Raw genomic sequence first — 57,671 nt, forward strand, 5'->3', positions numbered from 1 at the left:
GTCGCGCGCCGGCACGTGATCCGCGCCGGCGTCCTCGCCGTCGAGGCCGCCACCGCCGGCGCCGTCGCCGTGTCGGCGCCGGACCTGCTCGACCCGGCCGGTGGGTCCGCCGCCGGCCTGCTCGTCAACGGCTGTTCCGCGGTCGCCGCCGTCGCCGCCGTGGTGCACCTCGACACCCTCGCCTGGCTGCTGCGCCGCCCCGGGCAGCCACGCCGACCCCTGGAGGAACCGTGACCCTGTTGTACGCCCTCGTCGCCGTGCTGACCGTCGCGGTCGCGGTCGACCTGCTGCTCACCACCGCCGTGATCCGCCGGCTGCGCGCCATCGAGGAGCACCGCGACCCCGGCCTCGCGGCGGTCGGGCCGCCGCTCGGCAGCGCCCTGCCCGCCGAACAGGTCGACAGGGTCACCGGCCGGACCGGCGGTCCGCTGTTGCTCGCGTTCTTCTCCACGACCTGCAAGTACTGCCCGGACCAGGCCGACCGGCTCGCCCGCCGCGCCACCGACCTGCGGCGCGACGGTGTGCAGATCCTGTCCGTGGTGACGACCACGCCCGGCGAGGACGTCGCCGCGCTCGCCACCGTGCTGCGGCCTGCCGGGCAGGTGGTCACCGAACCGGGACCCGGCGAGCTCATGGCGGCCTTCGGCGTCCTCGGCACGCCGGCGTTCCTGTACTACGACGACGGCGGCATCCTGGCCGCGAGCGGCACCACCGTCGACGACCTCCGGTTGCCGGTGCGGCCGTGAACGAGCCCGGACCGGTGCGACTGTTCGCCATGGCCGCCGCGCTGTATCTGCGATCGGCCCCGGCGGCCGCGGCGCTGCGGATCGCGGCCATGCTCATCGGGGGCGGCGCGCCCGTCGTCGTCGCCTGGTGCACCAAGCTGCTGCTCGACCAGCTCAGCGCCGGCGGGTCACACCTGGCCTGGCCGGTCGCCGGGATCGCCGGCGCCGCCGCGGCCTGGGCGGTCGCCGGGCACGCCGGGCGGTACGCGGAGCAGGAGATCGCGCGCCGGGTCACCCTACGGACCCAGGTCGAGCTGTTCACCGCCGTGTCGCGCCCGGCCGGGCTGGCGGAGCTCGAAAACCCGGACTTCCACAACCGGCTGCAACTCGCCCGCCAGGCGAGCCAGATCGCTCCCGCCCAGCTGACCGGGTCGGTGCTGTCCACCGCGCAGGCCGCCGTCACGCTGACCGGCTTCACCGCGACGCTCGTCGCCGGGTCACCGCTGGTCGCCGTGCTGGTGGTCGCCTCGGCGGTGCCGGCCCTGATCGCCCAGCTCCGGCTCAGCCGGCACCGCAGCGACACGCTGGTGCGGATCACGCCCGGCGTGCGCCGCCAGGTCTTCTACGCCGAGCTGCTGCTGGACATGCGAGCCGCCAAGGAGATCCGGCTGTACGGCCTGGCCACCTTCTTCCGGACCCGCATGCTCACCGAGCTGCGCGGTGCGCAGGCGGCGGAGCGCGGCACCGACCGGCTGGCCCTGCGCGTCGACGGGAGCCTGGCGCTGCTCGGTGGGATGGTGTCGGCCGCGGCGCTCGCCGTGCTGGTCGGCAGGGTCGCCGCCGGGCACGGCACGGTCGGGGACCTGTCCGTGCTCGTCGCCGCCCTGGCCGCGCTGCAGGGCACCCTCGCCGGTGTCGTCGCGGAGCTAGCCGCCGCGGGGGAGTGCCTGACACTGTTCCGGCACTACGTCGCCGTGACCTCCGCCGGCGCGGCCGATCCGGTGCCGGCCGCCGCGCCGTCCGACGGCGACGTGCCCACCATCGAGTTCCGTGACGTGTGGTTCCGGTACGGCGAGCGGCATGACTGGATCCTGCGGGGCGCGTCGTTCACCGTCCGCGCCGGACGGTCGCTCGCCCTCGTCGGCGACAACGGCGCCGGAAAGTCCACGGTGGTCAAGCTGCTGTGCGGCTTCTACCCGCCGACCCGCGGCACGATCCTGTGGGACGGCACCGACATCACCCGCCTCGACCCGGCCCGGCTGCGCGAGCGGATGAGCGCCGTGTTCCAGGACTACATGGCCTACGAGTTCACCGCCGCCGACAACATCGCCGTCGGCGACCTCACCGCCGCCGGCGACCTGCCCAGGCTGCGCGCCGCCGCGGCAGAGGCAGGCATCGACGAGGCGCTGCAACGCCTTCCGCTCGGGTACGCCACCCCGCTCACCAGAGCCTTCGGCGAGTCCGACGCCCAATCCGGCGTCGTCCTCTCCGGCGGGCAGTGGCAGCGGCTCGCCCTCGCCCGGGCGGTCCTGCGCGACCACGCCGGCCTGCTCATCCTCGACGAGCCGTCGGCCGGGCTCGACGTGCACGCCGAACACGAGGTCCACCGGCGGATGGCGGCGCTGCGCGGCCGGCGGACCTGCCTGCTCATCTCGCACCGCCTCAACGCCGTCCGCGACGCCGACACGATCGCCGTCCTCGCCGGCGGTGTCGTCGTCGAGCACGGCGACCACGCGGCGCTGATGCGGGCGGACGGGAGGTACGCGGCGATGTTCCGGCTGCAGGCGGGCGGCTACCAGATGGAGCCCGCCCCATGATCGCCATCGGCCTGCTCGGCCCGATCGAGATCCGTGTCGACGGACGGGCGGTGCCGGTCGGCGGCCCGGGACGCCGCGCGATCACCGCCGCCCTCGCGCTGGAGCGCGGTGCCGTCGTGCCCGTGCACCAGCTCGTCGACTCGATCTGGCCCGACGCGCCGCCGGCCACCGCGGTCACGAAGGTCCAGGGCCACATCTGGGCCCTGCGCCGCGAGCTCGCCCGGGCCGGCGGCTGCCCGGCGAGCGGGGCGCTGCAGACCCAGGCACCCGGGTACCGCCTCGACGCCGGCTCCGCGCGTACCGACCTGGCGACCTTCACCGGCCTGACCGCCGAGGCCGTCCGCCATCCCGGACCGGACGGCGCCGCGACCCGGATCGGCCTGCTGCAGCGCGCGCTGGGGCTGTGGCGCGGCCCGGCGTTCGGTGACGTGCCCGCCCCGGCCATCCAGGCCGCCGCGGCCGGGCTGGAGGAGCGGCGGATGTGCGCGCTCGAGGACCTGGCCGAGGCGCTGCTGGCACTGCGGCGCTACGACGAGGCGGTCAGCACCATGGACGCACTCGTGCTGCGGCAACCCTTCCGCGAGCGGGCCTGGGAATGCCTGATGCGCGGCCACCTCGGCGGTGGGCGCCCGGCGGCCGCGCTCGGCGCCTACCACGAGATCCGGCGGCTCTTCGCCGACGAGCTCGGCATCGCCCCGGGGCAGCGGCTCCGGACACTCGCTGGGGCGATCCAACGCGACCAGGGCCGTTAGCGAAACGTTAACGGCCGCCGTGACGGTCAACTCGGCCGGCACCGTGTCGGACCATCGAAGGGAGTGGCATCGGCCATGACGAAGACCCTCACCCGCCTCGGCGACCGCATGCTCACCGCGCTCCTGCCGGGCGCCAAGGCGTCGGCGTGCGTCGGCGACCAGGCCGGCTACTGCGTCTACCGCTACACCGGGTGCGGCGGCAGCCAGTGCTACCAGTACTACCAGTGCGGCGCCTACTGCCGCGTCTACCAGGGCGGCGTCGGCGGCCAGCTGATCAACAGCTGGAAGGGCTGCTGCTGATCGCGGCGTCACCGGCACGGACGTGGGCGGCCTGCGATCGGCAGGCTGCCCACCGCACTGTCCGGCGGACGTGCGCCGCATCGCCAATGTCGCTGAACGTGAGCAGGATTGCTTCCTGAGCCGTTCGGAGGCTGTCTGCGCCTCGGGTGACCACTTACGATCCGGGCATGCCGCTCGCCTGGAGGGTCACCGCCACTGTCGTGGCCTCGGCGGGGTTCGCTGCGGTCTGGGTGCACAGGTTCGTGCTGCAGGCGATGTTCTGGCGGATCGAGCCCGCGTCGACCGGCACCTGGGCGAGCCTCGGAACGGCCGGGGTCGCCCTGCTCGGCCCGCTGCTGGTGTACCTGTGGCTGACCCGCCGGCAGCTGCGCGCACCGGCGACGTTCCAACGCGACGGGGCCACGTTCGTCGCTCCCGGCTCGCCGGTGCAGCCCGGCTTCCTGGCGATCGCGCTGATGTCGCAGGCGGCGAACACGTTTCCGTTCGACAGGGTGCCGGGCACGGACCGGATCGGCCTGCCCACCGACCCGGTCCTGCGGGGGTTCATCGCACTCCCCGCACTGATGGTCCTCGCCGCGCTCGCGCTGCTGTGGCTGCCGGGTGCCGGGCTGCGGCTGACCCCGGCCGGCGTCACCGTGCGGAACGTCTTCCGGACGCACGACATCCGGTGGGACGACCTGCTGCCCGGCGGTCCGCACCCGGGGCAGTGGACGATCCGGCTGCTGCACCGCGGCCCGGACGGCGTCGCGCGCTCGCGCCGCATCGCGGTGTTCCGGCTGCACGTCAACACCGTCTTCCTGACCACCGTGCTGCGCCACTACGCCGAGCGCCCGGAGCACCGTGCCGACATCGGCACCCAGACCGAGCTCGACCGCCTCGGGACCGGCTTCCAACAGTGGAAGGCGCAGCCGGCCGTCCGTGGCGGGCGCCCGTTCCAGCCGCCCGTCACCCCGGCATGACGCGAACCTGGGGCAGTGTGTCGAAGTTGGGCGTGCGGTCTGCCCTGTCGACTACGGCGTGGCGGCGGCGGACGCCGTGACGGCGGGGCCGCTCGGCGATGGGGTTGCGGTTCCGTAGGCGTTGTAGATCCGCGTGGCGTAGGCCTCCACGTCCCAGGAGGTGACGGTGGGCTCCGCGTCGAAGATCACGGTGTAGGGGCCGAGGTCGCGGTCGCCGTCGTGGACGAGGGGTGGGAACGATGTCCTGTCGAGCTGCCATTTGCCGGTGCAGTGCGGCTTCAACGTGTTGCGGAAGCGCTTCCCGCGCACGCTGAACAGCAGGGCGCCGGTGCCGGCGCACCGGGCCCGGAAGCGGTAGTCCCATCCGGCGGGCCACGGAACCTCGGGCATCGGGTGCTCCAGCATGATGCCTTCGAGGTGCAGGGAGTCGGTCATCGTCGAGTGCCACTCGCCGACCAGCACCTCATAGGACTCGGGTGTCTGATCCGGCACGGGTCGCTGCACCGTCCTGGCGCAGGCCGTCAGCGCGGCGAGTGCGACAAGCACCGCCAGGCTCCCCGACACGACACGTTGCGCGATCCCCCGGACATGCACAACACGAGATCGTACTGGGCGGCCGCCACCCGCCTTTCGGCCCCGAGATCCGCGAGCGGCGCCATGTCGTGGAGTGCGGCATCAACCGGCGCAAACGCCACCGCGGTGCCGGCACCCGCTGACGCTCACCAGGCACCTCGCCGGTCCGCGGCAGGCGGCCCATTTGTCGGCGTCTCTTGACGGGGCGCCTGGTCATCCCCTTGAATGCTGGGTGTTACTGAACTAGTAACAGGAGTTAACCACCTTGTTGCGCCGTACCTCGGGCGGACCTGGTGCAGGCAGAACCCCCATCTGTCATCCCGGTCCGGGTCGGGCGGCCACCGCCGCTCCAGCCGCCGGACCGGTCGTCAAGAGGAGCCAATGTGAGACGCACACTCGCGCTGCGCGGGGGCGTGACGGTCGCCGCCGCCGTCGCCGTCGTGCTGGCCGCCACCATGGTGACGGCCGCCGCGACCCGCCCGCCGGACCCCGGCCCGCCCCAGAAGGCCGCCGTCGCGCCTGAGGTGGCCGCCGAGCAGTTCCTCGGCGCCGAGCCCGCCAAGGTGCACCGGTCGCCGGAGGACCGCTTCGACCGCAGGTCGGTCGTGCGGCAGGAGGGGCTGCGGTACGTGTCGTACGAGCGCACCCACCGTGGCCTGCCGGTGCGGGGCGGCGACTTCGTCGTCGTCACCGACGCGAACGGCACGGTGCTGAGCGTCAACGGCGCGCAGGAGACCGCGCTCGACGTCACGACCACCGCCAAGATCGATGCCGTCAAGGCGACGGAAGCCGCGAAGACGCAGCTGTCGAAGGTCACGACCGCCTACCCGCCCAGGCTGGTCGTCCTCGCCCGCGGCAAGGGCCGGCTCGCCTACGAGGTCGTCCTGGAGGGCACCGCCGCCGGCAAGCCCGGCAAGCTGCACGTCTACGTCGACGCCACGACCGGCGCCGCGCTGCCCGAGGAGACCTGGGACGAGGTCGTCGCCGCGACCGGCAACGGCTACTACAACGGCCAGGTCACCATCGACACGTCGGGCTCCGGCTCGTCGTACTCGATGACCGACCCGAACCGGCCCGGGATCTCCTGCGGTGGTCAGGGCGGCACGCCCTACACCAAGACCACCAACACCTGGGGCAACGGGACGGGCACCAACCTGGAGACCGCCTGCGTCGACGTGATGTACGCCGTCGAGCAGGAGTGGGACATGCTCAGCAGCTGGCTGGGGCGCAACGGGATCAACGGCGCCGGCCGCGGCTTCCCCGCCCGGGTCGGGCTGGCGGAGGTCAACGCGTACTGGAACGGCTCGTACACCAACTTCGGCCGCAACTCGGCCGGCACCGGCCAGGCGACCCCGATCGACGTCGTCGCGCACGAGTACGGCCACGCCATCTTCCAGACCACGCCCGGCGGCGCCGGCAGCGGCAACGAGAACGGCGGCCTCAACGAGTCGACCGGTGACATCTTCGGCGCGCTGACCGAGGCATACGCCAACAACCCGAACGACCCCGCGGACTACGACGTCGGCGAGGAGGTCAACCTCACCGGCTCCGGCCCGATCCGGTACATGTACAACCCGTCGCGGATCAGCGGGAACCCGAACTGCTACAGCAGCTCCATCCCGAGCACCGAGGTGCACGCCGCCGCCGGCCCGCAGAACCACTGGTTCTACCTCCTGGCGGAGGGCAGCAACCCGGGCGGCGGCAAGCCCACCAGCCCGACCTGCAACAACACGACCGTGACGGGCATCGGCATCCAGAAGGCCGGCCGGATCTTCCTCGGCGGGCTCAACCGCAAGACCACGGCCTGGAACCACGCCGCCGCCCGGCTGGCGACCGTCCGCGCCGCGGTCGAGCTGTACCCGAACAGCAACGCCGAATGCGCGACGGTCAAGGCCGCGTGGAGCGCCGTGAGCGTCAACGCCGCGGCCGGTGAGCCGGCGTGCCCGATCGGCGGCGGCAACGACTTCTCGGTCACGGTCAGCCCGACCTCGACCAGCGTCACCGCCGGCCAGGCCGCCACGGTCACCGTGAGCACGGCGGTCACCTCCGGCAGCGCGCAGAGCGTGGCACTGTCCGCGAGCGGCCTGCCGGCCGGCGCGTCCGCCACGTTCACCCCGGCGACCGTCCAGTCGGGCGGCACGTCGAGCCTGCGGATCAGCACGGCGGCGAGCACGCCGGCAGGGTCGTACACCGTGACGATCCTCGGCGACGGGGTCAGCGCCGACCGGACGGCGACGCTCGGCCTCACCGTCACCGGCGGCGGCAACCCGGGCACCGCCCCGGACATCAGCGTCGGCAACGTGCGGGCGCACCTCACCCAGTTCCAGACGATCGCCACGAACAACGGCGGCAACCGGTACTCCGGCCGCGCCGGCTACACCGCCTCGCTGCAGTATGTCGAGCAGCGGCTGCAGGCGGCGGGCTACACCGTGACCCGGCAGACCTGCACGTCCTGCACGACCGGCTCGGTGAACCTCATCGCCGAGTGGCGCGGCGGTGACGCCAACCAGGTGCTCATGCTCGGCGCGCACCTCGACGGCGTCGCGGCCGGTCCCGGCATCAACGACAACGGCTCCGGCTCGGCGGTGCTGCTCGAGGTCGCCCTGGCCCTGGCGCAGCAGAACCCGACGATGACCAAGCGGGTCCGCTTCGGCTGGTGGTCCGACGAGGAGCAGGGCCTGCGCGGCTCCGCCTTCTACGTCAACCAGCTCCCGGCGACCGAACGCGCGAAGATCCGGGCGTACTGGAACTTCGACATGGTCGGCTCCCGTAACGCCGGCTACTTCATCAACAACATCACCACCACGGCGGCGCAGCCGCTGAAGGCCTACTACGACTCGATCGGCGTGCAGACCGAGGAGAACGTCGAGGGCGCCAACCGCTCCGACGACGCCTCGTTCCGCAACGCCGGCATCGCCTCCAGCGGCATCGCCGCGGGTGCCTCGGCCACCAAGACCACGGCCCAGGCGCAGAAGTGGGGCGGCACGGCCGGTGCGGCCTACGACTCCTGCTACCACAGCTCGTGCGACACGATCAGCAATGTCGCCGATGTACCGCTGGACCGCAGCGCCGACGCGGTGGCCTACGCGGTGTGGAACCAGGCGGTCGGCGGCCAGTCGACCGACGACTTCAGCCTGTCGCTGAGCCCCACCTCGGGCTCGGTGACGCCCGGTGGGTCGGTGACCACGACGGTGGCCACGCAGGTGACGTCCGGCTCGGCGCAGACCGTGGCGCTGTCGGCGTCCGGGCTGCCGACCGGTGCCACCGCGGTGTTCACTCCGGCGTCGGTACAGGCGGGCTCAACGTCGACGCTGCGCATCAGCACCACCGCGTCGACCCCCGCCGGCACCTACACGGTGACGGTCCTCGGCGACGGGACCGCGGCCGACCGGACGGCGACGTTCACGCTCACCGTCGACGGCGGCGGGCAGGACACGTTCTCGCTGTCGCTGAACCCGGCGTCGGGTTCGGTGCCGCCCGGCGGGTCCACGACGGTGACGGTCGGCACGCAGACCACGTCGGGCAACCCGCAGGCCGTCGCGCTGTCGGTCAGCGGGCTGCCGGCGGGCGCCACCGCGGCGTTCGACCCGGCGACGGTGCAGTCCGGCGGCGCGTCGACGCTGACGATCAGCACCACCGCGGCGACGCCGGCGGGCACCTACACGCTCACCGTGCTCGGTGACGGCGCGTCGGTGGACCGGACCGCCACGTACACGCTGACCGTCACCGGCGGTGGCGGCGGCTGCTCGGGCGTGCCGACGTGGAGCGCCACGACCCCGTACGTCCCGGGTGACCGCGTGTCCTACAACGGCCGCCTGTGGAACAGCACCTGGTACTCGACCGGTGCCGAGCCGGGCGCGCCCGGCTCGTGGGCGGTCTGGACCGACGCCGGGGCCTGCTGACCCTGGCTCCTGACAGGTGGGTGCCCGGCTGCGGCGGGCACCCACCGCTGGTATGTCCAGGCTGATATGCCCTCGATCACTTGTGACGTCGGATCGAAGTATGCGAATCTCGCGCAACCCCTACTCCGATCGAGGAGCTCATTGATGAGACCCCGTTCAGCGGCGCTGACCCTGACCGCGTCCGCCGCACTCCTGCTCGTCGGCGCGGGCCTGGCGATCCCGGCCTTCGCCGCGCCGTCGGCCGGTGTCACGCCCGCGCTCGCCGCGGCGCCGGACATCGCCGTGGCGAACGTGCAGGCGCACCTGACCCAGCTGGGCTCCATCGCGTCCAGCAACGGCGGGACGCGCCGCAGCGGCACCGCCGGCTACACCGCCTCCGTCGCCTACATCAAGGGCAAGCTGCAGGCCGCCGGGTACACGGTGGCCGAGCAGACGTGCACCAGCTGCACGTACCGGGCGAACAACCTCATCGCCGACTGGCCGGGCGGCCCGAGCGACCAGATCACCATGTTCGGCGCCCACCTCGACAGCGTCGCGGCCGGCCCGGGCATCAACGACAACGGCTCCGGCTCGGCGACGCTGCTGGAGAACGCGCTGGTCCTCGCCCAGCAGAACCCGACTATGAGCCGGCACGTCCGCTTCGCCTGGTGGGCCGGCGAGGAGCAGGGCCTGCAGGGCTCCGCCTTCTACGCCAACGCCCTCACCAGCACCCAGCGCACGCAGATCAAGGCGTACTACAACTTCGACATGATCGGCTCGCCCAACGGCGGCTACTTCATCAACCACATCACCTCCGCCGCCGCGGCGCCGATGAAGGCGTACTGGGACTCCCTCGGCCTGCAGCCGGAGGAGAACACCGAGGGCGCCGGCCGCTCCGACGACTACTCCTTCGAGCGCGTCGGCATCCCGACCTCCGGCTACGCCGCCGGCGCCAGCGCCCGCAAGACCTCCGCGCAGGCCGCGAAGTGGGGCGGCACCGCCAACAGCGCCTACGACTCCTGCTACCACCAGTCCTGCGACACCACCAGCAACATCAACGCCACGGTCCTGAACCGCGCCGCCGACGGCGTGGCCGCGACCATCTGGCAGACCTCGGTCGGCGGCTCCACCACCCCGCCGCCCACCACGCCCCCGCCGACCGGTGGCACCTGCAGCGGCCAGAAGCTGCTCAACCCCGGCTTCGAGTCCGGCGCCACCTCGTGGACCGGCACCAGCGGCGCCATCGGCCAGTGGGCCTCGCAGGGCCAGCCCGCCCGCACCGGCACGTACTCCGCCTGGCTGCTCGGCTACGGCTCCACCCACACCGAATCCATCTCCCAGGCGGTCACCATCCCGGCGGGCTGCTCGGCGACCCTGACCTTCTACACGCACATCGACTCCGCCGAGACGACCACCACGGCGGCGTACGACAAGCTGACCGTCACGGCTGGCTCGACCACCCTCGGCACGCTGTCCAACCTGAACAAGGCCTCCGGGTACGTCCTGCGCACGTACAGCCTGAACGCCTTCGCCGGCCAGACCGTCACCATCAAGTTCAACGGCACGGAGGACTCGTCGCTGCAGACGTCCTTCGTCATCGACGACACCGCCGTCACGGTCAGCTGACGACCTCCCGCGGAAGCCGCGACGCCCCGGTCGGACGACTGGGGCGTCGCGTGCTTGGTCTCAGGCCGGGCGCACCACCAGATCGACCTGCTCTGGCCCGAGCGGGACGTCGAAGTAGGCGTCGATGATGTACGTGCCCGGCTCCAGCTCGACGTGCATCGTGACCTCCGGGCTCCGCTCGACGTCCCCGACGACCAGCCGGCCGGACGCCACCGCGAGCGCCACGGAGGCGATCGGCGCCCGGCCGTCGCCGTGACCGAGCCGGTCCCGCCAGACCCGGACCGTCACGTCGGCGAACTGCATGTGCTCGACACTGAACACGACCACGTCACCCCCGGCGACGAACTGCCACCCGGCGGGCGGCTGCTCGGGCAGCCCCTCGAACGTGCAGCCGGCGTCCGACACGACCAGAAGACCCCACCCGTAGGGCGCGGTTCCCTGCCTGATCAACATCGCGGCCACCGCCCCGCGGCACACGCTGCTGCCTCGCAGCCGGAGAAGTCGCTCATGATCCGCATTGTCGCGCGGGCGCCTCGCCCGGTGGGAAGCGGCTCGGTGACGGTGACGCGCCTCGATGCCGCCAAGGGGCACGGGCGATGCTGTCCGCTCAGGACGTGTCCTGTCTGCCGAGCCGGCCTGATCTCCATCGCCGCCGTCATCTGGGTCCGGTGATCGACAGGACCGGCTACCTGTCGGGCCTCGGCTTTCGACTCTTCGCCCCCTCGACCCCTCGGCCTCCCCGCGCAGACGTTGGTCAATGCCCCGGAATGTACCTTTTGGGGAATCGACGCTGCGCGATCCGCCTACATTTCAGAGATCCACTTGGGGGTGGATCGCGCACCGTCCATGGAACGAAGGCCGCAAATGCGGGCATTGATCAATGTCTGTGCAGGAGCCGTGTCGAAGGTGGGCGCGTGGGCGCCAGGCCCGAAATCCGCGCTGCTGGCGATGTACCTTTCACCACCCATCGGCCCCGCTGAGCAGCGACGATGATAAATATCGTGCTGTTCCTTCGCGTGTCGGCGGAAGGCTGCCTAGCGTCCGCATGCAGGAGCGTTCCCGTCGCTCCATCGACGCAGGCAAGGAGGCAGCATGAGAAACACTCTGCGCGCCGCCGCCGCGACCGGTCTGCTCGCCGCAGCAGGCATGGTGGCGCTGGTGGGTTCCGCCCAGCCGGCCCTCGCCGACACGCAGATCTGTGAGACCTACGGGTCCACGACGATCGGCGGCCGGTACGTGGTCATGAACAACAACTGGGGCAACAGCGCGACCCAGTGCATCAACGTGACGAGCACGGGCTTCTCGATCTCGCAGATCAACGCGAACAAGCCCACCAACGGGGCACCGGCGTCCTACCCCGCCATCTACGTCGGCTGCCACTACAGCAACTGCTCGCCGGGCACCAACCTGCCGATGCAGATCAGCGCGATCAGCTCCGCGCAGACCAGCATCTCGTACAGCTACGTCGGCGGCACGTACGACGCGGCGTACGACATCTGGATGGACCCCACCCCGAAGACCAACGGCGTCAATGCGACCGAGATCATGATCTGGTTCAACCGCCAGGGCTCGATTCAGCCGGTCGGCAGCCGCGTCGGCAGCGCGTCCATCGCCGGCCGCACCTGGGAGGTCTGGCAGGGCAACAACGGCGGCAACGACGTGGTGTCCTACGTCGCGCCGTCGCCGATCAGCAGCTGGAGCTTCGACGCGAAGGCGTTCATCAACGACGTCATCAGCCGGGGCAAGGCGACCACCTCGTGGTACCTGACGAGCATGCAGGCCGGCTTCGAGCCGTGGATCGGCGGCCAGGGCCTCGCCGTCACCGCGTTCTCCGCCGCCATCAACGGCGGCGGCGGGGGTGGCGGCGGCGGGGGCGGCGGCGGAACCGCCGGCTGCTCCGCCACGTACAAGACCACCAACAGCTGGCAGGGCGGCTTCCAGGGCGAGGTGACGGTGCGCAACACCGGCTCCTCCGGCATCTCCGGCTGGAGCACCACCTGGTCCGGCGGCAGCGCCACGATCAGCAACCTGTGGAACGGCCGGGTCACCGCGACCTCGCCGGTGACCGTGCGCAACGAGACCTACAACGGCTCCCTCGGCGCGAACGCCACCACCACGTACGGCTTCACCGCCGGCGGCACCGCCCCGTCGTCGGTGAGCTGCACCGCCTCCTGACCCGCTGAACGAGGCCGGCCCTGCCCTCACGGCGGGGCCGGCCGCGGCGTGCCGGGACCGATGGCGCAATCGACACACGCCAATTCTGCAAGCGCGGCAATTGTTTCGGTTGGGTCGACGGCCGGACTGTGGCCGTCTGGCTGGCGTGCCGCTTGCCGGGTGCCGCCATCATGGCGGGGTGCAAATGTGGTGGAGGCATCCCCGTCTATGGTTCGTGGTTCTGCTGTCAATTGTGCTGCTCGGCGGGGTGTCTCTGATCTACCTGCTCCTCGGGGAGGGGCGCGAGAAGTCGGACCAGTGGGCGAGCGTGATCTCCGGCGGCATCGCCGTGGTCGCGTTCGTGTGGACCGTGATGCGCTGGCTCTGGCAGCGGCCCGAGCTCGGTGTCGCGTGGGATACGGCGGAGCGCATCGCCGCGCTGTCTGCCCTGGCCGGGGCCCAGCTCGAGGTGTGGACGCAGGAGCAATCCGCCCGGCAGGTCCACGATCCCTGGCCGCTGCCGGTGCGGTGGCTCGTGAGCACCCAGGCCGAGGCGGTGATGGCCAGCTGGGGCGCCGTCCGCGGTGCGCCGGGCGGCACGCCCCTCGCCCTGGCCGGATCGTACGACGACGTCGCGGACGTGTTCATGCGGGAAGGCGCGCCACAGCGGCTCGTCGTCCTCGGCGAGCCGGGCGCGGGGAAGTCGATGCTCGTGCTGCACCTGACGCTGCAAATGCTGCGGCGGCGGCAGGAGGACGCGCCCGTCCCGGTGCTGCTGCCGATTGCTGGGTGGGACCCGGCGGAGCCGCTCGACGACTGGGTCGCGGCGCGGCTCGTGCTGGACCACCGCTCCCTCAGCCGGTTCGTGCGGACCGAGCGCGGTGAACGCCGCACCGTCGCCCGGCAGCTCGTCGCCGAAGGGCGGATCGTGCCGGTGCTCGACGGCTTCGACGAGATTCACCCGGTCCGGCAAGGAAGCGCACTGGCCGGCATCGCCGCCGCGGCGGGTGTCGGCCGGCGGTTCGTCCTGACCAGCCGCACCAAGCCTTACGAGATCGCGGTCGAGGGTGCCGCGCCGCTGGCCCGCACCGCCGTCGTCGAGCTGCAGCCGCTCCTGCCGGCCGAGGCGGCGCGGTACCTCGCCGACGGCGCCGAGCAGCCGACAACCCGGTGGGACCCGGTCGTTGCGGACCTCACCACCGGCGTCGGCACCCCACTGATCCAGGCGATGTCCACGCCGCTGACGGTGTGGCTCGCCCGCGTCGTGTACCGGCACCGCGGCAGCACCCCGGGCGAGCTCGTCACCGCGCCTTGGGCGGCCGGCCGGGACGGGATCACGCGGCACCTGCTCGACGAGGTCATCACGGCGGCGTACACCGCTCCGGTCGGGCGGCGGCCGGCCCACGGCGTCGAGCACGCGAGACGCGCACGTATCTGGCTGATGACCCTCGCCCGTCACCTGCACAACCACCGGATGTACGACCTCGCCTGGTGGCAGATCGTCGAGCTGCCGCCGGGGCCGGTGCTGCAGGTGTTCGCCTTGCTCGGCCTGTGGGGTGCTGCGATGGTCGCGGTCACGAGTGCCGCGGCCTTGATCGTCGGTGGCGTCCCGGACGCGCTGGCGGACGGACCGTTCAGCGCCACGGTTGTCGGGCTGATCCTCGGCCTCGCCATCGGGCTGGTCCGGCGCACGGTCAGCGACCACCAGCGGCCGCGACGACTGACTCTGGGCCACGTGCCGGCGTGGATGCTCGTCACCGGCCTGCCGGTCGGTGCCTGTGTCGTAGCCGTCGCCGGTCCGGAGCCCGCGTTGCTGGCGGGCACTGCGGCGGGCATCACCGCGGCGCTCATCGCCGGCGCCGCCGGCACGCGCGGTCACGACGATCAGCGGACGGCCAACCCGGCGGTCCTGCTCAGCGAGGACCGGGCGGCCGGCCTCGTCGCGGGCACGGCCGGGGGCCTGGCGGTCGCGGTGGCGCTGGGCTGGTTCATCAGCTCGGGACCGGGCGTGCTGGACACGGTGCGGAACGGTCTCGTGTACGGCCTTCCGGCCGGGCTGCTGGTGGCCGGCCTCGTCATCTCGGCCACCGCATGGGGGCAGTTCTGCTTGACCCGCATCGTGCTCTGGGCGCGTGGTGCGACGCCACTGCGGCTGCTCTCGTTCCTCGACGATGCGTACGACCGGGGGATCCTGCGAAGGGTCGGCAGCGTCCATCAGTTCCGGCACCACCTGCTGCAGGATCATCTCGCCAGGCAGCCGCGACCGGTCGGCGACCCGTGAGGCGGTCGCCCACCCGAAACCGTTTGAGCCTCCGCTCTGGCTGCCGGTAGGTTGCCGGTGGCCCTGCCACCCGTGAGGACAGAGGACGAACCGCGTGACCCCGCCTGCTCTGTAGACCTGACGCTCTTCCCGCTCACCTCCAGGCCGACGTCGCCCGTCGGTCCTGCCGGGCTGCCCTCGTGCGCCCGGACATGCAGCGTTCGGGGCCGCGCTTCCGGCCTCGGGTCAGGTCTTCAGAGAGATCGCCATGTCTTCACAACCTCATACCGTGCTGTCCTGGGTCGTCCGCCGGACCAGGCTGCCGCTGCTGTCGCTTCGGTGCCTGGACTGCCGGTCGGAGTCCGCCACCACCGGCGAGGGCAGGTTCCGCGTCAACGCCAACGGCAAGCTGCTGGACGTGTGGCTGCTGGTGCGGTGCGTGTCCTGCGACCGGACCAGCAAGCTCACCGTGCACGAGCGGGCGCCGGTCAGCTCCGTCGACCCGGTCCGCCTGGACGGGTACCACGGCAACGACCCGGACCTGGTGGCCGCCGTGCTCCTGGATCCGCTGCTCGCCCGGCGCGGCCGGTTCGCCCTGGACTGGCGGGGCGCCTGGCGGCTGGACACCGCGCCGGTCCGGGCCGACGCGACGTGGCCGGTCCAGGTGGAGGTCGTCTTCGCCGATCCGGTCCCGGTGCGCCCGGACCGGCTCATCGCCGAGCACCTCGGCCTCACCAGGGCGGAGGTGCCGCGCCGGGTCAAGTGCGACGTCTCGCTGCGCCGCCCGACGACCACGGGCTTCAACTTCCTGGTGATGGCGGAGGCCGCCGTCCGCGGCTGACCGGCGGCGCACCACCGAAGGGAGGTCAGCCACCGCAGCCGCCCCCGCCCCCGCCGCACGACGTGCCGCCGCTGCCGCCGGACGAGCCGCAGCTGTAATGGGACGTCGTGGTGCCGCCGTCGTACGACCAGGTGCGGCGCCGGGTGCGCACCGCAGGCGCCCGGCGGGGGCGCGGGGCGGTGGTGGTCTGGGCCGGCGGTGGCCGCAGGCCCGCGAAGAACGCGGGGTCGCCGGCGCGAAGCGCGGTGTCGCCCCACAGGGCCACGGCCGTCGCCGCACCCGCCGGGCCGTACGTGGCCCAGGCCGGGTTGAGGTGCGGCGCCAGGTGCGGGTGCGCGCGCCGGGCGGCCGCCCAGACCGACGACGCGTCCCGCGCCCGCGGCGCGTCCACGTTGACGGCCACGAACAGGAGCACGCCGTACAGGACGAGCGACAGCAGCAGCAGGCTGACCGGCCGGTGGTTGAGCACCCCGGCGAGCAGCCGGACCACGCCGACGGCGAGCACCGCACCCAGCGGCACCCACCGGCCGATCGTGAGCCGCCGCTCCCGGGCGTGGTCAGTGCGCAGCCCGCGCCGGCGCAGGTCGTCGTCGATCGCGTCGAGGGCCGCCGCGACCTCCGCGACCAGCTGCAGCTCGCCGGCCCGGGCCGGCACCCGCACCGCCGCGAGCAGCGCCCGCTCGAGCGGCGTCGCGTCCCCGGGCAACGCCCCGTCATCGCCGGCCGCCGCACTGCGCGACACCACGCAGTCCGCGGCCTCGACCGCACCGCGCGCCCGCAGCGCGGCGAGCGCGGCATCGACGGCACCCGGCCGCCGCGCGTTCATCATGGCGAGCTGCTCCGCGCCGAGCCCGCTCGTGCCGGGCCGCTCCAGCCGCCGCAACCGCAGCCACCGTCCCAGCAGCGCGACCCCGGCGGCGACCACCGCCGCGGCGTGGAACAGCAACAGGAAGTCCGGCCCGGACACACCCCACGTGTCACCGGCCATCACGATCGTCCGCATACGACCACCCCCGCGATCGACGTCCGGCCTTCATTGTCGGCATCGACCGGCGTCGTACGCCACGGTGCCGCCCCGGCTTGAGCAACTCTTGCCACACGGCGGCGGTGTCCATGGATGATGCGCGCTGCGACGCGGGAGACCGAGGCGTGGACGGCGGGCGCGTCCCAGCTCGAACCCCGCACGCCCACGGGCCGTCCGGCTCCGGAACGGGGCACACGGCGAAGCCCTCGGCGACCTATGATCCGCGCATGGCCGGCACCGGGCTCGTGGCACCGTCCGCATCACCGTCTTCCGAACCCGGCCCGCGGCACGCCCGCGGCGGGCTCGTCCTCGCATCGGTCGCCGGCGTCCTGGTCGCCGGTGTGGTCTCCGTTGTCGTTGCCGTGAACAGCACCGGCTCGCCTCGAACGAAGCCGCCCGCCGAGGTCACCCGTACGTCCGTCGTGACCCTGGAAGGTCACACGCAGGGCGTGGCGGCCGTGGTGTTCAGCCCCGACGGCCGCATCCTGGCCACCGCCGGCATGGCCAACGAGGTGCGGCTGTGGAGGGTCACCGATCCGGCCCACCCGGAGCTCGCCGCCACGTTCGCCGGCAGCGACCGGCTCATCAGCGGCGTCGCGTTCAGCCCCGACGGGCGCCTCCTGGCCACCGCCGGCGGGGACCTCACGGTCCGCCTGTGGGACGTCACCGATCCGGCCCACCCGACCGCCGCGGCCAGCCTCACCGCCGACCGGGGCACGACCCAGTGGTCGCTGGCCTTCACCGCCGACGGGCGCACCCTCGCCGTCGGCGGCGGGGACGCCACGGTCGGACTGTGGAACCTCGCGGATCCGGCCCACCCGGCACACATCACCACCCTCACCGTGGCGACGGGGCCCGTGAGCTCGGTGGCGTTCAGCCCTGACGGCCGCAGCCTCGCCATCGGCAGCGGCGACGACCTCCCCACCCTGTGGAACGTCGCCGATCCGGCCCGTCCCGCCATCGCCGCCGTCCTCGCCGACCCGAACGCCCGCGGGACGTCGAGGTGGGTGGCGTTCAGCCCTGACGGCCGCACCGTGGCCACCACCACGGACTTCAGGCCGCATCTGTGGGACGTCACCGATCCCGCACACCCGGCACGCATCGCCACGCTGCCCGAGCAGCCTCACCTCGTGCTCGGTGTGGCGTTCAGCCCCGACGGCCGCATCCTCGCCACCTCCGGCAACGACCGCACGGCGAAGCTGTGGGACATCGCCGATCCGGCGCACCCCGCACCGCTCGTCACCTTCACCGGCCACAGCGATCGGGTGCCGGCGCTGGCGTTCAGCCCCGACGGCCGCACCTTGGCCACCGCGAGCGGGGACCAGACCGTCAAACTGTGGAACGTCGCCGGCTCACCCTCACCCGGCGGCGTCAGGTCCACCTGACGACGGTGAGGCCGTTGCCGGCGGTGACCGGGCCGCGCAGCACCACGCTGTCGTGCTCGCCGAGCAGGAGCGCATCGCCGAGCGGTGCGCCGTGCTCGTATGCGCCTTCGACCGCGAGGGTGTCCGGCCGATGCACCGTCACGCCCGCGCGCCGGCCCACCACGATCCTGCCCGCGCTGTCCGCGCCCAGTACCTCGACCGCGTCCGCGCCGATGGCCGCCTGCCGCAACGGCTGCAGCGTGTACGCGTCGAACGCCACGAGCTGCGTCGGTCTCACGTCCCAGACGTTCGGCGCGCGGGCATCGTCCTGCCGGACCCCGCACAACGCCACGACCTCGTCGCCGACCAGGGCGGGACCCGCGCCATGCGCCACACCATGCCGGTCGACGCAGCGTCGGGCCGCCACGTCGAGGTCGGACACCACCGCGTGGTACGGGGACCAGCAGCGCTGCCGGCCGTCGGGCAGCCGGTACACCAGGCTCGGTGCGCCAATCTTGACCGTCTTGAGCACCGAACCGTCCACCCGGGACACCAGCTTCATCGATCTGCCGAAAAACGTGGAAATGCCGCTCACGTCGCCGGATAGGGCCACCATGCGGCCCTGATACGTGCCCAGGCCCTTGCGGAGGTTCGCGGATGTCCGCGACAGCGAGGCCAGACTGATCCGGCAGAGACCGAACGTGGCCAGTGCCCACGCGCCATCCTGGTGGTCGCTGTCGCCGTCGAAGACGATCGCGCGCAGGTCGCCGGAGACGGTCTTGCCGACCCGGACGTCGCCGGTGAAGGCGTCGCATTGGTACAGCTTGCCGTTCGGCAGCGTGGACAGGACGCTCGCCGTGCCGGGCACCCGGACCAGGTCCGCGCCGTACCCGGTCGGCGATGTGACCGGCAGCTTCCACCCGCAGCGTCTCGAACCGTCCGGCTCCGCCTCTGGGGGCTGGCCAACAACCCCGCGCTGCCGGGAGCGCTGCTGCGCCGCCTACTTGACGAGCAGCTGACCGAGGTCGAACTGGCCCTGGAGGCGCGGTCGGTCTGGACCGAGGAGCAGGTCGACGTCATGGTGACGCACCCGCAGGTCGAGGTGCGTCGCCTGCTCGCACGGGCGCACCACGTCCGGCCCGACCAGTGTGACCGGCTGGTCGACGATCCGGACGACTACGTGCGGCGGGCGCTCGCCGCGGCGTTCCGGGTCTGGCCGGCCTTGCCCGAAGTCGTCCCGGAGCGGGAGCCGCTGACCCGCGCCGCGGCCGAGACGATGGTCGCCGCCGACCGCCCGTACATCCGCGAACAGGCCGCGGCGCACCCGGACCTGCCGGTCGATCTCGTCGAGCGGCTCGCCGCCGACCCGGACCACGGGGTCCGCCTGGCCGTGTCCATGCGTCCCGAACTGACCGAGGAGCAGCGCGCGGTGATCGGCTACCGGATCGGACCAGAGGACCGGATCCAGCCAGCGGTGTGGGCGCGCCACACCCGCGACCCGGAGGTGCAGCGGCGCTGCGCGACGTCGGCGCACATCGGTCTGCGGCGCAGTGTCGCGCTGAACGAGCACCTGGCGCCGGACCTTGTCGCCGGGCGTTCACCGTCTACGACCGCGCGGTGCCCGCCGACGTCATCGAACGGTTGAGCCACGACCCCGAGCCGGTCGTGCGCGGCTGGTGCGCCGACGATGCCCGCCTGTCACCGGGGCGGGTGCTCGACCTGTTCGGCGACCCGGTCACCACCAGGCCGGCCGCCGCCAACCCGCGGCTGCCGGTGGCGGTCATGCGGACGATCATCGACGACGCCGCCGGCCTGAACGACGAGGCCGTGCCGAGTGGCATGGCCGTCGAACTGGGCAACGGGTCACCGGAGCAGCTGCCGCCGGCCGGGTGAGTGCCCACGCGCGAGGGGCGGCGCTCACCGGTGAGCGCCGCCCCTTGCCGGAACAAACGTCAGGACTCGAAGACCTTCGGGTCGCCGACGACGGCCTGGGCCTGGTACATCTGGCCGGTGAACACGACCCGCAGCCGCAGGCAGCCGGTGACGGTGACCTTCAGGTCCTCCGGGTGGCCGAGGGTGACCTGCTTGTCGAACACGGACGTGTTGTCGGCGAAGACCTGGACCCGGATCGGGACGTTCGGCTTGCTGTGGTCCTCGATGCCGACGATGCCGGTCAGGGTCGTGTACTTGCGGGACAGGTTGATGTCGATCGTCGCCTCGACGACCCTGGTCGTGCCGTTGTTGCAGCAGCTGAAGCCGCTGGACCAGCCGCTCACCGACTTCTTGCCGTTGATGTCGATGTCGGTGGCGGTGTAGTACATGTCGGTGTGGCCGGCGATGAAGCCGGCCTCGTATGCGGCGTTGCCGGACAGCCGCAGGCCGAAGGCGGCGCCCTCGTTGAAGCTGGGCGACACCGACGGGTCCGCCGAGGCGGACGCGGGCGACGACGCCTCGTCGGTGAGCGCCGCCTTGGTGCCGGTCGGGCTCGGCGGGGCGGCCGCCGTCGTCGGTGCCGGGTTCGCCGCGCCGGCCGTCGTGGCGGTCGCGGTGCCCTTCGCCGAGTTGTCGGACGGGTCGTCGCCGCCGCTCATCCCGTAGGCGACGGCACCGCCGGCCAGGGCGAGCACGACCGCGGCCGCCGCGACGGCGATGACGACCGTGCGCCGGCGGCCACCGCCGCCGGGCGGGGCGGGCACGGGCGCGCGCAGCGGCGACACGCCGGCCATCGGCGGCGGCATGAACGTGCCGGTCGCGGTCTGGTCCGCGGCCGCGAACGTCGGCGGCAGCATGCCCAGCCCGCCGCCGGACTCGGTGACCTGCGACAGGGTGTCGGTGAGCGAGCCGAGCCAGACCCGCAGGTTCGGCGGGCGGTGCGTGGGCGGCGCGGCCAGGGCCTGCATGAGCTGGTTGACCAGCGCGGGCCGGCGGGCGCTGATCGGGTTGGTGCGCAGCCGCTGGTCGACCGCGGCCAGGTCGGGGCCGCCGTGCGGGCCGACCGGCGGGGGCTCGCCGAGGATGGTGTGCACGACGGTCGCGGCGAACGCGAACCGGTCCGCCGCCGGCGACGTGCGCCCGTCCGGGCCGAAGAGCTCCGGCGCCGCGTACGGGCGGCTCCGCCCGACCCTGCCGCCGCCGTCGGTGAGGCGGGTCAGGCCGAGGTCGACCAGTACCGTGGACCCGTCCGGGCGGATCACGATGTTGCTGGGCTTGACGTCGCCGTGCGCGACCGGAACCGCCGTCTGCGCGCCGGAGTGCATCTCGTCGAGGGCGGAGGCGACGGTGGTCAGCGTCCGCAGCCGGGCCGACACGCTCGCGTCCGGGTGCTCGTCGAGCCACTCGCGCATGGTGACGCCCTCGATGTGGTCCATGACGACGTACCGCATGGCGCCCGCCGGTGCGGTCCCGGCGCGGTGCCGCGGCGGACCGGTGAACACCTCCAGGACCCGGACCAGCCCGGGGTGGCTGATGCTGCGCAGCAGGTGACCGTGCCGGACCCAGTCCTCCTCGGCGTCCTGGCTGTAGTTCTGACCAGGGACGCCGGCGGGGAGGATCTTCACCGCGACGCTCCGGCGGCCCTCGGCCGACAGCGGCAGGATCGCGGTCCAGACCTCGCCCTCGGCGCCGCCGCCGAGACAGCTGATCAGCTGGTACGTCTCCGGCGCCGACTGCGGTCCGACCCAGAACCGGTCGTCATCGGTCATTGTGCAACTCCCCAGGGGCTTCTGTGGTCAGCGTCAGACACCGTTTCATGCGCTTGTCCTACTGCAAAGGCACATCCGGATCGCAATCGATGACCGACCGGCCCAGTCGCGCACCTGGCCGGTTTGTCAGAGTGCTCGGCATGACCGCTGCGATCCAGGTGCTGTGCCGCGACCGCGACGGCGTGCTGCACAGCGGCCCGCCCCGCCCCGTCACCCCCGGCGAGGCGGTGCTCGTCGGCCGGGAGGGCGACCTGGCGCTCGGCGTCGAGCCCGCCGACCCGAAGGTGTCGCGGCGGGCGGTGGAGGTCACCCGGACGGGGTCCGGCTGGCGGGTCGACGTCACCAACCGCAACGGCGTCGTCGTCCACCCGTGGGGCCAGCCGCCCGGGCTCGCCCCGGCGAGCAGCGTGCACGTGTGGCCACGGGTCGCGTTGCGCGTCGCCGGCCGGCCGGAGCTGCAGCACTGGGTGCTGCTGACCGACGACGCGCTGCGGGTGCCGCGGCCCGTGCCGGTGCCCGGCACGTCGCTGACCGAGACCGCGGACCAGCCGAGGCCGCTGACCTGGCCGCAGGAGCAGGCGGTGCGGGAGCTGTTCGCCGAGCTGCTCGCCTGGCCGCCGCTGGTGCCGGCGACCCCGCTGCAGCTCAAGCAGGTCGGCACCCGGCTCGGGCTGAAGACCGAGACGGTGCAGCGGCGGCTGGAGGAGGTGCGCAAGAAGGCGGTCGCGCTCGGCCTGGCCCGCACCGGCTCGCTCACCGACCCGGAGTATCTGTACGTGCTGGTCCGCGCCGGCTACCTGGAGCCCGCCGGCGACGCCCGCTGAACGAGGCTGGATCACGGGACACAGCGTGCCCGGTCCGCGGCGGGCGCACGAGACTGCTGCACAGCAGTCTCGTGCCGGCGTGTGACCGCGTGGTGACCTGATCGGGCAACGCCGCTTGGGGCGCCGGGCTGGTCCGTCAGGAGGGGAGCCCGGCGCCCGACCCACGCGGCGACACCTCGGAGTAGGAGCACGCCATGCATTGGAGCGCATACGAAGTGTTCTCGGTCCTGTCCGGGATCGTCCTGATCGGACTGGCGCTGGTGCCGTCCATGAAGGCCAAGGACCGGGCCTGGTCGGCGCTGGGCGGGATCGCGTTCGCCGGCTACGGCTTCTACGTCGCCGGCCAGGACAGCGGCACCTGGACGTTCCCGGTCGTCATCTTCGTCATCCCGTTCGCGGCGGTGCTGTACCTGCTGGTCGCGAAGTTCGGCAAGGGCAGCACCGAGGACGGTGACCGGTGATGAGCGACGCACCCCGCACCCGGCCCGGCGCCGGCGACATCATCGGCCGGGTCATCTTCGGCGGCTTCTGGAGCGCGGTGACGCTCGGCGCGGTCATCTTCGCGTTCAGCAGCTTCTCCGGCGGCAACAGCGGCCCCGGCCTGGGCGCCCTCGTCATCGCCGTCCTCACCGGCCTGTACGCGCGGTACATCTTCCGCGGCGGCCGGATCCGGTTCCTGTTCTTCTGACCCCCCTCTTCGGACGGGGGAAGTCCGGCCGCGGGTCCGATGATCGGGCCCGCGGGCCGGGGCTACGGTAACCACTCTTCGACGAAAGGCAGTGACCCCGATGCCAGCCGGAACGTTCGACACGGCCGAGATCGCCAACCATGCCGCGCTCACCAGGCAGCGCGCCGCCGACCTGGAGCAGGCCGTCGCGAACCTGCGCGCCGCCGCCAGCCAGCTCGCCGCGGTCTGGACCGGCCCCGGCGCGCAGGCCTTCCAGAACACCCGCACCCAGTGGGAGAAGGCGGTCGTGCCGCTGCAGGAGACCCTCGACGCGATGGGGCAGGCGCTCGGTCAGGCGGGCACCGCGTACGAGAGCACCGAGAGCTCGATCGCCAAGGCCTTCGGCGGCTGAGCCGGCCGTGCGAGCCTCCTACGACACCACCGCGATGCGTGGCTGCGCCGACCAGCTCGACGCCGCCACCACCGCCCTGACCGCCCTCACCCGCCAGCTGACCGCGCTGCCGCGGCACGCGGTGCCCGACGTCGTCGACGGCGCCCTGGACCGGCTCGGCCGCCGCGGCGTCGACCTGATCGCCGACATCGTCGAGGAGAGCCACGCCCTCGTCGACGGGCTGCGGCAGGCCGCGCACGCCTACGACGAGGTCGACCAGGCGCTCATGAGGACGTTCCAGTGACCGCGCGGACGAGCACCCTGCTGCGCGGCGGCGACCCGGCCCCCGGCGACCCGGCCGCGGTGCGTCGGCTGGTCCTGCAGCTGCGCGACGCCGTCGACCGGATCGGCGACGCCACGGCCCTCATCAGAGCGGTCGGCGCCGACGGTACGGTGTGGACCGGCGCCGCTGCGTCCGCCTTCACCACGCGGCGCACGCAGCTGCTGACCCGGCTCAACACCGCGTACTCCGCCTACGACGGCGCCGCCGACGCGTTGCAGCGCTGGCTGACCAGCCTCCAGCACGCCCAGGCGGAGGCGGCCGCGATCGTGGCGAAGGCACACGCGCTGCCACCCGCCGACGGGCACCCGTCGCCGGCGCTGGCCGCGCTCCAGCACGCCAGGGACCGCCTCGAGGCGCGCGCCCGCGCCGAGGCCCGCGCCTGCGCGCACGACGTGGAGGCCGCGACCGACGCCGTCGGGCAGTTCGCGCACGGGTTCTGGCAGCACGTGTCCGACGAGCTCACCAAGGACCTCCTCGCCGCCAACCACGTGCTGGAGAAGGCGAGCGCGCTGCTGGGCATGGCGGCGCTGCTGACCTGCTGGATCCCGTTCGCCGGGCAGGTGTTCGCGACCGCGGCGCTGGCCACCTCGGCGCTGCTGGTGGTGTCCGACGCGCTGCTGTTCGCCGGCGGCCACAAGTCCGGCAAGGAGCTGCTCGTCGACGCGGGCGGCCTGGCGCTCGGCGGCGCGGGCGGCGCGGCAAAGGGCGCCTTCGCGGCGGCCAAGCAGGCTTCCGTCTTCACCGCCGCGGCAGGGCAGGCCGAACGCGTCGCAGCACAGGCGGAGCGCGCCGGGGCCCGCGGCATCCTGACGAACGCGGCCGGCGACGCGGACCTGTTCGCCGCGCTCGCCGGCGCCGCCCGCGCCGACTCGTCGGCGGGCGTCGCGTTCCGCTCGGCGGTGTTCGACACGGTGCACCCGATCCGGTCCGCGCAGGGCAGCATCATCGACGCTTCGGTGACCCGGCCGCTGGTCGACCTCGCCCAGCACTACCGGCCGATGACGCTGCTGGAGCAGTGGCGGCCGTCCAACGTCACGCAGCTGGTGTCCGGCGCGATCGTCACCGCCGACACCGGCAACACCGTGCGCGAGTTCCGCCAGCAGATCCTGAGCGGGCAGCCGTGACCGGCTGGAGCACGTGGGCGGCGCCGCCGGTCAGCGTCGACCTGCCGCCCGGCTGGACCGTGCTGCGCACCGCCGCCGACGACCTCGACGCGCAGGTGACCGCCCTCCTGCTGGCCCAGCTGCCCGACGACGCCGCGCCGCAGCTGCGGGCCGAGGTCGCCGAGCAGTGGCGGCAGGTCGCGCGGGTGTCCGCGGCCGCGGGCGCGGTCCTCGCCGGCTTCGGCGCCGCCGCCGACCCCGGCGCCGGCCAGCTGGTCAGCGCTTCTGTCCTGGTCGCGCCGCAGCGGTGGTACCGCAGCGACCCCGCCGAAACGGAGCTGCAAGGACCACAGGACCGGCTCCGGTCGCCGGCCGGTGCCATGGAGCGGGCGCTGCGCCTGGTCCGCGCCGCGAGCCCGCTCGGCCCCCTGGCGGAGGTCGTCGCCGAGTACACCGTCACCCCACCGACCGGTGATGCGTGGACGCTGGTGTTCCGCACGCCCGCGGTCCGGCACCTGGAGGAGCTCGTCGCGGTGTTCGACGCCGTCGCCGCCTCCCTCCGCGTCGCCGCACCGGCCCCGCCGCCGGCCGGCGAGGACGACGGCCCGGCGTTCAGCTGAAACCGGCGTGCGTGCCGGCGGCCATGACCATTACCGTTCGCGGGTGGCATCGAACCTCGAATGCGTCGGTCTCGGCTTCGACGACCGCGACGACTTCCGGCCCTTCATCGCCGACGCGCTGCGCACCGCCGACGTGCTGGGGCGCGACGGCGACCTGACCGTCCACCGGTGGCAGGACCCGAGCGGTGCGCGCATCGTCGTCGCCACGAGGGGCCGGCAGATCGTGGAGTTCCTGCCGTCCTACGCCGGCACCCCCGGCCCGCTGCTCGCCGACGTCCACAACGCCAACGACGAGGTCACAATCGCCGACGTCGTCGACAAGGACGGCGAGAAGGTCGGGATGCTCGCCGCCGAGTTCGAACAGCGACGGCTCCTGCCGACGGCACCGTCGGGCGGCCTGGCGACCGTCGTCGCCCTGGGCGTCGATGTGGCCGTCCACGCCGACGCCGCCGCGTTCGCCGCGTCCGACGACAGCCTGCTGAGCCCGCGCTCCTCCGACGACCCGGACGAGCCGCCCGCCCACTACGTCGAGAACGGCTGGCCGTGGCCGCCCCGCATGGCGGCGAGCTCGTTCATCTCGTACGGCGTCTTCGGCGCCCCCGAGAACGCCGAGGCCTACGCCCGCCTGAACGGCACGGTCCTGCACGCGGCCCGCAAGACCGTCGCGGCGACCGGCCAGCAGTTCATCACCGCCCGCGTGCAGTGCGGCGTCTTCGAGACCGACGTGTGCCTGCCTGCGGCGGCCGACACGCCCGACCCGGTCCCCGGCAACGTCATCGCCGGGACGGTCTTCCTCGTCGCGTCCCTGCCCCAGCTCCCGCCCCCGAGCAAGCGCGGCTTCCTCCCCTGGAAGCGCTGACGCGCTTCCGGGTGGTGATGTTGTGAAGGTGTCGTGCTGACCGTCGCTTGCTCAGAAGGATGCAGCGTTCTTGCCCATGCGATCCACAGGTCTCAAGCGTGTTCTTCCTCTTGTGCAATCGCCGCAGCCTTGGCGTGAGCGTCATCAGTCGGTGTCAAGGGCAGCCGGGTCGCGGCGACGACGCCAACGATCGCTACGACAGCCAGGACCGCGAACACCACGCTGAAGGCCAGCGTCGGAGACGACGCCAGGCCGGCCAGGACCGCGCCCGTCGCCGCAACGCCTGTCACCGCCGCCACTTGCCGGACGGCGCTGAACATTCCCGAGGCCGCGCCGGCCGCCGCCGCATCCACAGATGCCATCGCGGCAACCGACAGAGGCGACCAGGCCACGGCATTCGCGACACCGAGCACCGCTGCCCCGAGCGTCATCCACCACGGGTTGACTTCCAGGACGACCACAAGTCCGATCAGCAGCAGACTTGCCGCAAGCAACGCCATCCCCAGGGTCGCCGGACGGCGTGGTCCCACCCGGTCCACCCATCGGCCGGCGGTGGGGGACAGCACGGCTGCCACAACAGCGTCCGGGGCCATCACCAAGGCTGCCTCCATCGGCCCGAGGCCCCTCACCTCCTGCAAGTACAGCATCGCCGGCAGCGCCATCGCGATGAAGGCCGTGCCCAGAGCCGCCATCGCAACGCTCGCCGCCCGGTATCCGGGCGAGCGGTAGAGTCCCAATGGCGCCAGGGCCGCAGGGCCCATCCGCCGCTCGTGGAACGCGAAGACGACCAGCAGCGCTGCCGCGACGACGACTGCGGCAGCGATCGCGGGTGCCGAGATGTCACGCCAGGCGAGCAGCACCCAGACGAGAACCCCGAGTCCAGCCGTGCTCGTCACCGCCCCCAGCAGATCAAGCTGCGCGGCCCTACCTTGGCTGCGGGGAATCCACCGCCACCCCATGAGCAGTGCGACACCGCACAGCGGAACATTGACCCAGAAGATCCACCGCCACTCGAGGACCGCCGTCAACAGGCCCCCGAGGACCGGACCGAGGAGTGCGCCGGCCGCCGCGACAGAGCCCCAGGCACCGAGAGCACGCCCACGCTCGTCGGCGACGAACAGGCGGCGGATCAGCGTGAGCGGCTGAGGGGCCATCGCGGCCGCCGCGAGACCCTGCACAACCCTGAACAGAACGAGCCAGCCCACCGACGGCGCCATCCCACACAACGCCGAGGCCACCGCAAAGCCCGCCATCCCGATCAGGAACACGCGCTTGGGGTCGTACCGATCGCCAAGCCTCCCGGCGACGAGCAACGGGACCGAGAAGGCCAGCAGATACCCGGCAGTCACCCAGAACAGCCCGGCGACGTCCGGCTTGAGATCACTCTGGATGCTCGGGCTCGCGACCGCCACGATCGTCGTATCCAGCAAGATGACGAAGAACCCCGCAAGCAGAGCCGCAAGTCCCGCCCACCTGTTCGCCAATGATCCCCCGCTCCTCCGCAGCGTTTCCTCGGGCATCCAAGCATGCAGCTGGAGCCTCGAGTCCTGGTAGCGGCCTTGGCCTACTGCATGGCGGTGGCAGGCGGGTGTTCGTACGACTCCGGGCAGCGAAAGACATATAAGTCGTAGCCGCGGCCGATCGACACGTCGGTGGGGACGGACGAGACGCCCGGCGGCTCCTCCACCGGCCTCCAACTGCCACCTGTTCCGTGCCATTCGCTAGAGGCGGCGGTGAACAGCAGCGTCATCGCGGTGCCGCACTCGACGCAGTCCATCGGATGCGGGTCGGTCAGTGACCAGTTCGCGAAACCACCCACCTTCCAGCCGGGCGCCAGGGACAAGTCGAACTGGTAGCTGAGCCCGGTGTCCTCTTCGTCTTCGTCGTCCTCGTCGTCCCCACCCCGGGCTTCGTCCTCCCACGCGGTGATCCGGGCACCCAGTTCCGCCGGCAGCAGGCCGCTGTACTGGTACTCGCGGATCTGCTCTGGATACACGACGCATGGGGTCGGCAGGTAGGCGCCGCTCACGACGGTCGGCTCAGGAGCCACGCTCAGCGGCCGCGTCACGTCGGCGCTGCGCCGCCAGTACAGCCGCACCCTCGGGTTGTAGCCCTCTTCCGGATGGTCGAGCGGGCACCACAGCACCTGCAACAGGTCAGTGTCGGCCGGGCCGGTGAAGTCGGGGACGTCCCGGCGGTACAGCTGCGCCACCGGCACCAGAGGAACCGACTCGTCGATGAGATCCTCCGGCTCGGAGAAGTCGTAGCGCGGCAGCTCCGCCCGCTCCTCGTCGGTCAGCTCGTACCGAGTGCCGCCCGCGGCCGCCCGAGCCTGCGCCGCCGCGTAGATCTCCCGGCTACGACGGACCATCGCCGGCATCCGGAGATGGGAGACGTAGTGACCCGCCCCGTCCGTGCATACCGGCCAAGGCTCATCAGCCGGCCACAGCAGCGGGCCGCCGACCGAACTGTCGGCGATCCCAGGGTTGCCGGGCCGGGGATGCAGCCGAGTCGCCGTCGCCGCATGCTCGGCCAGCTCGGGGAACAGTCGCATGAGATCCAACTGGCGCGGCGGCGTCGTGCGAGTCATAGCGATGATCGTAGGGCGCCTGACCATGCGGACGAAGCTCGCCTTCCTGGACGCCGACGAGCGGATTTCGAACATCGGCCGACGCGGACAGCGGTTCCCAGCGGGTTGCCGACTGCTCAATCCGAGAAGACGTCGAGCGGCCCGAGGCGCTCGGCCTCATGGAGGCAGCGGCCCTGCTTAAGGTCCGGACGCCGTGCTGCGCCTGTGGCAACTCTCTGACCGCATCACCAACGAGATTCCCGGACAGCTCGACCTCTGGTGAACCGTTCGCGCCGAAGTCGGGTGCGGTCAGTGTGGTTGGGTCTCCCAGGCCGGCTGCTGGGGTTCGTCGTTGTGCACGATGATGTCGGCGTGGTGGGTCGGGCGGACCGTGGCGAAGTACAACTGTTGGGCGGGGATGTAGCGCTCGCGCCAGCGCCGTTCGATGTCGGCACGTGCTGACACCCCGTGCTCTCGGATGACGGCGCGTTCCACGGTCTTGTCGAGCGTCGTCGACACGAGGATGCGCAGTTCCCACCGATCGATCAGTTCCGGGCGCATGAGGAAGACGCCGTCGAAGAGCAGCACGGCGTCGGTGCGGGCGGTCGTGACCGGCGGGGACAGCACGGCATCCGCGACGTGGTCATAGACCGCGGGTTGGAAGCGTCGATCTCCGCCCGGGCCGAGCGGGTCGAGCAGGACCCGGTTCAGCGCGTCGTTGTCGTGGGTGTCGAAGTAGCAGCCTTCGGCCGAGTACTCGCCGCGCGGATAGCGCTGCGCCCGGGGGAAGAGGAAGTCGTCGATCGTCGCTCGGATGACCTCGCGGCCCTGCGCGCGCAAGATGACGGCGAGCTCGTCGGCGAGCGTGGTCTTGCCCGCGGCGGGCGGTCCGTCGACGGCGACCCGCGTCGGGTGCGTGACGGTGACGGACCCGACCGCCTCAGCCAGCCGGTCGAGCATCTCGTTGCGGGTGCCTTGGTTCATGTCCTGCCCCGTCCTGGTTTTCGCGAAGGATAACCTCGCTGGCGTGGCTACCGAGGATCTTCCTACTCCGCCCGACTTCGAGGCGGTTGCAGCATGGGCTGGCGCCGGTCGGGTCGTGCAGGCCACTCCGCGTGAGGTAGCCACGTGGCGACTGCCGGAGATCCAGAAGGCGGCGCTTGTCTCCTGTGGCGTACCGCTGATCGACGGCGTCGTTGACGCGGCATCGTTCGGAACGGAGCCGGCGATGTACCGGCTCGCGGAGCGTCGCATGGACATGTCAGCCATCACGTGGGTGTACGGCGCCGTGCCGGATACGGGTCACGTCCAAGAGGTCCTGCTGCCCGCGAATGAGACGAAGTTCGTCAACTCGTCAATCATCCACTGGCTCTGTTCACTGCACATGGTCGGCACGTGGCTGGGCACCTCAACCGTCATCGGACGCTGGGACGAGGACGAAGAGGCCGAGGAAGCCGCACTTGCCGAACTCGCGGACCTTCTGCAGCAGATCAAGGCCCTCGACCCACCCGCGTACGGCGATGGCTACCATCGCACCCACTTCTGGCCCGGCATACTCGATCGCTGGCTCTACTGACCGCGCCGACGCGTCCACACCTGCCGCGGTGCTCGCTCGTGGCCGATGACAGTGCGCCCGATCATGGCGAGTCGTACCGGAACCTCAGTCCGGTCGCTCAGACGCGAACACCAAGCCGACAATCACCCGATCACGTTCCGCATGACGTACGGCGGGTCTGGTAACCGCCGGTTCTCGGTCAGTGAGCGAAGCACTTCGCCATCATGACAGTGTTCATGCCGCTGGCCGGACACGGCCATCGCCAAAGTCATCCCCGTCCGCGGTAGCCGCGGCCGATCGACAGGTCGGACGAGAGGTACGGCGGTTCGTTCACCGGTCCCCAGCTACGTTGCCGGCCCGGGTGGTGGCAGGTCGGCAGCGTCCGGCGCCGGAGGGGGTTCCCTCAGGAGTTCGATGCTGCGGGCCACGATTGCCGTCACCGGTGTGGCGAGGGCGAGGCCGGCGACGCCTGCCAGTGCGCCGCCGATCAGGGTGGCGAGGAGGATGACCGGTGGGCTCATGCGCAGCGTGGCGCCGAAGGCGATCGGGCTGACGAGGTTCTGGAGCAGGACGTTGGCGAAGACGACGACCAGGATCATCCAGAGTGCGGCCGATTGGCCGCCGCTGCCGAGGGCGATCAGCACGGCGAACAGGGCGGCGACCGCCGCGCCGAGGTAGGGGACGTACGCGCCGAGGAACGTGATGACCGCGATCGCGCCCACCAGCGGCACCTGCAGCAGCAGGGCGCCGAGGGCGACCACGGCGGCGTTGAACGCGCCGATGAGGGTCAGCCCGCCGTAGTAGCGGCGGACGACCATGGCGGCCCGGCCGAGCAGGCGCTGGCCCAGTTGTCCTGGCAGCGGGAGGTGGCCGGCGGCCCGGGCGGTGATGGCGTGGCCGTTCATGAGCAGGAAGAAGCAGACGAACAGCGCCACGAACAGGCCGAGCAGGACGTTGACGCTGGCGCCGAGCAGGTTGCTCAGTGCCGGCAGCAGGCCGGCCATGAGGATGTCACCCGACTGGTGCACGGACTGCCGGCCGGCCTCGGCGGCGTTGCCGTCGACTCCTGCCGAGTCGAGGATGCGGTGCAGCTGGCTGACGGCCGCAGTCAGGTTCCGGCTGATCTGTTCCCGCTGGCTCGCCACGCCCCACACGACCAGCACGATCGCGCCGGAGCCCAGCGCGACCACGAGCAGGAGCGTGGCGGCCGCGCCGGCAGCGCGGGGCACGCGGCGCCGCGCGAGGCCGTCGACGACCGGCAGGAACGCGATGGCCAGGAACAGCGCGACCAGCAGCGAGATCACGATGGGCCGCAGGATGACGAGCAGGAGGATCGCCCCGACCACCAGCAGCGCCATACCGACGAGCGCCCAAGCCACGGAGCCCACCGCCCGCAGGCGGTGCGACAACCGCTGTGACGGTGGGCGACGGGGTCCCGGTTGTTGATGCATGCGCTCGTTCGTGTGGCGTTGTGCTGAAGTCCTAGCTGCAAAGGTCATCGCTTCGTCGCCGGACCGCCTCGCTCTGAACGAGTGACGATACGAGTGACGATCGTGGCAGGCGGTCTCTCGTGTGAGCCTCGGTACGGTTTGATGAACTTGTGCTGGTGTCGTTGGGCATGCCGCATACGTTGTTCGCGCTGTCGGGCGAGCCGGGATGCGACGCGGAGCGACGCCACGGCGCAGGCGAACACGAGAGCCGCGAGGACCAGGACGCCCGTCAGGACCACCTTGACCACCTCAGCGGGTCGTCCCGGGCGGTGGCTGGGCCCGGGGATCGGCTACCACCAAATCTACTCGCGACCTGACCGGCGGCAGCTGGCGTTCGGGGTACTGGCAGAACCTCCCAGACCGGGCCCGGCGGTCGTAGCGTCGAGAGCGTGGACAGCCGAGCCGAGATCCGTGACTTCCTCACCACCCGCCGGGCCAAGGTCACGCCGGAGCAGGCGGGCCTGCCGGCCTACGGCGGGCACCGCCGGGTGCACGGGCTGCGCCGGGAGGAGGTGGCGTTGCTGGCCGGGGTGAGCGTCGACTATTACACCCGCCTCGAGCGCGGCAACCTCTCCGGTGTCTCCGACGGCGTCCTGGAAGCCGTGGCCCGGGCGTTGCAGCTCGACGACGCCGAACGGGCGCACCTGTTCGACCTGGCCCGCACGGCCAACACCACCGCCGCGAACACGCGCGGGCGGCGGCGTCCGACGTCGCAGCTGCGCCCGGTGGTGCAGCGGCTGCTGGACGCGATGACGATGGCGCCGGCGTACGTGCGCAACGGCCGCCTGGACGTGCTCGGCGCGAACGCGCTGGGTCGGGTGGTGTTCGCGCCGCTGTTCGACACGGCGGTGGCCACACCGAACATCGCCCGGTTCATCTTCCTGCACGCGGCGAGCCAGGAGTTCTACCGCGACTGGGAGACCCTCGCCGGGGACACGGTGGCGCTGCTGCGCGCCGAGGCCGGACGCGACCCGTATGACCGGGCGCTGACCGACCTGATCGGGGAGTTGTCCACCCGCAGCGATGTCTTCCGTACCTGGTGGGCCGCGCACAACGTGCGGCTGCACCGCTCCGGGGTCAAGCGCCTGCACCACCCGGAGGTCGGCGACCTGACCCTGGCCTACGAGTCCCTCGACCTGACCACCGACGTCGGGCTGCGGCTCAACGCCTACACGGCCGAACCCGGATCCGGCTCACAAGAGGCGCTGAACCTCCTCGCCAGCTGGACCGCGGCGCCGCACGAGCGGTCCGTCGCCCGCCCGGCCGACTGAGCACGCCGACTGACCACGCTGGCTGGGGGGTTCTGCCGGTACCTGGAACACCAGCCACTGCCACCTCGGCTTCGGTGCCGGTTGGATGGAAAGCACAGGGGTAGCGGTCACCGAGAGTGACGCATCGCGGCCATTGAACGGACATTCCGGAGGAAACAACCATGCGTGCAACCCTGATCTACGGTGCCGGTGACGTCCGGATCGAGACCGTGCCCGACCCGGAGCTGCGCGAACCGAGCGACGCGATCGTCCGCGTCGTGCGCTCGTGCATCTGCGGCAGCGACCTGTGGCCTTACGGGTCGCGGCCGGCCACCGGCGACGGCGAACGGATCGGCCACGAGTTCCTCGGCGTCGTCGAGGACGTCGGCCGCGACGTGTCCGGCCTGGCCGCCGGCGACCTGGTCGTGGCGCCGTTCGTATGGGCCGACAACACCTGCGACTTCTGCCGCGAAGGGCTGCAGACCTCCTGCCGGCACGGCGGGATGTGGGCCCGCGACGGGATCGACGGCGGCCAGGGCGAGGCGGTCCGGGTGCCGCAGGCGCAGGGCACCCTCGTCAAGCTGCCCGTCGGCGAGGACTCGGCGCTGCTGCCGTCGCTGCTGGCGCTGTCCGACGTGTTCCCGACCGGGCACCACTGCGCGGTCACCGCCGGCGTCGGCCCGCGCACCTCGGTCACGGTGATCGGCGACGGCGCGGTCGGGCTGTCCGCGGTCCTCGCCGCGAAGCGGCTCGGTGCCGAGCGGATCATCCTGATGGGCCGGCACAAGGACCGCACCGACCTCGGCCGCGAGTTCGGCGCCACCGACGTCGTGGCCGAGCGCGGCGAGGAGGGCGTCGAGCGGGTCCGGGAGCTGACCGGCGGCGACGGCACCCACACGGTGCTGGAGTGCGTCGGGCTGCGCCCGGCGATCGAGACCGCGTTCGCCGTGGTCCGCGACGGCGGCACGGTCAGCCGGGTCGGCGCGCCGCAGTACCCCGACGTGCCCGCCGACTTCGGGGTGTTCTTCCGCAACATCACGCTCACCGGCGGGGTCGCCCCGGCCCGCGCCTACATCGACGAACTGCTGCCCGACGTCCTCGCCGGCCGGGTCCAGCCGGGCAAGGTCTTCGACCGCACCGTCACCCTCGACCAGGTCCCTGACGGCTACCGGGCGATGGCCGACCGCAGCGCGCTGAAGGTGCTGATCCAGCCATGACTGGTTGAGCGCGCCCTCCCATCTCCACATCGACAGCATCCCGAAAGGAACCACCGTGAAGCAGCGAACTCTCGGCACCGGCCTGACCGTCTCGGAGATCGGCTACGGCTGCATGAGTCTCACCGGCGCGTACGGCAACACCGGTGGCCCCGCGCGCCAGGACTCGATCGCGCTGATCCGTCGCGCCGCCGAGCTCGGCGTCACCTTCTTCGACACCGCCGAGGTGTACGGGCCCTTCAGCAACGAGGACATCGTCGGGGAGGCGCTGGAACCGCTGCGGGACCAGGTGAAGATCGCCACCAAGTTCGGGTTCGCCTTCGCCGAGAACGGGGTGGAGCCGGGCGGGCTGTGCAGCCGCCCGGACAGTATCCGCCAGGCGGTGGAGCATTCGCTGCGCCGGCTCCGCACCGACCACATCGACCTGTACTACCAGCACCGGGTCGACCCCGACGTGCCGATCGAGGACGTCGCCGGCACCGTCAAGGAACTGATCGAGGCCGGCAAGGTCCTGCACTTCGGCCTGTCCGAGGCCGCCGCCGCCACGATCCGCCGGGCGCACGCGGTGCAGCCGGTCACGGCCGTGCAGAGCGAGTACTCGATGTGGTGGCGCCACCGCGAGCAGGACACGATCCCCGTCCTGGCCGAGCTGGGCATCGGCCTGGTGCCGTACAGCCCGCTGGGCAAGGGCTTCCTGACCGGCACCATCGACACCACGACCACGTTCGCCGACAGCGACTTCCGTGGCCAGACGCCACGCTTCCAGGGCGAGGCACTCGCCGCCAACCTCGCCCTGGTCGACGTCCTCAACCAGATCGCCGCCAAGGCCGGAGCCACCCCTGCCCAGCTGGCGCTGGCGTGGCTGCTGCACCAGCACCCCTGGATCGTGCCCATCCCCGGCACCAAGACCCTGCGGCGGCTGGAGGAGAACACGGCCGCCGCATCGGTGGAGCTCACCGCCGATCAGCTGGCCGACCTGCGGGCCGCGGCCGATCAGGTCAGCATCGTCGGAGCCCGGTACCCCGAGGCCCAGGACGCCATGACCAACCGCGACGCGCCGCTACCGACCAGATAGCCCCGGCTGCCGGCTGGACGGCACGACCTTCCAGGCGATGACGGCGGCGACGACGAGCAGCGCGGCGGCGATCAACGAGGTGACCTGCATGCTCTGTGCGAAGGCGTCCCGGGCGGCGGCGAGGATCTGCTGCTGCCCGGCGCCGGCCAGGGACTGGCTGCCGGCGGCGAGGGATTCGGTGACCGCCGTCCGGGCGGGGTCCGACAGGCCGGACAGGTCGGGCAGGCCGCCGCGGTAGAACACCGCGTGCAGGGTGCCGAGCACCGCGATGCCGAGGGCGACGCCGAGCTCGTACGACATCTCGGAGATCGCTGACGCCGCCCCGGCCCGTTCGCGGGGGACCGCGCTCAGGACGGCGTCGGTGGCGGCGGTGTAGGCGATACCGATCCCGACACCGACCAGCACCAGCGCGAGCGCCAGCCCGAGGTAGCCGGTGAACCCCTCGGCGAGCGCGAGCACGCCGAAGCCGGCCGCGGTGAGCAGCAACGACGCGCCCAGCGTCGCGCCGACGCCGAGGCGGGCGATGACACGGACGGCGACGACCACGACCGCGATCGAGGCGAGGGTGCCGGGCAGCTCGCGCAGCCCGGCCTGCAGGGGCGAGTAGCCGCGGACGAGCTGCAGGTACTGGGAGAAGAAGAACAGCAGGCCGCTGAACGCGAACACCGCGACGAGCGAGGCGAGCACGGTGCCGGTGAACGCGGGCCTGGTGAACAGCGTGACGTCGATCAGCGGAGTGCGCAGCGCCCGCTGCCGGCGGACGAAGACGACCGCGGCGGCGGCACCGATGAGGACGGCGATCAGACCGGCGAGGTCGATGCCTGACGTGGCGCAGTGTTTGACCGCCCACACCAGCGGCACGATGGCGGCGATCGACAGCGCGGCGCTGAACGGGTCGAACCGGCCCGGTTCGGGATTGCGCGACTCCGGCACCAGCACGGCGACGCTGATCAGCACCAGCAGCATGATCGGCAGGTTGATGATGAACACCGAGCCCCACCAGTAGTGCTCCAGCAGCGCCCCGCCGACCAGCGGGCCGAGCGCCGCGCCGCCGGAGGCGCCCGCCGACCACACGGCGACCGCGCGCGTGCGCTGCCGGGGGTCGGTGAACATGTCGCGGATGATCGACAGCGTCGACGGCATCACGGTGGCCCCGGCGACGCCGAGCAGCGCACGGGCGGCGATCAGCCATCCTGCCGTCGGCGCGAACGCGGCGAGCGCCGACGCGGCGCCGAAGCCGGCGGCTCCGAGCAGCAGCAGCCGCTTACGGCCGATGCGGTCGGCGAGGGTGCCCATGCTGATGAGCAGGCCGGCGAGGGCGAAGGAGTAGACGTCGCCGATCCACAGCACCTGGCTGGAGCTGGCGGCCAGATCCGCGCTGAGGGCGGGCATCGCGAGCGCGAGCACGGTCCCGTCGACGGCCAGCAGGGTCACGGTCAAGGCGAGCGCCGCCAGCGCGGCCCACTGGCGGGAGCCGGCCTTCGCGGTCGGGGCGTCGGCGGTGCGCGTCGGTGAGGGGATCGCCATGCGCTCGACTGTACTGACCATTTGGTCGGCTGAGCAATCCAGATGGTCGGTTAGTATGCTGTCGGTACGGTGCGCCGCACCACACCGAGCTGTGGAGGACGTCTGCGTGGAGGCCCGGGGACGCAACACGGACAAGACGCGCCGGATGGTGCTGGACGCCGCCGCGAAGGTCGTCGGCACGCAGGGCGCCGGCGCCAGCGTCGACACGATCGCGCGGCACGCCGGGGTGTCGAAAGGCGGCGTCCTGCACCACTTCAAGTCCCGCGACCAGATGCTGCTGGCACTGGCGGAGGACCTGATCGAACAGTTCAGGGCGGCCGTCCACGCGGCGATCGACCCCCACGACAACGCACCGGGCCGACTGGTGCGCGGCTATGTCAACGCGACCTTCGACGAGCTCGTCAGCGGCGACGGGAACTCCGAGTTCGCGGTCCTCGTCGCGACGCTGTTCAGCGTCCCCGGCGTCGACGAACTCCTGCGGCAGGACAGCAGACGGTGGGCGGACGCCTTCGACGCGGACGGCCTGCACCCGCAGCGAGCGCGCCTGATCATGCACGCGGCCGACGGCGCGTCCATCGCCGGCCTGTACGGGGGCGGCGACCTGGCTTCGCTGGAACAGTCCCGCCAGCTGCTGCTCGCACTGAGCCGCCAGGACGGCCCACTCATTGCACCGTGACAAGGCACCGTGACAAGGCACCGTGACAAGGCGCCGTGACAAGGCGCTGAGAACGCGCCCTCGGAAGGTTTGTGCCGCCGGTATGAGGAAATTTCGGCCTTGGTCGCAGGTGGCCGCCGGCAGCGGAAACGAACCTGGAAGAAGGTGAGTCGCGATGGCGAAGTACCTGTTCCGAAGTTCCTACACCACCGAAGGCGTTCGGGGCCTCCTCGACGAAGGTGGCAGCGGCCGCGTCAAGCAGACCGAGGAGTTGGTCGGCCGTCTCGGAGGCAGCGTGGAGTCGTACTACTTCGGCTTCGGCGCTGCGGACACCTACATCGTCGTGGAACTGCCCGACAACTCGACGGCCGCCGCGGTTCGCCTTGCCGTCACCGCCTCCGGGGCGGTCGAAACGGAGGTGATCGCACTGTTGACGCCGGACGAGATCGATCAGGCCACCCGGCAGAAGGTCGGCTACCGGCCGCCCGGCGCCCGGTAGGCCAGATACAGGACCGCTCTGTGGGGCATCGGCGCCAGGGCGCTTGTAGGGGCCGCACTGTCGTCCCGCTCCCGGCAACGAACCTGGAAGAAGGTGACAGACGTGGCGAAGTACCTGTTCCGAAGCGCGTACACCGCTGAAGGTGTTCAGGGCCTTCTCGACGAAGGTGGCAGCGGCCGGCTCAAGGAGTGTGAGCGACTGATCACCAGTCTCGGCGGCCACCTGGAGTCGTTCTACTTCGGCTTCGGCGGTGCGGACACGTACATCATCGCGGACCTGCCCGACAACGCGACGGCCGCCGCGTTCCGCCTTGCCGTCACCGCCTCCGGCGCGGTCGGCACGGAGACGGTCGTACTGCTGACATCGGACGAGATCGATCAGGCCACCCGGCAGAAGGTCGGCTACCGGGCACCCGGTGCCCGATAGGCAACTGGAGGCCGCCCGGCGGGGGACAGGGATGGATCACCTGTGCCCCCGCCGGGCGCCGGCGGTCAGGTGCTGGAGAAGTACCCCAGGCAGTCCACCACCAGATGTGTGCTGCCGCTGCCAGCGTTGTAGAAGTCCGTGACCCCGCCGCCGGTCCTCGGCAGTGACAGTGCGGCGATCGTCTGGCCGGCGAACCAGTTGATAGTGGAGGCCGCGGGCGGGGTGGTGCCGCTGGCGTAGGCCACGGCGAACCCCGCGGTGGTTCCCTGGGTGACCGTGAAGTTCAGGACGAGGGTCGCGTCGTCGGCGATGACGTTGGGGCCCTGCCCGATGGACCGGACACCGAACGCGGCGACCGGGGTGTTGTCCTGGCGGGTGTCCAGCAGCCGGGTGGCACTGACCGCGTGGTACTTGCTGCCGCTCGTGCCGGCGGCGAAGTAGCCGACCACGTCGCCGACGACGTCGGTGCTGCCGACCCCGCCCTGCATCGTGATGTCGATCTTGCCGTTGCCGGCCACGGCCACGATCGCGAGGTCGGCGAGCACGACACCGGTGGTCAGTTGCAGCCCGGAGACGGTGGGCAGGGGTGTGCCGTCGGCCCGGGTGATGAGGTGCCCGCCCGAGGTCGCGTTCGCCGAGGTGAGGTTGATCGCCACCGCGGTGATGCCGGTGGGGATGCCGTTGACGCCGCCGACCTGCAGCGCGATGGTGTTGCCGCCCGCCAGCGGGGCGGTCGGCGCCCCCAGCCCCGACCTCGTGTCGAGGATGCGGGTCGGGTGGAGCGAGTGGTAGCTGCTGTTGCCCGCCTTCGCCTCGTCGGAGGTGAAGTAGCCCGACACGTCGACCACGACGTGCGCGGTCCCGCCGCTGCCGTTGAAGATGCTGATCGTGCCGTCCGGTCCGACCGGGACGATCGCGAAGTTGGCCAGCACGGCGTTCGCCTGGAAGTACACGTTCGACGTCACCGGCTGCGGCGTGTTGGACGGGTACAGCGTCAGGTAGCCGGATGCCGTCGGCGAGATCACGGTCGCGTTGACCGCCACGGCGGTGACGTCGGCGGCCGGGACGCCGTTCGCTCCGGCGATCGTCAGCCTGACCGTGCCGCTCGGCTGGATCGGCGCGGTGTTGCCGCCGTTGCCGAGACCGCTGCGGGTGTCCAGGAACCGGGTCGGGGTGATCGTCTGGTAGTAGCCGGCCGGGGTCTGCGTCTGTGCGACGCCGGTGACCACCCGGACCTCGTCGATGTCGCCGGCGAAGAACTCCGCGGCGGCGCCGGCCCGCAGCGTCCGGCCGATGTTGAACGTGCCGCCGGCGTTCCAGACCGCGGCGACGCTCGCCTCGCTCTGGAACTGCCGGTCGACGTACAGCCGGATCCGTCCGGCGTGGGCGTCGTAGACGGCCTGCAGATAGGTCCAGCTGTTGAGCAGCGGCGCCGCGAGCGAGTTCACCTGGACCACGGTCGGGGTGTCGGTGTCGGCGCCGGTGACCGCGAACGACCACCGGTTGGCGGTCTTGTCGTAGCGGACGGTGTACGCGGCGCCCCGGCTGCCCTGCTGGGAGAAGGCGGCACGGGACACGGTGGTGTCGGTGAGCCGGACCCAGCCCTCGACCGCGAACGACTGGTCCGTACGCACTGCCGGGTCGGCCGTGGCGACGCCGGAGGTGCCGTTGAAGCAGAGGCCGGTGCTGAAGTTGTACCCGTCGCACAACGTCACGGTCGGGTCGGCGGACAGCGTCAGCGGGTGCTGGTACCTGCTGTTGTCGGTGACCTGCCGGGGTTCGGTGGTGGTGTAGTCCTCCATGTCCCAGTCGCCGGTGGTGACGGGTGCGGCGAGCGGCTTCAGGTCGAGCGCCGGGACGACCACGCGGTCCCAGACCTGGACCTCGCCGATGTCGCCGAGGAACGTGCCGGTCCGGGATCCGTTGAGCTTGCCGCGGCCGGCGAGGAGCGCCCCGGTGGCGTTCCAGTTCGTGGCGCGGGTGGACTGACCGGCCAGGATGCCGTTCACGTACAGCTTCGCGGTCTTCGTGCCGGCGTCCCACGACGCCGCCAGGTGCGTCCACTGGTTGAGCACCGGCGGCGCGCCCGACGTCGTCTGCGCGACCGGCGCGTTGATCGTGTCCGAGCCGTACATGGTCAGCGTCCACCGGTTGACCGGTGCAGGGGCGTAGGTGACCGCGAACCCGCACGCGGAGGCGCCTTCCTGGCACAGGACGGTGCGGGTGGTGTCGAGCCCGCCGGTCGGCCGGACCCAGGCGGCGGCGCTGAAGCTCTTCGACGTGTCGAGCACGGCGCCGGCGGTGGCGGCGAGGTCGTCGACCCCGTCGAACCGCAGACCGCGGTCCTTGCCGGTGACGGCGTGCGTGCCCGGGAGGCGGCCGTCGGTCCACGTCGGGCCGTTGGCCGCCGTCATGGCCGGGCCGCCGGCCGGCGACGTGGCCAGGCTGGTGCCGCTGCCCTCGTCCATCTTCCAGACGGCCTTCGGCGCGGCCGGGACGTCGACGAGGAACCGGTAGTCCTTCGGTGGCGACGCGTTCTGGGCGCCGTCACGGGAGCGGACCGTCAGGACGTGCTCGCCGACGTGGGTCGGGGTGACCCAGACCGTGGCCGTCCCGCCGGTGGTGACGGCGTTGACCCACGACTTCGGGCCGGCGTCGAGCTGGTACTCGTAGTCGACGACGTCGGTCTCGCCGTTGGCGCCGAAGGTGAACTGGCCGCTGCGCCCGGCCGAGCCGCGCATCGTGTCGTTGGGCGGCGATTCGAGGTACAGGCCGTCGGCCGCGGCGACGGTCGGTCTGGTGCCGGGCGGGGTGATGTCGAGCGTGAACTCGCACCACGGCGACCAGCCCGAGCTGCCGCCCAGGCCGTCGCTGACCTGCACCTGCCAGCGGGCCATCGACCCGGTGATCGTGCCGTCCTGGACCCCCACCTCGGCGAGGGTCCCGGACGGGACGCCGGTGTCGCTCTTCGGCCAGCCGGCGACGGCGGTCCAGGCGGTGCCGTTCCACTGCTGGAGCGCGAACGACGCGGACAGTTGGCCGCTCTGGTCGCCGTCGGGGTCGGAGACGCTGGCCTTGAGCCACGGCGCCGTCGACCGTACGGTCGGCCGGCCGCTGCCGGTGGCGCAGGCCTGCCCCGCGGCGGTGTAGTCGGGGTGTGTCGTCAGCGCCGACGCCTGCGGTGTGTTGGGCAGGGTGTTGTACTCGATGGACATGGCGGTGGAGGCCTGGTCGAACTTCTTCCACCGGTTGCCGGTGCTCTCGTCGGTGCCGTCGCTGTCGCGGGCGGACAGGCCGAGGGTGTAGCTGCCGCGGCCCTGCCCGAAGTTGATGACGTCGTTCACCAGGGTCTGGTTGGAGAACTCCATGTACATGTTGGGTTGCGGGTCGTTGGTGCAGCCGGCGCCGGTGGAGGGTTTGTGGGCGTTGCCGGACCTGGTCTCGACGAACAGGTTGAGGGCGGGGCCGGACCAGGTCTGTTTGCCGCTCGTGGTGAGGTCGCCGGTGCGGTACAGGCTGACGGGGGTGGCGGTGCAGGACCAGGAGTGGGTCATGGTGGTGATGAACTTGGCGCCGCGGATCTGTTTGCCGGGCAGCCAGCTGAGGTCGAACGCGAAGAACGACCGGTAGGTGCCGGACCCGTCGGTGTTGACGCCGACGCGGACGATGCCGTCGTCGCGGTTGGCGTTCGTGGAGTTGGTGTAGCCCCAGCGGGCGCGGCCGACACCGGTCCACGGGTCGATCACGACCGGGTACGTGACGCTCGGGTCGGCGAGCATCGCGGCGTCGGGGACGATGACGAGCGATCCGCCCTCGACGGTGGTCGGCAGGTCGGCCGTGCGCGCGTTGTCGGGCACGTGCCGCAGCGCCGAGCTCCGGCCCGCGGTCAGGGACCGCTGGGCACTCGGCACGCCGGCGGAGTCCCACATGAGCGCTTGCCCGGCGGAGGCGGCGACCTTCCCGGCGCTGTCGCGGGCCTCGTAGCCGCCGCCCGGCTTGTTCCGCAGCGACCAGCCGGTGCTGGTGAGACCGAACTTCAGCTTGGCGAGGGCGGGGTTCGCCGCCGCCTGGCGGGTCTTGACGATGAGGGAGTACCCGAAGCCCTCCACTGTGGACTGCACCTGCAGGTCGACATCGGGCAGCACCGACTCGTAGACCGCGGTGTCGCCCTCGATGCGGGGCGCGGGCAGCTTCGACGGCCAGGTCAGCTTGAGCGCGCCGCCGGCGCCGTTGAGGGTGACGAGGGGTTCGGTGCCGCCGGCGGAGAACCGCACGTCCGCCACCGACGCGGCGGGTGCGATCGTCGCGCCGTCACGGCGCAGGTTCAGGTCGATCTGCCGCCACGCGCCGTCCTTCTTCGTCCAGTGCGGCACCGCGTAGCTCTCCCGCACCAGCGTCCCGCGCGGCGTGGCCACGACCCGGGCGAGCTCGGACTTCGAGCCCTGCACCTCGACGTCGCGGCCGCTGTCCACGGCCTGCCGGATGGCGGCGGTCTCGGCCGCCCGCTGGTTCGTGGCCTGCTGCCCTATTGGTGTAGGCGCGGGTTCCGCGCCGGCCGGCGCGCCGGCCGCCAGCGCGACCACGGTGCCGACCGCGGCGACCGTGAGCGAAGTGGTGACGGCGAATGAGCGGTTTCTGCGCACGGAACGACAGAACTTGATCACTATGAGCCCCCGCGAAAGTGAAAGTGAGCGAAACGTAGGGGCCGCGCACCCGCCATGTCAATCGATGCCCGCGATGTCGGCACACCGCCACACCCGCACCGCGGATCGGCGTCAGTCCGGGGGTGGGCGCTCGCCGGAGCCGCGGGGGATGAGCCGCACGTCGACCGTGACCGTCTGCACCGGGCGCCCGTGGTCGGCGGCGCGCAGGCGGAGCAGGTCGATCGCGGTCCGCCCGATCGTGTCGCTGTCCTGGGCGACGACGGTGACGCCGGGGCGCAGCAGGTCGGCGAGCGGGAAGTCGTCGAAGCCGACGATGGCCAGCGTGCCGGCGTCCGGTCCCAGGTGGCGCAGCACCTCCAGGGTGGTCGAGGCGTTGCCGGTGATGAGCGCCGTCGCGGGCCGCGGGCCGCGCAGCACCTCGTCGAGCGCCGCGGCGATCCGGGCGGGCTCCACGGGCCCGGGGTGGACCCGGCCGGTGATCGGCTCGCCGCCCGCCGCCATGCAGGCCCGGAACGCCGCGGCCCGCTCGCGGCCGGTGAAGATGCGCTCCGCGTCGCCGATGTAGGCGATGCGGCGGTGCCCGTGCGAGGTCAGGTGCCCGAAGGCGGTGCCGATGCCGGCGGCGTTGTCGGAGATGACGGTGTCGGCGGTGATGCCACCGGCCGGCCGGTCGAACGCGACGATCGGCGTGCCCGCGTCGAGCTCGCGGGTGAGGTACTGGTGGTTGTCGCCGACGGGTTCCAGCACGATCCCGTCGAGGTGGTGGCGGCACATGGACTGCACGACCTCGCGCTCGCGGTCCTCCTCGTCGGCCGTCGCCGTGGCCAGGATGGTGTAGCCGTGCTCGCGGGCGGCGGCGTCGAGCGAGCTGAGGACCGGATGGCCGGCGGCCAGGTTGCGCACCGCGACGCCGATGAGGCCGCTGCTGCCGCCGCGCAGCTGCCGGGCGCGTTCGTCCGGCACGTAGCCCAGGGCGGTGACGGCGGCGTGCACCCGGTAGGCGAAGTCGGCGCCGACGGTCGGGTCGCCGTTGACGACCCGCGAGACCGTTCGCAGCGCGACCCCGGCGTGCCGGGCGACGTCGTTCATCGTCGGCCGCTTGCGGCGCTCGGTCATGTCTGATCCTCCCATGTCTGCGGCTCGATCATAGGCGAGATCACTCAGACAACGTTATCCCGAGGCGTCGTCGGAGCGTTGACATCCGATGTTTCGCGGTCGTAAGGTTCCCGCACGGCCGCCACCGCTGTAGCTCCTGCCGGCCCGGGCGGACGTTATCCCGGAGGTTTCCATGTCATTGACCCGCCGCACGGTCCTGATCTCCGCACTGTCCTCCGCCACGCTGCTCGCGACCGGCTGCTCGCCGGGCGAGACCGGCGACGGCGGCCCGACGATCACGTTCCTCACCTTCGAGACCCCGGCACTGACCGCCACGTTCTGGGACGACTCGATCACCGACGCCACCAAGGGCCTCGACGGCGTCACCGTCAAGAAGATCGTGGCTCCGACCAGCGACCGCAACGCCTACGCGAAGCAGCTGCAGGCGTCCGGCCAGTTCCCCGACGTGCTCGCCTCCATCAACCCCAAGGACTTCCTCGAGGCCGGGCTGCTGCAGCCCTTCGAGCCGGGGTGGCTGGAGTCCAACTTCCTGCAGCCCGACGGCAACGCCATCGGCGGCAAGACCTACATCCCGCCGACCAACTCGCAGATCCTGCCGATGGTCTTCTACAACAAGGAGCTCTTCGCCAAGCACGGCCTGGCGGTGCCGGCGACCTGGGCCCAGTTCACCGACGTGGTGGCCAGGCTCAAGGCGGCCGGGGTGACCCCGATCCAGCTCGCCGGCGCCGAGCCGTGGTCGGCCAGCATGCCGCTCGTCGGCCTGGTCAGCGCGCACGTGCTCGGCCGCAACCCCAACTGGATCAAGGACCGCTACGCCGGCCGGACGCACTTCGCCGACGCCGACGTCGTCGCCGCCGTCACCCGGCAGCGCGACCTCGTCAAGGCCGGGGCGTTCGGCAGCGGCGCGCTCGGCGTCAACTACGCCGACGCCAACAAGCAGTTCCTCGACGGCAAGGCCGGCATGTACCTCATGGGCAGCTGGTTCATCGGCCAGGTCTCCGCCGCCCAGGCCGCGAGCTTCGGCGCGTTCCTGCTGCCGACCGAGGACGGCCGGCCGGTCGTGCCGTTCAACGTCGGCGGCACGACCAGCGTCAACGCGAAGTCGGCCAACGCCGCCAAGGCCGCCGAGTTCGCCAAGGCCTGGTCGCTGTCGCCGAAGAACCTGCGCACGCTCATCGAGACCGACGGCGCCTTCCCGATGCTCAAGACCGTGCAGCTGGAGGACTTCGGCGCCAAGGTCACGCCGCTGTTCACCGACTGCTACCGGTTCGTGCAGGACGGCACCGCCAAGGTCAGCTCGATCGGCTGGGTGAACAACGACGACGCGCTGCCACCCGGCGTCGCCGACCTGTTCTACGCCCTGTCGCAGCAGCTGTTCACCAATGACGACGTCAAGGGACAGCTCGCGGCGCTCGACGCCGCCTGGGACAAGGCCGCCAAGTGACGGCGCGGGCCCGGCGGCGGCGGCAGGGCCGGGGCCTCGCAGCCATCGCCTGGCTCGCGGTCGGCCTGTACGTGCTGTTCCTGCTCTACCCGCTCGGCCGCAGCGCGGCGCTGAGCCTGACCGACCGCAACCCGCTCAAGACCAGCAGCAGCTTCGTCGGGCTGGCCAACTACGCGGAGCTGCTGCGCGACGAGCGGCTGCGCGGCACGCTGCAGTTCACCCTGCTGGTCGTCGTCGTGGTGACGGTGGTGGCCAACGTCTTCGGCCTGGCCTTCGCGCTGCTGCTCAACCGCGACACCACCGGCTACCGGGTCATGCGCACGCTCGTGTTCATCCCGCAGGTGCTCTCCGGCGTCATCGTGGCGTTCATCTGGCGCAGCCTGCTCACCCAGAACGGCCTGCTCAACGCCGCCCTGCGCCAGGTCGGCCTCGGCGGCGAACCGGTCGCCTGGCTCGGCTCCACCCGGCTCGCCACCGTGTCCATCTGCGCCGTCGTGAGCTGGGCGACGATCGCGTTCGCGACGGTCGTGTACTCCGCGTCGCTGCGCACCGTCCCGCCGGAGCTGTACGAGGCCGCGCGGATGGACGGCGCGAGCGCACCGCAACGGTTCCGTGCCGTCACGCTGCCGATGATCGCGCCCGGCATGACCATCAACGTCGTCCTCTGCCTGATCACCACCTTCAAGCTGTACGACGTCATCGCGGTGCTGACCGGCGGCGGCCCGGCGAACACCACCCAGTCCACCGCGTACTACCTGCTGGAGGTCGCGTTCACGCAGAACCTCTTCGGCTACTCCTCGGCGATCGCCATGCTGCTGCTCGCGCTCACCGCCGGGATCGCGTACACCGTCACGTCCCTGCTGCGCCGACGCGAGGTCCGGCTGTGATCCGACGTCTCCACCCGCAGACCGTGTTCGCCGCGCTGGCGACCCTCGGTTTCTGCCTGCCCATCTACCTGGCCCTCGTCAACGCGTTCAAGGATCAGCGGCAGATCCTGGCGAACCCGGCGGCCCCGCCCGCGCCGTTCACGCTGACCAACCTCACCCGCGCGTTGCAGCGCCCGGACCTGCTCGTCCAGGTCGGCCTCATCAACTCCGTCGTCGTCACCGCCGTGTCCGTCGCGGTGCTGGTGCCGCTGGCCAGCGCGCTGAGCTTCTACATCTCGGAGCGCCCGCCACGGCTCAAGGGCGTGCTGCTCGCCGTCTTCGCGCTGGGCCTCATGGTGCCGCCGCAGGTGGTGCTGCTGCCGATCGTCGGGCTGCTGGACAGTGTCGGGCTGCAGCACACGTACGCCGGCCTCATCCTGGCCAACGTCGGCGGCGGCTACCTGTCCTTCGCCGTGTTCGTCTACGTCGGTTTCCTGCGCGGCGTGCCCCGGGAGGTCGTCGAGGCGGCCCGGGTCGACGGCGCCGGCGACCTGCGGGTGTGGTGGCAGGTGGTGTTCCCGATGGTGCGCCCGGCCACCGCGACCGTCGCCATCTTCCTCGGCCTGTGGGTGTGGAACGACTTCCTCAACCCGCTGTTCATCCTCGGCCCGCTGAAGGGACAGACCATCACCACCGGCGTCTACCTCTCGCTCGGCACCTACTCGACCGACTACGGCCAGCTCTTCGGCATCATGTTCCTCGCCGCGGTCATCCCGGTCGTCGGCTACCTGGTCAGCCAGCGCGAGTTCATCCACGGCCTGATGAGCGGGGCGACGAAGTGAGCGCGCCGCCGCTGGACGACCTCGCCGGGGACTGGATGCCCGCCGCCGACCTCGCGCACCTGCCGTCGCTGCGCAACCAGTGGGGCCAGGCACACGTCAACGCCGACCTCACGTCCGTGTCGTGGCTGGCGATGCCACCGTTCTCCGGCGGCTACCACACCGGCGTCCTGCGCGTCGCCGGCCGGGTGGTCGCCGCCGACCGGTTCCGCTGGGCGCCGTGGGGCGTCGCCCGGTCCGGCACCGCCGCCGGTCTCACCGTCGAGACCGACACGCGGCTCGGCTACGAGCGGCACGCCGTGCTGTGGCGGGTCCGCCTGCACAACCCGGGGGAGCGGCCGGTCACCGTCGACGTCGAGCAGCGCCTCCTGGCGCCGATCGCGCACAGCGAGACGGGCTGGGGCTGGCTCTACGGCGCGCCGTGGAGCGCCGGGCACTACCCGGACCACTTCGCCACCGAACGGGTGCGGGCCGAGGTCCTCGCCGACGCGCCGCGCCAGGTGCAGCTGCACGCCGCGGAGCCGCGGCACCTGCGGCTGGGCCGCCCCCGCCCGCCGGGCATCCAGCGCGACGAGGACACCGAGCCGATGCTGCTGTCGACGGAGCTGCCCGACCACACCGCGCCCGACTCCGGCCGCGTCCGGCCACCCGCCGTCCTCGGCAGCGTCCGCGGCCTCGCGGCCGCCCCCGGCACGTTCCGGATCCGTGCCGTGGACGAGGAGCACCGCCTCCCGGCCGTGGCGCTCGGACCCGGCGCGACGCTGAGCCTGCAGTTCCGCCCGGACGCCGACGGCCAGAGCGGCGTCATCCTGACCCACGGCAACCACCCCGACTCCGTCCAGCTCGGCCTCACCGACGGCCGGCCGTGGCTGCGGGCCGGCGGTGAGCTCGTCACCGGCGGCGAGGCGCTCGCGGCCGGGCGCTGGCACGGGCTGAGCGTCCACATCGGCGACCACGGCGCCTCCCTCGACGCCGGCGGCGCCGTGCTGACCACCGAGCCCTGGGACGGCGCGCACCGGTGGCGGCCCGAGATCGAGGACACGGCGGTGGTGGTGGCCGACGGCGGCAGCCCGGCCTTCGCCGCGTACGCCTTCGCCACCCCACCCGACCGCCTCGACCCGCTCGGCGGCGGCGCGGTCGCCGGCTGGACCGTCACCGTCGCCCCCGGCGGGACCGCCGAGCTCGGGGTCGTGCTGACCTTCGCCACCGGCCGCTCGGACGCGCTGCGCGCCGCCCGGCATGCGGCGGGCCGGTTCGCCGCCGAGCACGCCGCCGTCGCCGACCGCTGGCGCGCCACCTGGGCGAGCGCCTTCACCCCCGGCAACGCGGTGTTCTCCGGCCACCTCCCGGCCCTCGACGGCGCCCCCGAAGGCCTCGCCCGCACGTACCACCTGGGCGTGCTGCTCGCCGTCTACCTGCGCAACACGGGTGTCAGCCCGATCGGCCCGGTCTACCTCACCGGCGGCCCGCGGCTCGGGGCGACCACGACGTTCTTCTGGGACCAGTCGGAGTGGCCGCACACCGCCGCCCGCCTGGACCCGGCGGCGCTGCGCGCCTGGCTGCTCGCCGCGCTCGCCCAGCCGTACGAGCGCTGCCACTCCTTCGACACCCGCAACCTGCTGCCGACCGGCAACCACTACGCCGCCAACGACTACGCGCTGTTCCGCACCGTCCACGCGTACCTGGCGGAGACCGGCGACCTCGCCCTGCTGCCGGAGAAGGCCGGCGCCGCGACGGTCCTGGACCACCTGCGGGCGATGGCCTACCGCCCGCGTTCGGCCCGCGCGGGGTGGGGCGACGGGGTGCTGATGGACTTCGGCCGCGACCCGTGGGAGCTGCTGGAGTGCGTGCCCAACTACCGCGACGCGGTCGTGTCGCTCAACGCCGCCCACGCCGGGATGCTGCGCAGTCTCGCGGGGCTGCTGCGCCGGCTGCCCACCGAAGACGAGACGGCGGCGGAGTTGTCTGCCGAGTTGTCGGTGGAGGCCGCCCGCGCCGACGCCGACGCCGACGCGCTCACCGCGGCGGTCCTCGGCCAGTACGCCGGCGGCGGCCGCTGGCGCATCGCGCACCCCGAGGGCGACGAGACGATCGGCCACGTCCTGGACTTCGCGCTGGTCGCCGCCGAGCTCGCCGACGATCTGCCCGAGCACGTCCGCGCGGAGATGGTCGAGTTCGCCGCCACCCACCTCGTCGACGGCGACTGGATGCGGGCCCTCGCCCCCGACGACCCGGTGGCGCCGCGCTCCGACCGCCCCGACCACGGCGCGGCGGGCGCGTTCGGCGCATGGCCCGGCGCCACCGCGCACGGCCTGTGCCGCCTCGGCCGGCCCGACCTCGCCGAGGCCCTGCTGTCACGCATCCACGCCGCCACCTCCGGCGGGCTGTGGGGGCAGGCGATGGAGGCGGTCGGTGGCGGCCGCTTCCGCGTCGCCGAGCGGGGCGTCGCCAACCGCGACAGCAACGCCGGCGTCGCTGCCACCGAGGCCATCCTGCTCGGACCATTCGGTCCTGACGTTCACCGCGGGGATCGGCGCCCCGCCCGTACCAGTCCCGGCAACAACCGCTCGTCCATTCCGCCGATGAGGGAGCGCACATGAACCACCGCCCGAACCACAGACCGCACCACCGACAGGGCCGCCGGCTGACCGCCGCCGGCACCGCACTGCTCGGCGCCGGCGTCGCCGCGCTCGTCACCGTCACCTCCGCCGCACCCGCGCACGCGGCGACCCCGACCCCCACCCAGCAGTGGACCGACGTGCAGAACCTCGTCGGTCCGATCCGCGGCGTCTGGACCAGCCCGGACGCCGCGGGCGCGATCAGCCGCTCGATGCCGAACACCGCCCTGCTCGGCAACGGCGACATCGGCGTCACGTCCGGCGGCAGCGCCGGCGCCAAGACCTTCTACGTCTCCAAGGGCGACTTCTGGGCCGGCAACCCCAACCCGTCGTTCGTCGCGCTCGGCGGCGTCACCATCGCGCCCGCCGCCGCTGCCCCGTCGGGCAACCTCGCGCTCGGGGCGACCGCCACCGCCACCAGCGCACATCCGGACTTCCCGCCGCCGCGCGCGGTCAGCGGGCAGTGGGGCAGCGGCTACGAGGGCTGGGTCTCGCAGATCGGCAAGCCGCAGACGCTGACGCTCGACCTGGGCTCCGCCAAGACCTTCGACCGGTACGTCGTGCGCCACGACAGCGCCGCCCGCCCCGCCGAGACCGCCAACAACACCAAGAACTTCACGCTGCAGACCAGCACCGACGGGTCGGCCTGGGCGACGGCGGACACCGTCACGAACAACATGACCGCCGTCACCGACCGCACCGTCACGAGCCGCACCGTGCGCTACGTCCGGCTGAACATCACCGAACCGACCCAGGGCACCACCGCCGACTCCAGCACCAACCCGCGGGCCCGCATCGGCCAGCTGGAGCTCTACGCCCCCGGCACCGGGCCGGGCACGCCACCCGCGTCCGGCGCGTTCCGCGAGGAGCAGAACATCCTGCGCGGCGACGTCGACACCACGATGACGCTCGCGGGCCAGCCCGTCACCATGCGGACGTGGACGGCCGCCGACCGCAACCTCGTGGTGACGCAGCTGCAGTCCACCGGGACCACCACGGTATCGCTGAAGGCGGAGACCTTCGCCGGCGCCGTCGACGCCCGCTCCGGCTTCACCAACACCGCGGGCGTGTCCGGCCAGACGCTGTGGGCGACCCGCCGAACGCCGACCGGGCCGCGCTGGGTCTCCGAGGCATCGCTCGCCACCCGCCTGGTCGGCGGCACCGTGACCGGCACGCCGTCCGCGTCGGGTGCCACCGCGCGGCTGACCTTCGACCTCGCCCCAGGCCAGACCGTCCGGCTGGTCACCGCCGTCGCGGGCGGCGGGCAGAACCCGACCGGCACCGCGGCCGCCGCCCAGTCCCTCGCCGGCGCGCAGACCGGCGCCGCGCTCGACGGCCTCTACACGTCCCACGTGGACTGGTGGAAGGGCTACTGGCTGCGCTCCTACCTCAACGTCGGCGACGACGTCCTGCACCGCTACTACTACGGCGCCCTCTACCTGCTCGGCTCCTCGATCCGCCCGGGCCGGCTGTCGCCGGGGCTCTACGGCATCTGGGCCACCAGCGACTCCCCGCAGTTCAGCGGGGACATGCACCTCAACTACAACTACATGGCCAACTTCTACGGCGTGTACTCCAGCAACCGCACCGACCTCGCCCAGCCGTACTTCGACCTCGTCGCCGCCTACCTTCCCGAGGCCCGGCGGCGCGCCCGGCAGGACCTCAACCGCGTCAAGCCCGACTACGTGAGCCGCCGCTTCCCGTCCGGCGGCGTCCCGGCCGGGCTGCTGTTCCCGGTCGGCATCGCCCCGTACGGCGCCACCGCCGACGACAACTACCACCAGCAGGTCGGCAACGCCCTGTTCGTGGCGACGCAGTACCTGGCCTACTACGACTACACCCGCGACCGCGCGTTCCTGCAGAACACCGCCTACCCGGTGCTGAAGGAGGTGGCGGCGTTCTTCTCCAGCTGGCTGGAGCTCGACCCGGCGACCGGCCGGTACAACCTCTGGTCGGGGCCGCACGAGGGCCTTTGGGGTCGCAACTCCAGCCCGGACCTGGGCATGCTGCGCACGCTGCTGTCCGCGCTGGTCGACGCGTCCGTCGAGCTGAACACCGACGCGTCGCTGCGGGCGACGTGGCAGAACCTCCTGGCGCACCTGCCACCGCAGCCGACGACCGTCGTCAACGGGCGCACCGTCTACGCCGTCGCGGACCCGGGGACCATCAGCGGCAGCGACACCCGCGCGATCCATCCCGGCGACAACACCGTCAACCTCGAGTTCATCCACCCCGGCGAGGCGCTCGGGCTGTCCTCGCCGGCCGCCGAACGCCAGGCCGCGATCGACACCCTCAACGCGATGAACTCGTGGGGCCAGGACAACAGCTTCCCGAAGGTCTTCACCCAGGCGGCCCGAGCCGGCTACCCGGCGCAGAGCCTGATCGACCAGCTGCGGGCGCAGATCATCCAGAAGCAGGGCCCGAACCTGCGCATCGTCGACCCGTCCCACGGCCTGGAGAAGTCCGGCGCCGTCGAGGCGGTCGACAGCCTGCTGCTGCAGAGCGACGACGGCGTCATCCGGGTCTTCCCGGTGTGGCCGGCGACCCGCGACGCCAGCTTCGTGAACCTGCGCGAGAAGGGCGCCTTCCTGGTGTCCAGCCGGCTCAGCGCCGGCCGGGTGTCCTACGTGGACATCGTTTCGCAGGCCGGCCGCCAGGTCACCCTGCTCAACCCGTGGGGCACGCAGCCGGTGACCGTCACCCGGGCCGGCGCCGGCACCGTGGCGCACACGACCGCGAACGGCACCGTGTCGTTCCCGACCCAGGCGGGGGCGACCTACCAGATCGTGCCCGCCTGACCCGCGCCTGACCCGCCCAGGACCCCGCCGGCACCGTCCGGCGGGGTCAGTCAGGGTTCAGGTGGCTGAGAAGGGATCGCGCGGCGGCGGCGGTCTTCGACTTGCCGGTGGTTGCGAGCAGCCATTGCCGCAGGGCGGGATCGGTGACCGGCACGCTGGCGCGCAGGTGTTCGTCGCGGAGGAGCTCCACCAGGGTGTGCAGGCCACGGCCGGTCCGGTCAAGCGACGGCAGCAGGGCGGTCAGCACCGCCCGGACCTGTGCGCCGTGCCCGGCCAGGGACAGGTCGCCCAACGCGTCGGCCCACCGGTGCAGCGGCACCGCGGGAGCCAGCGTCGCCATCGCGGATGCCACCGCCGCCGGGTCCATGCGGTGGGGCAGCAGCGCCGCGGCGGTGTCGACGGCGGCGGTGCGGTCGCTGAGGCCGGCGCCTCCCAGCCCGGCCGCGACGACGTACGGGCTCAGTGGCGGCAGCTCGGCGACCGTGCGGTCGAGCAGGTGCATGGCATGGGCTGAGACGCCGCCGTCGACGGTGCCGTCGAGGGACGCGAGCTGGTGCTGGAGCGCCATGGCCAGGAGCGGTTCGATGTTGCCGGGCCACATCGACGCCAGCCACGGGTGCCACGGCCCGCCGGGCGACCGGTCGAACGGTCCCGCGTAGGCGAGCGCCACGGTCGGCAGCGCCGGATCGGGGGGTTCCGGCGAAGCGGGCGGTCCGAGCGCGCCGACCCGGATGGGCCGGTAGGAGGACCATTCGGGATCGAACGACACCTGCCACGCGGGTGCCCGTCCCGCACCGGGCGCGTCGAAGCCGGGTCCGCGGCCGATCAGCGGCGCGTCGTCGCCGCGCGGCGCGCGCGCCCGGGCCGCGGCGATCCACAGTGGACGGTCCGAGCGGCTGAGCGGCTCCGGCGGCGGCCCGCCGAGGGCGTACCGGAGGGCGGTGCCGGCGGCGCCGGGCACCGCGGCCGCCGCGTCGCGGACCGCCGCGGACGCGCCGGCCGGGTCGGGCCCGAGCCGCAGGAGCGCGGCGACCAGGTCGAGCGGATCCGGCTCGGCACCAATGGAGGGCGGGCCCGCGGTGGCGCCCATGGAGAGCGGATCCGCAGTGGCGCCGGTGGTGAGCCGCTGGATGAGCACGTCCGGCGCGATCCAGCCGCCGGCGTGGGTCGGCTCCGCGCACGGGGCGAACCGGCGCCCGGCGCGCAAGGCCGACTCCACGGCGGCCACCCGCCCGGCGAGCAGCTGCACCTGCGGCGGTAGCGACGGCAGCTTGCGTACCGGCTTCGCGTGGGCGGCGGCGAACACCAGTCCGGCGACGACGTCCAGGAGCAGGTCCCACTCGTACGCGGGGCCGTCGCGCAGCAGGCGGGCCGCCCGGCGGGCCAGGCCGGCGTACTCGCCGGGGTCCGGGCCGAGCCGGGCGGCCGCGCAGAGGGCGCGTTCGAGCAGCTCGGCGTCGGTCGGGTCGGCCAGCAGGATGGCGAACGCCTCGGCCAGCTCCGCCTGGTCCGTGATCGGCGCCACCGCTTCCAGTACCGGCGCGGCGACCTCGGGCGGGGCGACCGGTGCCGTGACCGTGGGCGGCGCATCCGCGCCGAGCCAGCCGCGGGCCTCGGCCGCGACCGCGGGCGCCAGCGCCGGCAACGCGGACAGGACCGGCCCTGGCTCACCACGCAGCCGCAACTGCTGGACGGCGGCCGCCTGGACGTCGGGGTGCGGATGGCCGAGCGCGGCGACGATGACGGACGACTGCCCGTCGCCGACCCGCGCCGCGAGGGCGAGCGCCTTCGTCGCGGTGGATTTCGCCGGTGCGAGGACCGCGGCGCCGAGCCCGTCGGCGAGCGCGGCGCCGTCGTGGTCGAGCCGACCCGCCTTCTGCACGGCGGTGAGGGCGTCGACGGCGAGCGCGGCGGTCGGCCCGACGGAGCTGCGCAGCAGCGTCACGTAGCCGGCCTGGCGGGCGGCGAGTTCCTCGACGGACGGCGCCAGCGCGGCATGCAGGCGCGAGTACCAGCCGGCGCGGTACTGCGGGAACCCGAGCCCGAGCGCGGCGACGGTCGCGTCCAGCACCCGCGCGCGGTCGATGGTGGCGTCCGACAGCAGGTCGAGGACCGTGTCGTGCCACGTCTGCACGGACCGGCCACTGTACTTGTCGACGTTGGCCAGGCTCACCTGCCGGTTGCCCTCGATCTCGAAGATCCGCCAGAAGGCCCGGGCCAGCAGATCCGGGTCGGCCCGCAGCCGATCCGCCCGGCGCGCGCCGGCGCTGTACCGCCCACCGAAGTGGCCGACCATCGCCAGCACGTAGTCGTCGTCGGCGTCCAGCGTGATGAGGCCGTCGCGTTCCGCCGCGCGGATGACGTGGAAGTCCGGGCCGAAGTCCGCGGTCGCCATCGTGCGCATCGCGTGCCGGGCGAGCGCGTGCACGAACCGGCCGCCCCGCGCGCGGGCGATCCGCATCTGCTGGTCGTCCTGCGGCCAGTACAACCCGTCGGCGGGCGCCGCGGCCATGAGGATCAGCTCCAGCCGCCGTCCCTCCTCGGGCGTGTACCGGTCCTTGCGACCGTCGGCAGCGTCCCGCCACGCGTACCGCTCCCAGGCGTGCAGCACCGGCCGGTGCAGGGCCGCCCGTTCGTCCGCGGTGAACGCGCACACCCGGTCGAGCAGGACCCCATCGTCGAGCGTCAGGAGTTCGGTCAGCGTCGCCACAGCACGCAGGGTAGCCGCCCCGTCGTGACGATCGCGTCCGGTGGCCGGCCGGGAGAACGTCCTTCCAATACCTCATCGCCCTCGGCCTTGTCAGGTCCGGAAGCGGCCTGTGACGGGAAACCGACTCGCCGTATCTGGCGCTGCCGCACATCCGTCCTTCGACCGCTGATTGCCCATCGGAGGAGGAGCGCAATGCATCCGTCCCTGCCCGACTACCAGAAGCTGTTCGGAGATCTGGACTTCCGCGGCAGCGATGCGTCGCGGTCCGTGTACTCGCCGGCCGCGTACCTCGCCGACCTGCTGCAGCTCCTCACCGGCAGCGACCTGCCAGGGCGGCGGCCGGACCTGCGCGACGTGCGGCTCGACGGCGCGAACAGCTACACCGAGGTGCCGTACCTCGACATCGTCAACGGGATCCTCGCCGACGAGCTCGACCCCGACGGCGGCGCCCACGACGCGCTCGCCGGGCTGCGCCACCCGTTCGGGCTGCCGTTCTCGCTGCGGCACGAGCGGCTGCGGCGGCTCCTGCACCACCTCGGCACCACCCCGCTGGAGCTGTACCGCCGGTTCGCGGTGGACGAGCAGCCCGACGTCGTCGTCCGCGAGTACCTGGGACTCAACCAGGACGAGGCCGACCTGTACTCCACCGTGCTGGACGACGCCGCGGTGCTGGAATGCTACGGGCTGCGCGACGGCGAGACGTTCACCGACCTGGCCGCCGTCGACCGGTTCCGCCAGGCCGTCGGCCTGACCCACGAGGAACTCCTCGCCCTGCTGCACGGCGACCTCGCCGAGGCGGAACGCGCGGAGGCCAACCGGTGCTTCATCCACCATGACGACGAGGTCGTCACCCTCGACACCGACGAGCGCCGGCTGGTCCGCGCCGGCAGCAAGCCCGTCCCCGTCACCTGGTTCGAGCGCGTCAACCGGTTCGTCCGGCTGGCCCGGCGCGCCGGCCTGCGGTTCCAGGACCTCGACCTGGTGCTGCGGTCCTGCTGCGGCAACGTCCTCGACGCGACCGCGCTGCGCCGCATCGCCACCCTGCGCTTCCTGCAGCAGGGCTACGACCTGCCGCTGGACGTCGTCGTCGCGCTCGTCGCGCCGGTGAACGCGCTCGGCGTCGGTGACGGCGACACCCCGCTGGACCTGTTCAACCGCGTCTTCAACGTGCCGTTCGTCGCCACCGAACGCACCGTGCTGCGCGGCGCCGCGCACCTGCCCGCCGCCTACGCGGGCCTGCCGGAGCTCGCCGCCCCGCACGACCTGCTGGAGAAGAAGCCGACGTACCGGCAGCGGACCGGGGTCGCCGACGCCGACGTGCAGACGATCGTCACCCGCTACCGGGACCGGTCGGCCGACGGTGTGTCCGGCCCGCTGGACCGAGGCCGTGCCGGCGTCGGCGCGCTGACCCTGCTGTACCGCGTCGGGCAGCTGACCACCGCGCTGAACGTGACCGCCGAGGAGCTGTTCGACATCCTGGACGCGCTGCAGAGCGACCCGTCGCTGCGCCGCCACCCCGCCTTCCCGGTCCTGCTGAGCCCCGCCGAGCCCGTTTCCGCCGACGTGTACGAC

General features: G+C 72.5%; 48 protein-coding genes (1 of these 48 running past the window's edge). 35 read left to right on the forward strand and 13 right to left on the reverse strand.

Going from position 1 to position 57,671, the window contains the following annotated elements; all coding sequences use genetic code 11:
- The 6 genes from ABZ321_RS46645 to ABZ321_RS46670 all read left to right on the forward strand — a co-directional run.
- Nucleotides 1-234, forward strand: a 234-nt coding sequence (locus ABZ321_RS46645; protein WP_354902723.1) for a hypothetical protein, incomplete at its 5' end; no start/stop codon positions are given.
- Nucleotides 231-746, forward strand: a complete 516-nt coding sequence (locus tag ABZ321_RS46650) for a TlpA disulfide reductase family protein (protein WP_354902726.1) — start codon at nucleotides 231-233, stop codon at nucleotides 744-746. The genes ABZ321_RS46645 and ABZ321_RS46650, both read left to right, overlap by 4 nt.
- Complete coding sequence (locus tag ABZ321_RS46655; protein WP_354902728.1) at nucleotides 743-2,542, forward strand: ABC transporter ATP-binding protein; 1,800 nt, start codon at nucleotides 743-745, stop codon at nucleotides 2,540-2,542. The genes ABZ321_RS46650 and ABZ321_RS46655 overlap by 4 nt, the downstream gene beginning before the upstream one ends.
- Nucleotides 2,539-3,294 carry a BTAD domain-containing putative transcriptional regulator gene (locus ABZ321_RS46660; protein ID WP_354902731.1) on the forward strand — a complete coding sequence of 252 codons (756 nt, stop codon included), beginning with the start codon at nucleotides 2,539-2,541 and terminating at the stop codon, nucleotides 3,292-3,294. The genes ABZ321_RS46655 and ABZ321_RS46660 overlap by 4 nt, the downstream gene beginning before the upstream one ends.
- A gap of 75 nt (nucleotides 3,295-3,369) precedes the next feature.
- Nucleotides 3,370-3,594: a hypothetical protein gene (locus tag ABZ321_RS46665; protein WP_344506513.1), complete on the forward strand. Its 225-nt coding sequence runs from the start codon at nucleotides 3,370-3,372 to the stop codon at nucleotides 3,592-3,594.
- A gap of 167 nt (nucleotides 3,595-3,761) precedes the next feature.
- Complete coding sequence (locus ABZ321_RS46670) at nucleotides 3,762-4,553, forward strand: PH domain-containing protein (RefSeq protein ID WP_354902733.1); 792 nt, start codon at nucleotides 3,762-3,764, stop codon at nucleotides 4,551-4,553.
- Between the two features lie 51 nt (nucleotides 4,554-4,604).
- On the opposite strand, the gene ABZ321_RS46675 is transcribed toward ABZ321_RS46670, so the two are convergent.
- Nucleotides 4,605-5,099, reverse strand: coding sequence for a hypothetical protein (locus ABZ321_RS46675; protein WP_354902736.1), 495 nt, complete (start codon nucleotides 5,097-5,099; stop codon nucleotides 4,605-4,607).
- Between the two features lie 410 nt (nucleotides 5,100-5,509).
- On the opposite strand from ABZ321_RS46675, the gene ABZ321_RS46680 reads away from it, so the two are divergent.
- On the forward strand, nucleotides 5,510-9,028 hold the full coding sequence (locus ABZ321_RS46680) for a M28 family peptidase (RefSeq protein ID WP_354902738.1): 3,519 nt from the start codon (nucleotides 5,510-5,512) through the stop codon (nucleotides 9,026-9,028).
- Between the two features lie 144 nt (nucleotides 9,029-9,172).
- A complete protein-coding gene (locus ABZ321_RS46685) occupies nucleotides 9,173-10,633 on the forward strand; it encodes a M28 family peptidase (protein WP_354902740.1) in 1,461 nt (486 codons plus the stop codon).
- A 60-nt stretch (nucleotides 10,634-10,693) separates the two neighbouring features.
- Here ABZ321_RS46685 and ABZ321_RS46690 read toward each other — a convergent pair whose 3' ends face one another.
- On the reverse strand, nucleotides 10,694-11,086 hold the full coding sequence (locus ABZ321_RS46690) for a hypothetical protein (protein ID WP_354902743.1): 393 nt from the start codon (nucleotides 11,084-11,086) through the stop codon (nucleotides 10,694-10,696).
- A gap of 639 nt (nucleotides 11,087-11,725) precedes the next feature.
- On the opposite strand from ABZ321_RS46690, the gene ABZ321_RS46695 reads away from it, so the two are divergent.
- From ABZ321_RS46695 to ABZ321_RS46705, 3 genes are all read left to right on the forward strand, one after another.
- Entirely contained in the window at nucleotides 11,726-12,808 is a 1,083-nt protein-coding gene (locus ABZ321_RS46695) for a cellulose binding domain-containing protein (protein WP_354902746.1), read from the forward strand.
- Between the two features lie 247 nt (nucleotides 12,809-13,055).
- The gene (locus ABZ321_RS46700) at nucleotides 13,056-15,068 is read left to right on the forward strand and encodes a hypothetical protein (protein ID WP_354902748.1); all 2,013 of its coding nucleotides are present in this window, start codon (nucleotides 13,056-13,058) and stop codon (nucleotides 15,066-15,068) included.
- Between the two features lie 268 nt (nucleotides 15,069-15,336).
- Nucleotides 15,337-15,888, forward strand: a complete 552-nt coding sequence (locus tag ABZ321_RS46705; RefSeq protein ID WP_354902751.1) for a DUF1062 domain-containing protein — start codon at nucleotides 15,337-15,339, stop codon at nucleotides 15,886-15,888.
- A gap of 25 nt (nucleotides 15,889-15,913) precedes the next feature.
- Here the strand turns inward: ABZ321_RS46705 and ABZ321_RS46710 are convergent, their stop codons facing one another.
- Nucleotides 15,914-16,891, reverse strand: coding sequence for a TIGR04222 domain-containing membrane protein (locus tag ABZ321_RS46710; protein ID WP_354902754.1), 978 nt, complete (start codon nucleotides 16,889-16,891; stop codon nucleotides 15,914-15,916).
- Nucleotides 16,892-17,139: 248 nt separating this feature from the next.
- Between ABZ321_RS46710 and ABZ321_RS46715 the strand changes: the two genes are divergently transcribed.
- The gene (locus ABZ321_RS46715) at nucleotides 17,140-18,297 is read left to right on the forward strand and encodes a WD40 repeat domain-containing protein (RefSeq protein ID WP_354902756.1); all 1,158 of its coding nucleotides are present in this window, start codon (nucleotides 17,140-17,142) and stop codon (nucleotides 18,295-18,297) included.
- Here ABZ321_RS46715 and ABZ321_RS46720 read toward each other — a convergent pair.
- A complete protein-coding gene (locus tag ABZ321_RS46720; protein ID WP_354902758.1) occupies nucleotides 18,284-19,144 on the reverse strand; it encodes a hypothetical protein in 861 nt (286 codons plus the stop codon). The genes ABZ321_RS46715 and ABZ321_RS46720 overlap by 14 nt on opposite strands.
- 210 nt (nucleotides 19,145-19,354) lie before the next feature.
- Between ABZ321_RS46720 and ABZ321_RS46725 the strand changes: the two genes are divergently transcribed.
- Both ABZ321_RS46725 and ABZ321_RS46730 read left to right on the forward strand, forming a co-directional pair.
- Nucleotides 19,355-19,921, forward strand: coding sequence for a hypothetical protein (locus tag ABZ321_RS46725; RefSeq protein ID WP_354902760.1), 567 nt, complete (start codon nucleotides 19,355-19,357; stop codon nucleotides 19,919-19,921).
- Nucleotides 19,894-20,169 (forward strand): hypothetical protein, encoded by a 276-nt coding sequence (locus ABZ321_RS46730; RefSeq protein WP_354902763.1) that lies wholly within the window; start codon nucleotides 19,894-19,896, stop codon nucleotides 20,167-20,169. The genes ABZ321_RS46725 and ABZ321_RS46730 overlap by 28 nt, the downstream gene beginning before the upstream one ends.
- A gap of 59 nt (nucleotides 20,170-20,228) precedes the next feature.
- On the opposite strand, the gene ABZ321_RS46735 is transcribed toward ABZ321_RS46730, so the two are convergent.
- A complete protein-coding gene (locus tag ABZ321_RS46735; protein ID WP_354902766.1) occupies nucleotides 20,229-21,977 on the reverse strand; it encodes a protein kinase in 1,749 nt (582 codons plus the stop codon).
- 140 nt (nucleotides 21,978-22,117) lie between these two features.
- Between ABZ321_RS46735 and ABZ321_RS46740 the strand changes: the two genes are divergently transcribed.
- The 8 genes from ABZ321_RS46740 to ABZ321_RS46775 all read left to right on the forward strand — a co-directional run bounded on the left by ABZ321_RS46740 (nucleotide 22,118) and on the right by ABZ321_RS46775 (nucleotide 26,784).
- Nucleotides 22,118-22,801, forward strand: a complete 684-nt coding sequence (locus ABZ321_RS46740; protein ID WP_354902769.1) for a hypothetical protein — start codon at nucleotides 22,118-22,120, stop codon at nucleotides 22,799-22,801.
- A 194-nt stretch (nucleotides 22,802-22,995) separates the two neighbouring features.
- On the forward strand, nucleotides 22,996-23,262 hold the full coding sequence (locus ABZ321_RS46745; protein ID WP_344506491.1) for a hypothetical protein: 267 nt from the start codon (nucleotides 22,996-22,998) through the stop codon (nucleotides 23,260-23,262).
- Nucleotides 23,262-23,489, forward strand: a complete 228-nt coding sequence (locus ABZ321_RS46750; RefSeq protein WP_344506489.1) for a hypothetical protein — start codon at nucleotides 23,262-23,264, stop codon at nucleotides 23,487-23,489. The genes ABZ321_RS46745 and ABZ321_RS46750 overlap by 1 nt, the downstream gene beginning before the upstream one ends.
- Nucleotides 23,490-23,589: 100 nt before the next feature.
- A complete protein-coding gene (locus ABZ321_RS46755; RefSeq protein ID WP_344506488.1) occupies nucleotides 23,590-23,880 on the forward strand; it encodes a WXG100 family type VII secretion target in 291 nt (96 codons plus the stop codon).
- 7 nt (nucleotides 23,881-23,887) lie between these two features.
- Complete coding sequence (locus ABZ321_RS46760) at nucleotides 23,888-24,163, forward strand: hypothetical protein (protein ID WP_354902772.1); 276 nt, start codon at nucleotides 23,888-23,890, stop codon at nucleotides 24,161-24,163.
- On the forward strand, nucleotides 24,160-25,326 hold the full coding sequence (locus tag ABZ321_RS46765) for a hypothetical protein (protein WP_354902774.1): 1,167 nt from the start codon (nucleotides 24,160-24,162) through the stop codon (nucleotides 25,324-25,326). The genes ABZ321_RS46760 and ABZ321_RS46765 overlap by 4 nt, the downstream gene beginning before the upstream one ends.
- Complete coding sequence (locus ABZ321_RS46770) at nucleotides 25,323-25,925, forward strand: hypothetical protein (protein WP_354902776.1); 603 nt, start codon at nucleotides 25,323-25,325, stop codon at nucleotides 25,923-25,925. Before ABZ321_RS46765 ends, ABZ321_RS46770 begins: the two co-directional genes overlap by 4 nt.
- A gap of 43 nt (nucleotides 25,926-25,968) precedes the next feature.
- Nucleotides 25,969-26,784, forward strand: a complete 816-nt coding sequence (locus ABZ321_RS46775) for a hypothetical protein (RefSeq protein ID WP_354902778.1) — start codon at nucleotides 25,969-25,971, stop codon at nucleotides 26,782-26,784.
- 92 nt (nucleotides 26,785-26,876) lie between these two features.
- Here the strand turns inward: ABZ321_RS46775 and ABZ321_RS46780 are convergent, their stop codons facing one another.
- The 3 genes from ABZ321_RS46780 to ABZ321_RS46790 form a co-directional block, all read right to left on the reverse strand.
- Nucleotides 26,877-28,304 carry an MFS transporter gene (locus ABZ321_RS46780; protein WP_354902780.1) on the reverse strand — a complete coding sequence of 476 codons (1,428 nt, stop codon included), beginning with the start codon at nucleotides 28,302-28,304 and terminating at the stop codon, nucleotides 26,877-26,879.
- A gap of 44 nt (nucleotides 28,305-28,348) precedes the next feature.
- Nucleotides 28,349-29,374, reverse strand: a complete 1,026-nt coding sequence (locus ABZ321_RS46785) for a hypothetical protein (protein WP_354902783.1) — start codon at nucleotides 29,372-29,374, stop codon at nucleotides 28,349-28,351.
- A gap of 288 nt (nucleotides 29,375-29,662) precedes the next feature.
- Entirely contained in the window at nucleotides 29,663-30,337 is a 675-nt protein-coding gene (locus ABZ321_RS46790; protein WP_354902786.1) for a uridylate kinase, read from the reverse strand.
- A 43-nt stretch (nucleotides 30,338-30,380) separates the two neighbouring features.
- Here ABZ321_RS46790 and ABZ321_RS46795 point away from each other — a divergent pair, with 43 nt between their 5' ends.
- Complete coding sequence (locus ABZ321_RS46795; RefSeq protein WP_354902788.1) at nucleotides 30,381-30,929, forward strand: SUKH-4 family immunity protein; 549 nt, start codon at nucleotides 30,381-30,383, stop codon at nucleotides 30,927-30,929.
- Nucleotides 30,930-31,252: 323 nt separating this feature from the next.
- On the opposite strand, the gene ABZ321_RS46800 is transcribed toward ABZ321_RS46795, so the two are convergent.
- Entirely contained in the window at nucleotides 31,253-32,287 is a 1,035-nt protein-coding gene (locus ABZ321_RS46800) for an AI-2E family transporter (protein WP_354902790.1), read from the reverse strand.
- 500 nt (nucleotides 32,288-32,787) lie between these two features.
- On the opposite strand from ABZ321_RS46800, the gene ABZ321_RS46805 reads away from it, so the two are divergent.
- The 3 genes from ABZ321_RS46805 to ABZ321_RS46815 all read left to right on the forward strand — a co-directional run bounded on the left by ABZ321_RS46805 (nucleotide 32,788) and on the right by ABZ321_RS46815 (nucleotide 35,937).
- Entirely contained in the window at nucleotides 32,788-33,669 is an 882-nt protein-coding gene (locus ABZ321_RS46805) for a helix-turn-helix transcriptional regulator (protein ID WP_344506472.1), read from the forward strand.
- A 161-nt stretch (nucleotides 33,670-33,830) separates the two neighbouring features.
- A complete protein-coding gene (locus tag ABZ321_RS46810) occupies nucleotides 33,831-34,865 on the forward strand; it encodes an alcohol dehydrogenase catalytic domain-containing protein (RefSeq protein WP_354902794.1) in 1,035 nt (344 codons plus the stop codon).
- 55 nt (nucleotides 34,866-34,920) lie between these two features.
- Nucleotides 34,921-35,937, forward strand: a complete 1,017-nt coding sequence (locus tag ABZ321_RS46815) for an aldo/keto reductase (RefSeq protein WP_354902797.1) — start codon at nucleotides 34,921-34,923, stop codon at nucleotides 35,935-35,937.
- Here ABZ321_RS46815 and ABZ321_RS46820 read toward each other — a convergent pair.
- Nucleotides 35,923-37,464: an MFS transporter gene (locus ABZ321_RS46820; protein WP_354902799.1), complete on the reverse strand. Its 1,542-nt coding sequence runs from the start codon at nucleotides 37,462-37,464 to the stop codon at nucleotides 35,923-35,925. The genes ABZ321_RS46815 and ABZ321_RS46820 overlap by 15 nt on opposite strands.
- A gap of 106 nt (nucleotides 37,465-37,570) precedes the next feature.
- On the opposite strand from ABZ321_RS46820, the gene ABZ321_RS46825 reads away from it, so the two are divergent.
- The 3 genes from ABZ321_RS46825 to ABZ321_RS46835 all read left to right on the forward strand — a co-directional run bounded on the left by ABZ321_RS46825 (nucleotide 37,571) and on the right by ABZ321_RS46835 (nucleotide 39,044).
- Nucleotides 37,571-38,140, forward strand: a complete 570-nt coding sequence (locus ABZ321_RS46825; protein WP_344506465.1) for a TetR/AcrR family transcriptional regulator — start codon at nucleotides 37,571-37,573, stop codon at nucleotides 38,138-38,140.
- A 154-nt stretch (nucleotides 38,141-38,294) separates the two neighbouring features.
- Nucleotides 38,295-38,618 (forward strand): GYD domain-containing protein, encoded by a 324-nt coding sequence (locus tag ABZ321_RS46830; protein ID WP_344506463.1) that lies wholly within the window; start codon nucleotides 38,295-38,297, stop codon nucleotides 38,616-38,618.
- A 102-nt stretch (nucleotides 38,619-38,720) separates the two neighbouring features.
- Entirely contained in the window at nucleotides 38,721-39,044 is a 324-nt protein-coding gene (locus ABZ321_RS46835) for a GYD domain-containing protein (protein ID WP_354902802.1), read from the forward strand.
- 65 nt (nucleotides 39,045-39,109) lie between these two features.
- On the opposite strand, the gene ABZ321_RS46840 is transcribed toward ABZ321_RS46835, so the two are convergent.
- Together ABZ321_RS46840 and ABZ321_RS46845 are read right to left on the reverse strand one after the other, a co-directional pair.
- Nucleotides 39,110-43,687, reverse strand: a complete 4,578-nt coding sequence (locus tag ABZ321_RS46840) for a LamG domain-containing protein (protein ID WP_354902804.1) — start codon at nucleotides 43,685-43,687, stop codon at nucleotides 39,110-39,112.
- A 132-nt stretch (nucleotides 43,688-43,819) separates the two neighbouring features.
- Nucleotides 43,820-44,824, reverse strand: a complete 1,005-nt coding sequence (locus ABZ321_RS46845) for a LacI family DNA-binding transcriptional regulator (protein ID WP_344506457.1) — start codon at nucleotides 44,822-44,824, stop codon at nucleotides 43,820-43,822.
- 172 nt (nucleotides 44,825-44,996) lie between these two features.
- On the opposite strand from ABZ321_RS46845, the gene ABZ321_RS46850 reads away from it, so the two are divergent.
- From ABZ321_RS46850 to ABZ321_RS46870, 5 genes are read left to right on the forward strand one after another with little or no spacing between them, the layout of a single operon-like run.
- Nucleotides 44,997-46,268, forward strand: a complete 1,272-nt coding sequence (locus tag ABZ321_RS46850; RefSeq protein WP_344506455.1) for an extracellular solute-binding protein — start codon at nucleotides 44,997-44,999, stop codon at nucleotides 46,266-46,268.
- Nucleotides 46,265-47,155, forward strand: a complete 891-nt coding sequence (locus ABZ321_RS46855; protein WP_344506453.1) for a sugar ABC transporter permease — start codon at nucleotides 46,265-46,267, stop codon at nucleotides 47,153-47,155. Before ABZ321_RS46850 ends, ABZ321_RS46855 begins: the two co-directional genes overlap by 4 nt.
- A complete protein-coding gene (locus tag ABZ321_RS46860; protein WP_354902808.1) occupies nucleotides 47,152-47,976 on the forward strand; it encodes a carbohydrate ABC transporter permease in 825 nt (274 codons plus the stop codon). The genes ABZ321_RS46855 and ABZ321_RS46860 overlap by 4 nt, the downstream gene beginning before the upstream one ends.
- Nucleotides 47,973-50,573: a hypothetical protein gene (locus ABZ321_RS46865; protein WP_354902810.1), complete on the forward strand. Its 2,601-nt coding sequence runs from the start codon at nucleotides 47,973-47,975 to the stop codon at nucleotides 50,571-50,573. Before ABZ321_RS46860 ends, ABZ321_RS46865 begins: the two co-directional genes overlap by 4 nt.
- Nucleotides 50,570-53,389 (forward strand): discoidin domain-containing protein, encoded by a 2,820-nt coding sequence (locus ABZ321_RS46870; protein WP_354902813.1) that lies wholly within the window; start codon nucleotides 50,570-50,572, stop codon nucleotides 53,387-53,389. Before ABZ321_RS46865 ends, ABZ321_RS46870 begins: the two co-directional genes overlap by 4 nt.
- 46 nt (nucleotides 53,390-53,435) lie before the next feature.
- On the opposite strand, the gene ABZ321_RS46875 is transcribed toward ABZ321_RS46870, so the two are convergent.
- Nucleotides 53,436-56,099: a DUF6493 family protein gene (locus ABZ321_RS46875; protein WP_354902816.1), complete on the reverse strand. Its 2,664-nt coding sequence runs from the start codon at nucleotides 56,097-56,099 to the stop codon at nucleotides 53,436-53,438.
- Between the two features lie 192 nt (nucleotides 56,100-56,291).
- On the opposite strand from ABZ321_RS46875, the gene ABZ321_RS46880 reads away from it, so the two are divergent.
- Nucleotides 56,292-57,671 carry the beginning of a hemopexin repeat-containing protein gene (locus ABZ321_RS46880; RefSeq protein ID WP_354902819.1) on the forward strand. It continues 12,405 nt past the right edge of the window, so only the first 1,380 of its 13,785 coding nucleotides appear in the window; it begins with the start codon at nucleotides 56,292-56,294; the stop codon falls past the right edge of the window.

It is taken from the genome of Dactylosporangium sp. NPDC006015 (assembly GCF_040614215.1).
Classification (GTDB): Bacteria; Actinomycetota; Actinomycetes; order Mycobacteriales; family Micromonosporaceae; genus Dactylosporangium; species Dactylosporangium maewongense.

What these genes read in the sequence shown, in the direction of transcription:
- ABZ321_RS46660 (WP_354902731.1), top strand. Translation starts at nt 2,539, where the DNA reads ATGATCGCCATCGGCCTGCTCGGCCCGATCGAGATCCGTGTCGACGGA.
- ABZ321_RS46665 (WP_344506513.1), top strand. Translation starts at nt 3,370, where the DNA reads ATGACGAAGACCCTCACCCGCCTCGGCGACCGCATGCTCACCGCGCTC.
- ABZ321_RS46670 (WP_354902733.1), top strand. Translation starts at nt 3,762, where the DNA reads ATGCCGCTCGCCTGGAGGGTCACCGCCACTGTCGTGGCCTCGGCGGGG.
- ABZ321_RS46685 (WP_354902740.1), top strand. Translation starts at nt 9,173, where the DNA reads ATGAGACCCCGTTCAGCGGCGCTGACCCTGACCGCGTCCGCCGCACTC.
- ABZ321_RS46690 (WP_354902743.1), bottom strand. Translation starts at nt 11,086, where the DNA reads ATGTTGATCAGGCAGGGAACCGCGCCCTACGGGTGGGGTCTTCTGGTC.
- ABZ321_RS46695 (WP_354902746.1), top strand. Translation starts at nt 11,726, where the DNA reads ATGAGAAACACTCTGCGCGCCGCCGCCGCGACCGGTCTGCTCGCCGCA.
- ABZ321_RS46710 (WP_354902754.1), bottom strand. Translation starts at nt 16,891, where the DNA reads ATGCGGACGATCGTGATGGCCGGTGACACGTGGGGTGTGTCCGGGCCG.
- ABZ321_RS46715 (WP_354902756.1), top strand. Translation starts at nt 17,140, where the DNA reads ATGGCCGGCACCGGGCTCGTGGCACCGTCCGCATCACCGTCTTCCGAA.
- ABZ321_RS46725 (WP_354902760.1), top strand. Translation starts at nt 19,355, where the DNA reads ATGGTGACGCACCCGCAGGTCGAGGTGCGTCGCCTGCTCGCACGGGCG.
- ABZ321_RS46735 (WP_354902766.1), bottom strand. Translation starts at nt 21,977, where the DNA reads ATGACCGATGACGACCGGTTCTGGGTCGGACCGCAGTCGGCGCCGGAG.
- ABZ321_RS46740 (WP_354902769.1), top strand. Translation starts at nt 22,118, where the DNA reads ATGACCGCTGCGATCCAGGTGCTGTGCCGCGACCGCGACGGCGTGCTG.
- ABZ321_RS46745 (WP_344506491.1), top strand. Translation starts at nt 22,996, where the DNA reads ATGCATTGGAGCGCATACGAAGTGTTCTCGGTCCTGTCCGGGATCGTC.
- ABZ321_RS46750 (WP_344506489.1), top strand. Translation starts at nt 23,262, where the DNA reads ATGAGCGACGCACCCCGCACCCGGCCCGGCGCCGGCGACATCATCGGC.
- ABZ321_RS46755 (WP_344506488.1), top strand. Translation starts at nt 23,590, where the DNA reads ATGCCAGCCGGAACGTTCGACACGGCCGAGATCGCCAACCATGCCGCG.
- ABZ321_RS46780 (WP_354902780.1), bottom strand. Translation starts at nt 28,304, where the DNA reads ATGCCCGAGGAAACGCTGCGGAGGAGCGGGGGATCATTGGCGAACAGG.
- ABZ321_RS46785 (WP_354902783.1), bottom strand. Translation starts at nt 29,374, where the DNA reads ATGACTCGCACGACGCCGCCGCGCCAGTTGGATCTCATGCGACTGTTC.
- ABZ321_RS46790 (WP_354902786.1), bottom strand. Translation starts at nt 30,337, where the DNA reads ATGAACCAAGGCACCCGCAACGAGATGCTCGACCGGCTGGCTGAGGCG.
- ABZ321_RS46810 (WP_354902794.1), top strand. Translation starts at nt 33,831, where the DNA reads ATGCGTGCAACCCTGATCTACGGTGCCGGTGACGTCCGGATCGAGACC.
- ABZ321_RS46820 (WP_354902799.1), bottom strand. Translation starts at nt 37,464, where the DNA reads ATGGCGATCCCCTCACCGACGCGCACCGCCGACGCCCCGACCGCGAAG.
- ABZ321_RS46830 (WP_344506463.1), top strand. Translation starts at nt 38,295, where the DNA reads ATGGCGAAGTACCTGTTCCGAAGTTCCTACACCACCGAAGGCGTTCGG.
- ABZ321_RS46845 (WP_344506457.1), bottom strand. Translation starts at nt 44,824, where the DNA reads ATGACCGAGCGCCGCAAGCGGCCGACGATGAACGACGTCGCCCGGCAC.
- ABZ321_RS46850 (WP_344506455.1), top strand. Translation starts at nt 44,997, where the DNA reads ATGTCATTGACCCGCCGCACGGTCCTGATCTCCGCACTGTCCTCCGCC.
- ABZ321_RS46870 (WP_354902813.1), top strand. Translation starts at nt 50,570, where the DNA reads ATGAACCACCGCCCGAACCACAGACCGCACCACCGACAGGGCCGCCGG.